The sequence below is a fragment of the Caballeronia sp. LZ019 genome (assembly GCF_031450825.1).
In the GTDB taxonomy this organism is placed as follows: Bacteria; Pseudomonadota; Gammaproteobacteria; order Burkholderiales; family Burkholderiaceae; genus Caballeronia.
The window spans coordinates 230526-288196 of sequence record NZ_JARTVZ010000004.1; the positions used below are offsets into that span (position 1 = coordinate 230526).

46 protein-coding genes and 2 pseudogenes (1 of these 48 only partly in view) are annotated in these 57671 nt (G+C 58.2%); 19 read left to right on the forward strand and 29 right to left on the reverse strand.

What is annotated here, in order from left to right; translation table 11 throughout:
• The first annotated feature begins 306 nt into the window (after positions 1-306).
• Entirely contained in the window at positions 307-2088 is a 1782-nt protein-coding gene (locus P9255_RS12850) for an FAD-dependent oxidoreductase (RefSeq protein ID WP_309789699.1), read from the forward strand.
• 94 nt (positions 2089-2182) lie between these two features.
• On the opposite strand, the gene P9255_RS12855 is transcribed toward P9255_RS12850, so the two are convergent.
• Complete coding sequence (locus tag P9255_RS12855; protein ID WP_309789700.1) at positions 2183-3037, reverse strand: IclR family transcriptional regulator; 855 nt, start codon at positions 3035-3037, stop codon at positions 2183-2185.
• Positions 3038-3274: 237 nt separating this feature from the next.
• Between P9255_RS12855 and P9255_RS12860 the strand changes: the two genes are divergently transcribed.
• The gene (locus tag P9255_RS12860; protein ID WP_309789701.1) at positions 3275-4123 is read left to right on the forward strand and encodes a TIM barrel protein; all 849 of its coding nucleotides are present in this window, start codon (positions 3275-3277) and stop codon (positions 4121-4123) included.
• A gap of 142 nt (positions 4124-4265) precedes the next feature.
• Here P9255_RS12860 and P9255_RS12865 read toward each other — a convergent pair whose 3' ends face one another.
• A complete protein-coding gene (locus tag P9255_RS12865; protein WP_309789702.1) occupies positions 4266-5192 on the reverse strand; it encodes a LysR family transcriptional regulator in 927 nt (308 codons plus the stop codon).
• 143 nt (positions 5193-5335) lie between these two features.
• Here P9255_RS12865 and P9255_RS12870 point away from each other — a divergent pair, with 143 nt between their 5' ends.
• The gene (locus tag P9255_RS12870; RefSeq protein ID WP_309789703.1) at positions 5336-8776 is read left to right on the forward strand and encodes a molybdopterin-dependent oxidoreductase; all 3441 of its coding nucleotides are present in this window, start codon (positions 5336-5338) and stop codon (positions 8774-8776) included.
• A 68-nt stretch (positions 8777-8844) separates the two neighbouring features.
• Entirely contained in the window at positions 8845-10296 is a 1452-nt protein-coding gene (locus P9255_RS12875) for a TIGR00366 family protein (RefSeq protein ID WP_309789704.1), read from the forward strand.
• A gap of 335 nt (positions 10297-10631) precedes the next feature.
• Here P9255_RS12875 and P9255_RS12880 read toward each other — a convergent pair whose 3' ends face one another.
• Positions 10632-11315 (reverse strand): TetR/AcrR family transcriptional regulator, encoded by a 684-nt coding sequence (locus P9255_RS12880; protein WP_309789705.1) that lies wholly within the window; start codon positions 11313-11315, stop codon positions 10632-10634.
• Positions 11316-11548: 233 nt separating this feature from the next.
• On the opposite strand from P9255_RS12880, the gene P9255_RS12885 reads away from it, so the two are divergent.
• From P9255_RS12885 to P9255_RS12905, 5 genes are read left to right on the forward strand one after another with little or no spacing between them, the layout of a single operon-like run.
• Positions 11549-13687, forward strand: coding sequence for a hydantoinase/oxoprolinase family protein (locus tag P9255_RS12885; protein ID WP_309789706.1), 2139 nt, complete (start codon positions 11549-11551; stop codon positions 13685-13687).
• The gene (locus P9255_RS12890) at positions 13684-15417 is read left to right on the forward strand and encodes a hydantoinase B/oxoprolinase family protein (RefSeq protein WP_309789708.1); all 1734 of its coding nucleotides are present in this window, start codon (positions 13684-13686) and stop codon (positions 15415-15417) included. Before P9255_RS12885 ends, P9255_RS12890 begins: the two co-directional genes overlap by 4 nt.
• 57 nt (positions 15418-15474) lie before the next feature.
• Positions 15475-16479 (forward strand): ABC transporter substrate-binding protein, encoded by a 1005-nt coding sequence (locus P9255_RS12895; protein WP_309789709.1) that lies wholly within the window; start codon positions 15475-15477, stop codon positions 16477-16479.
• A gap of 13 nt (positions 16480-16492) precedes the next feature.
• Positions 16493-17266, forward strand: coding sequence for an ABC transporter ATP-binding protein (locus P9255_RS12900; RefSeq protein ID WP_309789710.1), 774 nt, complete (start codon positions 16493-16495; stop codon positions 17264-17266).
• A gap of 4 nt (positions 17267-17270) precedes the next feature.
• Positions 17271-18110, forward strand: a complete 840-nt coding sequence (locus P9255_RS12905; protein WP_309789711.1) for an ABC transporter permease — start codon at positions 17271-17273, stop codon at positions 18108-18110.
• 390 nt (positions 18111-18500) lie between these two features.
• Here the strand turns inward: P9255_RS12905 and P9255_RS12910 are convergent, their stop codons facing one another.
• From P9255_RS12910 to P9255_RS12925, 4 genes are all read right to left on the reverse strand, one after another.
• The gene (locus tag P9255_RS12910; RefSeq protein WP_309789712.1) at positions 18501-19628 is read right to left on the reverse strand and encodes an amidohydrolase family protein; all 1128 of its coding nucleotides are present in this window, start codon (positions 19626-19628) and stop codon (positions 18501-18503) included.
• Positions 19625-20938, reverse strand: coding sequence for an MFS transporter (locus tag P9255_RS12915; RefSeq protein ID WP_309789713.1), 1314 nt, complete (start codon positions 20936-20938; stop codon positions 19625-19627). The genes P9255_RS12910 and P9255_RS12915 overlap by 4 nt, the downstream gene beginning before the upstream one ends.
• Positions 20939-21020: 82 nt before the next feature.
• Positions 21021-22295 (reverse strand): CaiB/BaiF CoA-transferase family protein, encoded by a 1275-nt coding sequence (locus tag P9255_RS12920; protein ID WP_309789714.1) that lies wholly within the window; start codon positions 22293-22295, stop codon positions 21021-21023.
• On the reverse strand, positions 22292-23269 hold the full coding sequence (locus tag P9255_RS12925; RefSeq protein WP_309789716.1) for a hydroxymethylglutaryl-CoA lyase: 978 nt from the start codon (positions 23267-23269) through the stop codon (positions 22292-22294). The genes P9255_RS12920 and P9255_RS12925 overlap by 4 nt, the downstream gene beginning before the upstream one ends.
• A gap of 158 nt (positions 23270-23427) precedes the next feature.
• Here P9255_RS12925 and P9255_RS12930 point away from each other — a divergent pair, with 158 nt between their 5' ends.
• Positions 23428-24240 (forward strand): IclR family transcriptional regulator, encoded by an 813-nt coding sequence (locus P9255_RS12930; protein ID WP_309789717.1) that lies wholly within the window; start codon positions 23428-23430, stop codon positions 24238-24240.
• Between the two features lie 333 nt (positions 24241-24573).
• Here the strand turns inward: P9255_RS12930 and P9255_RS12935 are convergent, their stop codons facing one another.
• Positions 24574-25797 carry an MFS transporter gene (locus P9255_RS12935; RefSeq protein ID WP_309789718.1) on the reverse strand — a complete coding sequence of 408 codons (1224 nt, stop codon included), beginning with the start codon at positions 25795-25797 and terminating at the stop codon, positions 24574-24576.
• Positions 25798-26190: 393 nt separating this feature from the next.
• Here P9255_RS12935 and P9255_RS12940 point away from each other — a divergent pair, with 393 nt between their 5' ends.
• Both P9255_RS12940 and P9255_RS12945 read left to right on the forward strand, forming a co-directional pair.
• Positions 26191-27111 carry a LysR family transcriptional regulator gene (locus tag P9255_RS12940; RefSeq protein ID WP_309789719.1) on the forward strand — a complete coding sequence of 307 codons (921 nt, stop codon included), beginning with the start codon at positions 26191-26193 and terminating at the stop codon, positions 27109-27111.
• A gap of 170 nt (positions 27112-27281) precedes the next feature.
• A complete protein-coding gene (locus P9255_RS12945) occupies positions 27282-27860 on the forward strand; it encodes a cysteine dioxygenase (protein ID WP_309789720.1) in 579 nt (192 codons plus the stop codon).
• Positions 27861-28139: 279 nt separating this feature from the next.
• Here the strand turns inward: P9255_RS12945 and P9255_RS12950 are convergent, their stop codons facing one another.
• The 7 genes from P9255_RS12950 to P9255_RS12980 form a co-directional block, all read right to left on the reverse strand.
• Positions 28140-28844: an SDR family oxidoreductase gene (locus tag P9255_RS12950; RefSeq protein ID WP_309789721.1), complete on the reverse strand. Its 705-nt coding sequence runs from the start codon at positions 28842-28844 to the stop codon at positions 28140-28142.
• Between the two features lie 248 nt (positions 28845-29092).
• Positions 29093-29851, reverse strand: a complete 759-nt coding sequence (locus P9255_RS12955) for an SDR family NAD(P)-dependent oxidoreductase (protein WP_309789722.1) — start codon at positions 29849-29851, stop codon at positions 29093-29095.
• A 98-nt stretch (positions 29852-29949) separates the two neighbouring features.
• Positions 29950-31431, reverse strand: coding sequence for an aldehyde dehydrogenase family protein (locus tag P9255_RS12960; RefSeq protein ID WP_309789723.1), 1482 nt, complete (start codon positions 31429-31431; stop codon positions 29950-29952).
• 29 nt (positions 31432-31460) lie between these two features.
• Positions 31461-32756 (reverse strand): FAD-dependent oxidoreductase, encoded by a 1296-nt coding sequence (locus P9255_RS12965; protein WP_309789724.1) that lies wholly within the window; start codon positions 32754-32756, stop codon positions 31461-31463.
• Positions 32757-32758: 2 nt separating this feature from the next.
• Positions 32759-33637 (reverse strand): 4-hydroxy-tetrahydrodipicolinate synthase, encoded by an 879-nt coding sequence (dapA, locus tag P9255_RS12970; protein WP_309789725.1) that lies wholly within the window; start codon positions 33635-33637, stop codon positions 32759-32761.
• 877 nt (positions 33638-34514) lie between these two features.
• Positions 34515-36038, reverse strand: a complete 1524-nt coding sequence (locus tag P9255_RS12975; RefSeq protein ID WP_309789726.1) for a CoA-acylating methylmalonate-semialdehyde dehydrogenase — start codon at positions 36036-36038, stop codon at positions 34515-34517.
• 49 nt (positions 36039-36087) lie between these two features.
• Positions 36088-37416 carry an aspartate aminotransferase family protein gene (locus P9255_RS12980; protein ID WP_309789727.1) on the reverse strand — a complete coding sequence of 443 codons (1329 nt, stop codon included), beginning with the start codon at positions 37414-37416 and terminating at the stop codon, positions 36088-36090.
• A 113-nt stretch (positions 37417-37529) separates the two neighbouring features.
• On the opposite strand from P9255_RS12980, the gene P9255_RS12985 reads away from it, so the two are divergent.
• Positions 37530-38951 carry a PLP-dependent aminotransferase family protein gene (locus tag P9255_RS12985; protein WP_309789728.1) on the forward strand — a complete coding sequence of 474 codons (1422 nt, stop codon included), beginning with the start codon at positions 37530-37532 and terminating at the stop codon, positions 38949-38951.
• 50 nt (positions 38952-39001) lie between these two features.
• Here the strand turns inward: P9255_RS12985 and P9255_RS12990 are convergent, their stop codons facing one another.
• The 8 genes from P9255_RS12990 to P9255_RS13025 form a co-directional block, all read right to left on the reverse strand.
• Positions 39002-39763: a GntR family transcriptional regulator gene (locus P9255_RS12990; protein WP_309789730.1), complete on the reverse strand. Its 762-nt coding sequence runs from the start codon at positions 39761-39763 to the stop codon at positions 39002-39004.
• Positions 39764-39777: 14 nt separating this feature from the next.
• Complete coding sequence (locus P9255_RS12995) at positions 39778-40809, reverse strand: proline racemase family protein (protein ID WP_309789731.1); 1032 nt, start codon at positions 40807-40809, stop codon at positions 39778-39780.
• 12 nt (positions 40810-40821) lie between these two features.
• The gene (locus P9255_RS13000) at positions 40822-42303 is read right to left on the reverse strand and encodes an aldehyde dehydrogenase family protein (protein WP_309789732.1); all 1482 of its coding nucleotides are present in this window, start codon (positions 42301-42303) and stop codon (positions 40822-40824) included.
• Between the two features lie 119 nt (positions 42304-42422).
• Positions 42423-43466 carry a 4-hydroxyproline epimerase gene (locus P9255_RS13005; RefSeq protein ID WP_309789733.1) on the reverse strand — a complete coding sequence of 348 codons (1044 nt, stop codon included), beginning with the start codon at positions 43464-43466 and terminating at the stop codon, positions 42423-42425.
• Between the two features lie 202 nt (positions 43467-43668).
• On the reverse strand, positions 43669-44334 hold the full coding sequence (locus P9255_RS13010; RefSeq protein WP_309789734.1) for an amino acid ABC transporter permease: 666 nt from the start codon (positions 44332-44334) through the stop codon (positions 43669-43671).
• A 10-nt stretch (positions 44335-44344) separates the two neighbouring features.
• On the reverse strand, positions 44345-45016 hold the full coding sequence (locus P9255_RS13015) for an amino acid ABC transporter permease (RefSeq protein ID WP_309789735.1): 672 nt from the start codon (positions 45014-45016) through the stop codon (positions 44345-44347).
• Positions 45017-45024: 8 nt separating this feature from the next.
• The gene (locus P9255_RS13020; RefSeq protein ID WP_309789736.1) at positions 45025-45858 is read right to left on the reverse strand and encodes an amino acid ABC transporter ATP-binding protein; all 834 of its coding nucleotides are present in this window, start codon (positions 45856-45858) and stop codon (positions 45025-45027) included.
• A 247-nt stretch (positions 45859-46105) separates the two neighbouring features.
• Positions 46106-46936, reverse strand: a complete 831-nt coding sequence (locus tag P9255_RS13025) for a transporter substrate-binding domain-containing protein (protein ID WP_309789737.1) — start codon at positions 46934-46936, stop codon at positions 46106-46108.
• Positions 46937-47286: 350 nt separating this feature from the next.
• On the opposite strand from P9255_RS13025, the gene P9255_RS13030 reads away from it, so the two are divergent.
• Positions 47287-48579 (forward strand): D-amino acid dehydrogenase, encoded by a 1293-nt coding sequence (locus tag P9255_RS13030; RefSeq protein WP_309789793.1) that lies wholly within the window; start codon positions 47287-47289, stop codon positions 48577-48579.
• A 97-nt stretch (positions 48580-48676) separates the two neighbouring features.
• Positions 48677-49747 carry an alanine racemase gene (gene alr, locus P9255_RS13035; protein ID WP_309789738.1) on the forward strand — a complete coding sequence of 357 codons (1071 nt, stop codon included), beginning with the start codon at positions 48677-48679 and terminating at the stop codon, positions 49745-49747.
• Between the two features lie 500 nt (positions 49748-50247).
• Here the strand turns inward: alr and P9255_RS13040 are convergent, their stop codons facing one another.
• Complete coding sequence (locus P9255_RS13040) at positions 50248-50748, reverse strand: Lrp/AsnC family transcriptional regulator (protein ID WP_309789739.1); 501 nt, start codon at positions 50746-50748, stop codon at positions 50248-50250.
• 162 nt (positions 50749-50910) lie between these two features.
• On the opposite strand from P9255_RS13040, the gene P9255_RS13045 reads away from it, so the two are divergent.
• From P9255_RS13045 to P9255_RS13055, 3 genes are all read left to right on the forward strand, one after another.
• Positions 50911-52047 carry a branched-chain amino acid ABC transporter substrate-binding protein gene (locus P9255_RS13045; protein ID WP_309789740.1) on the forward strand — a complete coding sequence of 379 codons (1137 nt, stop codon included), beginning with the start codon at positions 50911-50913 and terminating at the stop codon, positions 52045-52047.
• A 126-nt stretch (positions 52048-52173) separates the two neighbouring features.
• Positions 52174-53403 (forward strand): diaminopropionate ammonia-lyase, encoded by a 1230-nt coding sequence (locus tag P9255_RS13050; protein ID WP_309789741.1) that lies wholly within the window; start codon positions 52174-52176, stop codon positions 53401-53403.
• Between the two features lie 40 nt (positions 53404-53443).
• A complete protein-coding gene (locus P9255_RS13055) occupies positions 53444-54607 on the forward strand; it encodes a M20 aminoacylase family protein (protein ID WP_309789742.1) in 1164 nt (387 codons plus the stop codon).
• On the opposite strand, the pseudogene P9255_RS13060 reads toward P9255_RS13055, so the two are convergent.
• Both P9255_RS13060 and P9255_RS13065 read right to left on the reverse strand, forming a co-directional pair.
• A pseudogene (locus P9255_RS13060) lies at positions 54526-54711 on the reverse strand (hypothetical protein); the annotation flags it as partial. The gene P9255_RS13055 and the pseudogene P9255_RS13060 overlap by 82 nt on opposite strands.
• A 58-nt stretch (positions 54712-54769) precedes the next feature.
• Complete coding sequence (locus tag P9255_RS13065; protein ID WP_309789743.1) at positions 54770-55000, reverse strand: SET domain-containing protein-lysine N-methyltransferase; 231 nt, start codon at positions 54998-55000, stop codon at positions 54770-54772.
• A gap of 201 nt (positions 55001-55201) precedes the next feature.
• Here P9255_RS13065 and P9255_RS13070 point away from each other — a divergent pair, with 201 nt between their 5' ends.
• Positions 55202-55396 (forward strand): hypothetical protein, encoded by a 195-nt coding sequence (locus tag P9255_RS13070; protein WP_309789795.1) that lies wholly within the window; start codon positions 55202-55204, stop codon positions 55394-55396.
• Here P9255_RS13070 and P9255_RS13075 read toward each other — a convergent pair.
• From P9255_RS13075 to tnpB, 3 genes and pseudogenes are all read right to left on the reverse strand, one after another.
• Positions 55322-55599 (reverse strand): annotated as a pseudogene (locus P9255_RS13075) (HU family DNA-binding protein). The gene P9255_RS13070 and the pseudogene P9255_RS13075 sit on opposite strands and share 75 nt — an antisense overlap.
• A 171-nt stretch (positions 55600-55770) precedes the next feature.
• Positions 55771-57345, reverse strand: coding sequence for an IS66 family transposase (gene tnpC, locus P9255_RS13080; RefSeq protein WP_309789744.1), 1575 nt, complete (start codon positions 57343-57345; stop codon positions 55771-55773).
• A 65-nt stretch (positions 57346-57410) separates the two neighbouring features.
• Positions 57411-57671: the 3' portion of an IS66 family insertion sequence element accessory protein TnpB gene (gene tnpB / locus P9255_RS13085; RefSeq protein WP_309789745.1), read on the reverse strand. 63 nt of this gene lie beyond the right edge of the window; 261 of the gene's 324 nt are visible here — the last part of the coding sequence; its start codon lies beyond the right edge, outside the window — the gene reads right to left on this strand; it ends in the stop codon at positions 57411-57413.

Here is a 57671-nt window from a genome sequence, read left to right on the forward strand (position 1 = left end):
CCCTATCTCGCAATAAGCTTCTAAACAAACATTGGCTGCCGCGTCTCTTGTGCTGGCTTGGCCGAGTCGCAATTCCTCGACACGCTTGAGGAGATATTGACACAACTCCACGTTCTATGGAATAGTGTTCCACATAAAATGGAATTGTTTTCCATTCAGTGTTTACCCGCGTGCCGATGCGCATGCGCTCGTTGTGACTGTCGGCGCGTGCCCCTCAACCATGACTTTTTTCTGGACCACATAATGCGTGCGTGCTGTCGGAAAGCGCATTTGCGCCGCACATAAGCGTCCTGAACAGATACAGAAATGAACTCAAGTGAACAGATGGAATGCGACGTTTTGGTCGTCGGTTCCGGCGCGTCGGGACTGTCAGCCGCAGTGACGGCGGCGCATCACGGACTGAAAGTCATCGTTGTCGAGAAAGAGAACGTGTTCGGCGGCGCGACCGCGTGGTCAGGCGGATGGATGTGGGTGCCTGGCAACCCCCTCGCCAGGCGCGCGGGAATCAACGAAGACCCGCAGCAACCTCGCACTTACTTGAAAAATGAACTAGGGCGCAGGTACGAGCCCGAGCGGATCGACGCGTTTCTCGATAACTGCGGCCCGATGGTTACGTTCTTTGAAGAGAACACGTCGCTGCAGTTCGTAGATGGAAATGGTATCCCCGATGTGCACGGGAGCGTTAAAGGCGCCGCAACCGGCGGCCATCAGGTGATTGCAAAGCCATTCGATGCGCGCGAGGTCGGACCGCTACTCAAACGCCTACGCAAGACAATGCGTGAAACGTCATGGATGGGGATGCCTATCATGGCCGGAGCGGACCTGAGCGCGTTTCTAACGCTGACTCGGTCTTTCAAATCGTTCGTGCATGTCACCAAACGAGTGATGCGGCATACGTTCGATATGCTGCGGTACGGTCGAGCCATGCATTTGGTCAATGGGGTGGCGCTGATCGCCCGACTCGCGAAATCAGCACAGGATCTAGGCGTTGTCCTAATGGAGTCGGCACCTGTGACCCGACTCGTGTTCGACGGTGCCGCCGTCCGTGGTGCCGTTATCTCCACCACCCATGGCGAACGCACGATTCGCGCAAGCAGAGGCGTCGTGCTGGCAGCCGGTGGCTACCCGAATGACGTCGATCGACGAAGACTGACTTTCCCGCGGACACCAACGGGCAAAGAGCATCTGGCCTTGCCTCCGACTGGCTGCTCGGGAGACGGCATCCGACTCGGGGAGTCAGCCGGTGGAATGCTGGTCGATGATGTTGCATCACCGGCAGCGTGGGCCCCTGTCTCGAAAGTTGTACATGCCGATGGCACTGTTGGCCACTTCCCGCACATTATCGACCGAGGCAAGCCCGGCATCATCGGCGTGCTTTCGACCGGCAGGAGGTTCGTGAACGAAGCGGACGGCTATTACGATTACACCGCTGCCATGGTCGCATCGGCCCCGGAGGGCGAGGAAGTCGCATCGTGGCTGATATGCGACCACCGCTTCATTCGACGATACGGCCTCGGGTATGCACGGCCCTTTCCGTTGCCTATTGGGGCGCTCATTCGCAACGGCTACTTGAAACGCGGTTCGAGCATCAAGGAGCTGGCCATTCGTTGCGGCATTAATGCCGCCGAACTCGATGCAACCGTCTACCGGTTCAACACACACGCTCGCCGCGGAGATGATCCTGAGTTCTTGCGGGGTTCAACGCCATACAATCGCAAGAATGGTGACCCGTGGCACACCGGTCCCAATCCTTGCGTCGCGCCGATCGAGCAGGGACCTTTCTATGCGGTCAAAGTGCTGCCGGGCAGCTTTGGCACGTTCGCTGGACTCAAGACCAACGGCCACGCGCAGGTTTTGTCTTCCAACAATAGGCCCGTTGAAGGTCTCTATGCGGTAGGTACGGACATGGCGAGCGTGATGGGTGGCTTCTATCCATCGGGCGGCATCAACCTTGGCCCGGCAATGACATTCGGATACGTTGCTGGGCGCCATGCGGCGGGAGCGACGAAAGACGAATCGTATCGAGTAGGTGTCCCCGACGAAGCAATTTCACCCGTAAAGCTCCGGCCTAAGTCGGAAGCTCACTAGAGCCAAAGAGGGTCGTTTGTGTCCAGCTGCAACGGAGCATGGCCTCGCGTGTCCTTGCCGCCGGATCTCGAGTTGGATGTTCAAGGCGAGTGGTCTAGCCCGGCACGCCTTCTCTAACCGCGTCTGCCGCATTAACTGGGTTCGTCAACGCGGGGGAGCCCGGCACAAGTTTTCCGATCTCTTGCGCCGCCTCAAGTACCAACGGAGCAAGCTCGTGAAGGCGCGTCTCCGGCAGTCGAGAGACCGGTCCAGCAACGCTCACTACACCGATCGGTCGCCCAGTGTACGGATTGACGATTGTCGTCGCGATTGCCGACATCCAGTCGGTGAAAGTTTGAACGGCAACTGAATAGCCAAGGGTTCGAGCAGCTCGGACGCGGGAGAGCACATCCTCAACCGTTTGAGGTGCCTGAGGGCCGTAATCTTCTCGACGGCCCACACCCTGAGCCTCGATCACGGCAACTGCTTCCCTGTCCTCCATTTGCGATAACCACGTGTAGCCAGTGGCAGAGCATGAGAGCTGCGCGACCATTCCCATGTCAGGATCGTAGCGAAGTCCAGTGCGGGCACCCTGCGCGCGAGCGACCCAAGTGAGTTGGTTGCCGTCTGCAACAGCCAGTCGAACGAGTTCGCCTGTCTCATTCGCGAGCCGATTCAGCACTTGTTGAGCCGCGTCAACGTAGCCCGTAGACGCGAGATGTCGGAACGCCAGCACCTGAAGCTTAGTGGTCAGCACATAAACGCCACGATCTTGCTCTTGGCGGAGGTAGCCATGCTCGAAGAGCGAAGCGAGCAGCCGATGTGTGGCGCTACGAGGAATTCGCAGCGTGTCCGAAATAGCAGTTAAGGTCATCCCATTTGCGCTTCCCGAAAGGAGCTCCAAGATGGCCAGACCACGGTCAAGCAACCCTGAAAACCCCGGCTCTGGCGCTGTTGCATCGTTTTTCATTCATCCCCTCACGCGAATGGCTATCCGCCCACGAGTGTACCTTCAGCCGCTGTGGAATTTTGTTCCAAAACTCACGGAATTATGTTCCAATTTTGGGGGAAACCGCATTCTGAAGGGCTGCGTGCCCTTTTGAACGAACCTTGTTGTCGATTGCGACTGCTTCGCCGGAGCGGCTCGGTCATGATCTGCGACGCATGCCAAGATTGTTCGATTCGGACCTACTAGAAGGTGAGAGACATGAGACAAGAATTGAAGCAGATATCGCTAGCGAACCTCGCCATCGGACGTGTGCCGCAGGTCGATTTAGTTCGCGCCGCAGCGAATGCAGGGTTCGGTAAGGTCGGACTGCTCTTAATGACGGCGACGGATAAGCCGCTCGAACATGAAGTGTTAGGACGGCCAGAAGTAATCCGAGAAGTCAAGGCAGCGCTTGCTGACACTGGCGTGAAGGTTTTCGACGTAGAGGCGTTCGTACTCTGTCCTGAAACGGACATTGAGCGCTTCAAGCCTGCGCTAGCGTTAGGGGCGGAGTTCGGCGCGACTCACATCTCGACCATCGGCACCGCTGTGAGCGCAACGTCCTTCCTGTCGGACCAGCAGCGGGTCGAATTGTTTGGAAACCTCTGCGACGAAGCCGCGCGACACGGCTTATCAGTCGGGGTCGAGTTCATGCTCTACCGCGACATTCGAACATGGCGAGAGGCACTTGGGCTTGTCGAGGCGGCCGGCCGGTCAAACGCTGGTCTTATCATGGATATCCTGCACTTCTTCCGAGCCGGCAGCCAGCCGGAGGAAATTGGGCAAATCCCCGTCGAGCGACTCGCCTACGCCCAACTGAGCGACTGCGTCGGGGATGCTCCGTCACTGGAAGATCTGCCACAAGAAGCGCGCACGTCGCGATTCCACCTCGGTCATGGCGTTATCCCGATCAACACCATCCTCGATCAGCTTCCGGGCGATATTCAAATCGTTATTGAGACACCGGTGAAAGCAGAAGCTGACCTGTCCACGTTCGACCGTGCGACCTCGGTCGCTCGGCGAACGATTGAATTCTTCTCGTCCCGACAAAAAATTACGAGCCGATAGCCGTCCGATACTCTCGACGCGCGGCCCGAGCGGACACTTCTACTCCGGCATGGTTCAATCTCATGCCCGATACCTACGCAGAGGAGCTCACAGATACACGCGTTCGCCGGCGCGCTGAAGGCTCTTCTTCAAAATGAAGATGTCATCGAGGCAGCATCGCTGGGGCCTCCCTCCGAACGGACTGGAAGAAAGAAAGCACCGCGCGCGCTTGTGACGACGTCTCGCCGTCTAGCCGGCAGACGGTTCCGATATCCATCGACGGAACAAGTGCATCCAGGTTGCGACGACTAATGCGGTTGCCTTCTAGTGACCACTGACGAAAGACAAAGTCAGAAAGAATCGTCACCCCTTGACCTAGCGCTACAAAGCTCCGAATCGCCTCGATCGACTTGGTCTGCAAAATGACCCTCGGGGCAAGGCCGTACTGCCCCCAGTATCGATCGACTGTCTGCAGATGTTCATCCATGTCGAGCAACAGGTAGTCTTCGCGCGCTACATCGTCGAGCGTTACATTGGGCTTGGTTTGGAGGGGATGCTCTGGATGGGTCCATAACCGCCGTGGCGATCGAATGAGCGTTTCGTACTCGAGTGCTTCTAGGCGCGCTGTGTTCGATACCAACAGCAATCCGAAATCGAGCTCTCCGTTTGCGACAAGCCGTTCGATCTCGGCTCGGTCCCTCTCTACGAGGTTGACATTCAACCGCGCGAAGCGCTGACTCAAATTCAGCAGTAGTGGCGGCATCAGATAAGCGGATATTGAATCCGTCACGCCAATTGCCACGGAGCCAGCGAGGTCATTTGGCTCGGCGCGCGCTGCTGTCACTGCGCGGTCTAAAAATTCCACCCCCCCCTTCGCATGTCGCAAGAATCTTTCACCAGCCTCCGTTAGACGCACCCCTTTCGGATGGCGCGCTAACAGATCGACGCCGACAGCATCCTCCAAATTTTTGAGCGCGATCGTCATCGACGACTGTGTAACAGCACAAAGACTCGCAGAACGCGAGATCTGGCCGGTTTCTGCCACCGATAGGAAATACTCGATCTGCCGCAAAGTGAAATGCGTTTTCATTAACCACCGTTAGTTCGTCAGCTTGCTTTCCGGACGGCCCGGCCTCCATTGATTTTTTCAATGTCCCGCCATCCAAAGTATGAACTTGGCGATGCGCATTTGGCTACTTATGTTTCTGTCAACGCGAACCGTGTGGATCAACGATGGAAACCGCTGAAATAAAGGGATTTTGCACGCTGTGTCGTTCCCGGTGCGGCACTATGAACACCGTGTCCGGCAACAGGCTTATCAAGGTACGCGCCGACCGCTCGCATCCAACCGGCGCCGCTATGTGTATGAAGGGAAGAGCGGCACCGGAGCTAGTCGAGCATCCTGACCGAATCGTCTATCCAATGCGGAGGACGGCTCCCAAGGGTGCGGCAGATCCGCAGTGGCGAAGGATTACGTGGGATGAAGCGCTGGCTGAGGTTGCGATGAAGCTCGACGAGATCCGCCGCTCCAGCGGTGCCGAATCTGTCGTGTTCGGCGTTACCACACCAAGCGGAACGGCAATAAGCGACAGCATCGACTGGATCGAACGATTCGTGTGGTCGTTTGGAAGCCCGAACATGTGCCATGCGACCGAAATCTGCAACTGGCACAAAGATGTCGCGCACAAATTTACATTCGGCTGCGCGATGCCGACTGCGGACTACGAGAATGCCGATGTAATCGTGCTATGGGGAACCAATCCAGCAAACACTTGGTTAGCGCAGGCAGACGCGATCGCTAGAGGCCGCCGTCGTGGCGCGAAACTAATTGTCGTGGATCCAAGGCCCACGGAACTCGCACGAACTGCAGATTTGTGGTTACGTGTTAGACCCGGGACCGATGGAGCCCTCGCCTTGGGCATTGTCAATCGCATGCTTGGTTGCGGCGATTATGACCGACGCTTCGTCAGTGAGTGGACGAATGGTCCGTTACTTGTTCGCACAGACAATGGACGGTTTCTTCGCGAGAAGGATCTAGATCGCGCCGCGGTAACAAACCGTTATGCGATCTGGAATTCGACGGCAGGACGCATCGAGTTGATCGAGCCCACTCAACCGGGCCAAAGCCCCGACGCAGCTCTTGACGGTCTTTTTATAGTTGGTTTGGATGACGCCCTAGGACGACGCGAGACCGTCCCCTGCGAGCCCGCTTTCGCATGTTACGCGCGAGCAGCTGCAGGATGGACTGCTGATCGCGTCGAGACCGAGACCGGCGTTCCAGAGAACGATATCTTCCTTGCGGCGCGGCTGCTGAAATCCGGGCAACGCATTGCATACCATGCTTGGTCCGGCGTCGGCCAACACACCAACGCCTCTCAAACCGAACGGTCAATCGCCACGCTCTATGCCCTCACGGGTGCCTTTGATACCGTCGGATCTAACCGCGAGTTGACCACGCTCCCGACAAATCCGCTGTCCGACTTCGCACGTCTCCCCCCTGAGCAGCGGGACAAAGCGCTGGGACTGACGGACCGCCCGCTCGGGCCACCGGCACAGGGGTGGGTTACAGCTCGCGACGTTTATCATGCGATCGTCCACTCGGAGCCATATCGCGTTCGAGCACTGTTCGCCTTTGGTACTAACATGATCTTGACGCAGCCAGATTCAGCGGCTGCTGAAGTAGCTCTGCGCAGTCTTGAATTTCACGTTCACTGCGATTTATTCGAAACCCCTTCGGCGCGATACGCTGATATTTTTCTCCCGGTTAACACTCCGTGGGAACGGGAGGGCTTACGTTGTGGTTTCGAGATAAATGAACGTGCGGTCGAGCTGATCCAGCTCCGCCCACGTATGGTCGAGCCACGTGGTGAATCCCGCGCTGACTACGACATTGTCGTTGATCTGGCAACTCGTCTTGGAATGCGCGACGAGTTCTTTGGGGGAAGTGTCGAGGCGGGCTGGAATCACAAGCTGGCTCCGCTTAACCTAGACGTGCGGACGCTGCGGGAAAAGCCGGGCGGCATCTATCGGCACTTGGATCAGCGCGAGCGAAAGTACAGCGTCGAGTCCGACCAAGGTGCGAGAGGATTTGCAACGGAAACCGCGCGCGTTGAACTCTATTCAGAAAAGCTGTTGCGCTACGGCTATTCGCCGATCCCCTGTTACGTCGGCCCCACAGGAGGCACGGCGCACGCACACAAAGAACTTTATCCGTTCTGGCTAACTTCAATTAAAAGTGGCTACTTCTGTCATAGCCAACACCGTGGCATCGCGTCATTACGCAGGCGCGCGAAGTTTCCGGTGGTTGAACTGAGCGCTGATCTCGCAGCCGAAAAGCAGATCGTCGAGGGCGACTGGCTAGTCATCGCGACGGCCCACGGAACGGCTCGATTCGAAGCTCGCGTGTTGCACTCTCTCGCGCGAGAAGTATTGGTCGCGGAATATGGATGGTGGCAGGCATGTGACGCAGCTGGGCTAAAGGGCTGCCCGACGGATGGTCCGAGCAACAGCAATTTCAACGGCTTAGTTTCGAGTGCCGGCCAAGATCCGATCAGCGGCTCCTCTGCGCTCCGCTCCGTTGCTTGTAATGTGTCGATCGACCCCTGCTTCGACAAAGCGCGGCGCCATTGGAAAGGATGGCGCGATTTCGTTGTTGCCTCCATTACTGACGAGGCCGAGGGGGTTAAATCCTTCACCTTCAGCGCGAAGGATAACGGGCCACTACCGGACTTTTTGCCAGGTCAGCACCTCAGTATCGAGGTGTTGACGCTCGGTTCTAACGACACCACGCGTGCGTATTCGCTCGTGGGGCCATCGACACAGGGAGATCGACGCACGTACACGATTGCGGTTCGTCATCAAAGAGGCGTCACCGAAGAAGGCGTCGGATACGAAGGAACAATGTCATCGTATTTGCATCGGAGCCTCCGCACAGGGCAGACCGTCAGATTGCGCTCGCCGGACGGTAGCTTCGTGCTGCCGGTCATCTCGTCACGACCCGTCGTCATGTTTGCTGGAGGAATCGGCATCACGCCTTTCCTGTCATATCTTGAGTCGGTTGCACAATCCGATGCAGCGTCGCATGAAATGCGCTTGTTCTACGCAAATCGTCACCACCTGTCACATGCTTTCAAAGAGCGCATTGACGAACTCCGGGCAAGGGTCCCCAGCTTGACGGTAGTGAATTGCTACAGCGACCCCTTAGAGCCCAGTCCAAATCCGCAATGGTTGTACGGGCAGCATTTGAAGGCCGACGTTGTAACTCAGGACCTGATAGCGAGGCGGCCGTTATTTTATTTCTGCGGCCCTCCCCAGATGACTAAGACCATCTCGCAAGACTTGATTGCGCGGGGAGTTCCTAGCTTCGACATATTCAGCGAAACGTTTCGTTCTCCCCCAAACCTCAACCTGGATGCTAGTCAGCGATACAACGTCACGTTCCTCCGTTCGCGATCTTCAGCCGTATGGACACCCGAACGCGGCACGCTTCTATCGTTTGGAGAGAGCCTGGGCGTTTCGATGCCAAGTGGGTGTCGGGTTGGACAGTGCGAGAGCTGTTCGGTCGCAATATCGTCAGGCAGTGTATCCCATCTGCACGGTGACGGGCCTGAAGAAGAGAACAGTTGTTTCAGCTGTCAGGCGGTTCCCTCGTCCGACCTGATTCTCGATATTTAAATCGTATTGTGAATCACAACAGCCATATCGGCCTAAATCGTTTTTTTAAGGGGTGAGACGGAGTAGACATGGATAATCTCTCAACAACTTTGGAAGCCAAGTTGAATCCTCAGAATCATGGAGGGAGACTTGAACGATTGGCTGCGAGCGTGACTGGATGGTCGGAACGCTGGTTCCCCGACGCTTATATTTTCGCGGCGCTGGCCGTGATTGCGGTTGCAATAGGAGCGCTTTGTATAGGTGCCCCAATTCAGCGGGTCGGGGTCGCATTCGGGGATGGCTTCTGGACGCTGATTCCATTTACTATGCAAATGGCCATCGTCACTATCTCTGGCTATGTAGTCGCGGTGTCTCCTCCGGCTTCTCGAGCGATACGTCAGCTTGCATGTTTGCCAGGGAACGGGAAAACTGCAGTGGCATTCGTCGCGTTCGTCAGTATGGCCATGTCGTTCTTGAGTGCCTCGCTCAGCCTCGTCTTCAGCGCACTTCTGATACGGGCATTGGCCGCGCGAACAGAGCTGAAGATGGACTATCGGGCAGCGGGGGCAGCGGGTTACCTTGGACTTGGCGCGACCTGGGCGCTCGGCATCAGTTCGTCGGCATCGCAACTTCAAGCGAATCCGGACAGTTTGCCCAAAAATTTGCTGGCGATCACCGGTGTCATACCTTTTTCCGAGACCATCTTTCTGCCGCAATCGATGTTGATCGCAGCGGTGTTATTACTTATTTCGATCCTCATCGCGTATTTTTCAGCGCCGGACGGAAGCCGAGCGAAAACAGCGGCGGATTTCGGCATGAGCGTCAACGATTCTGACTTACAGTTGGGCCGTCCGTCGCGGCCTGGAGATTGGCTTGAGTACAGTCCCCTCGTCACGATCTTCGTCGTCGGGCTCGGCGCCATTTGGATGTGGCACGAATTTTCCGTCAAGAATCCCGTACTTGCTATCTCAAATCTAAACACATACAACCTCCTGTTCTTGCTCCTCGGAATGATCCTCAATTGGCGCCCTCGTCGCTTTCTCAACGCAGTGGTGAAGTCTGTACCGTCGGTTTCGGGGATATTGATTCAATTCCCGTTGTACGGCGGAATCGCCTATATGCTAACGAAGGCAGCCGCACCGGGGGGCTTGCCTTTGGCTGATCACCTTTCGAGTGTTTTTATTTCAGTTTCTTCGCAGAGCAGCTTTCCCGCCGTCGCGGGTGTCTACTCAGCGGTATTGGGCTTCTTTGTACCTTCAGGCGGCGGGAAGTGGATTATCGAGGCGCCATATGTGATGGAGGCAGCGAAGGCTCTACACGTGCACCTCGGCTGGGCGGTGACCTTGTATAACGCTGCTGAAGCGCTTCCCAACCTTATTAATCCGTTCTGGATGCTCCCTCTGCTGGGAGTCCTTGGAATCCGCGCTCGCGACATAGTCGGCTTTACCTTCGTACAGCTTCTCGTGCACGCACCCGTCGTTATCTTTCTGCTGTGGGCCCTCGCCGGCACTCTCACCTATCATCCACCAATAATGCCCTGATTCAACTCTGCTGCTGTGCCCGACCAGCATGAAAAACATTGCGGCAACGTTGATCGGGACCCATGCTTTTTTGGGCTTTGCTGAGCAGGAGGGATCCTGCTCGCCTGCTCGCCCTCCTGCCCCGGCAATTCTCGCGGCGGGTCAAGCTGCAGAACAGTTTCACTGCACCCCTGAAATCTCGAATCGGGAGGCATCCCGGGCATGTTGTCTTCGACTTACTCTGCGCCGCCTGTCGAACCCAGTCACTAGATTCGATCTCGTGCACTATGCGCCCTCAAGCGTTGGGTGCGGTCTATACCGGCGCCAGGACGCGTCTCGGGGTGGATGGTTAATGGTTACGACGGTCCGCTTTGGTATCGGTCCAGATTGCACAGATAGCTGATTATCAGCTCCGGTACATGTTGTAGTCGCGATTCCAAGCGTTCCGCAGATGCTAGGTCAACGCCCAGCACATAACTCAATGTGTAGCGGTTAGAGATGAAGTAAGACCCGAGGCCGGAGATGGAAACGTACAAGTCAACCCAGTCAACATCGGGGCGGAAAAGCCCTTGAGCCTTTCCTCGCTCTAGTATGTCTGCCAAGGCGCTCTTCAGCGGATTGAACATATCGAGAATGACCTTGGACTTGCGGATGTGCCGCGCCTTGTTCAAGTTCTCCGTTGCCAGCAGCAAAACGAAGTTGGGTTCCTCGATGAAGTGCTGGATGGTGTGCGTGACGAGCGCGCGCATATCATCCACTGGATTCTGGCCCTTCAGACCCAGCTCGTTCTGCCGGTCGCGCATCGCCGCATAGGCGCGCTCCATCACTTCGATGAACAAAGCTTCCTTGCTCTCGAAGTAGTGGTAGATAAGGTTCTTGCTGATCTTGCAGCGTTCCACGATTGCATCGACACGCGCACCGTCGAAGCCCTTTGTCGCAAATTCCTTTGTCGCCGTCACCAGAATCTTTTCCCGGGTTGCAGCGGCATCTCGAACTTTCGCTCGCTTCGCTGTTTTGACAGCGGTTTGGGCAGCTTCCATCTGCGGCATTCTCCTTGAAGACGGATGACACATCATATCCGATCTACTAACCAAGGAGTTAGTACCGTAAGACCAAAATCGCCGCCCGTCCTCTACAGGCATAGGGTTTTCCATGGCTGACAAAGATAATCTGCGCACCTATCTTACTGACTAGTTAGTTAGATAGGTGCGTTGACCTCGCCAAATCATCATGAACTGCGGGTCTTCGCGCGAATTTCTTCGGAGGAATGCGCATGGAGCAGGCTAGCAACGGCCTCGGTGTCCGCGTAGGTTGCGACATCGGAGGAACGTTCACCGACATCGTGATGGCGATGCCGGACGGGCGTTTGTTCGTCAACAAGACGTCGACCACACCTCACAACCTAGGCGAAGCCATTACAAGCGGGCTACAGCGTCTGATCGATCAGTCGGGCATTTCACCGGAGGACATCACGGAGATCGTGCATGGCACGACGACGGCATCGAACACTATCTTGCAGAAAGTGGGTGCCCGCGCCGGCCTGCTGACGACCTCAGGATTTCGCGACGTGCTCGAAATTGGTCGAATCCGCACCCCGACCATGTTCGATCTGAGTTGGCAGAAGCCAGAACCGCTGGTCACGCGACGTTATCGCCGTGGCATAGACGAGCGGATCGATGCGCAAGGCAACGTGATCAAAGCGCTGAACATCGACGAAGTTGTCCAAGTGGCAGGTGAGCTCGTCGATGAAGGCGTTGAAGCCATTGCGATCTGCTTCATCAACAGCTATATCAACCCGACGCACGAGCGCATGGCGAAAGAAGCGCTGGAGCAGGCGTTTCCGCATCTGCTGGTCACAATGTCCTGCGACGTTTTACCCGAAATCAAGGAATACGAGCGAACGAGCACCACCGTCGTCAACGCATACATCCTGCCGGCAATGAGAACGTATCTGCGCCGTCTTCGAAGCGATCTCAGCGAAATGGGCGTGCGCGCGTCGTTGCAAGTGATGGCATCGAACGGCGGCATGATGGGCGTCGGCAGCGCGAGCGAAAAGCCGGTCTTTGCTGTCGCGTCGGGTCCGGCTGGCGGCGTTGCCGGGGCCGCACGAATAGGCGCGCAAACTGGCGGCAACGACCTCATCGTATTTGACATGGGTGGCACGACCGCAAAGGCTTCGATCATTACCGGCGGCACGCCTTCGCTCACCAACGAATATGAATTCCGCGATGGCATCAGTGCACCGAGCCGTTTCGTCAAAGGCGGTGGCTACGTGCTGAAGGTTCCGGCAATCGACATCGCCGAAGTTGGCGCCGGCGGCGGCTCGCTCGCGTGGATCGACGCAGGCAATCTGCTTTGCGTCGGACCCGAATCCGCCGGTGCTGACCCCGGCCCGGCGTGTTATGGACGCGGCAACGAGCGTCCGACAGTCACGGACGCGAACATGGTGCTGGGTTACCTCAATCAGCAAGCATTGGCTGGAGGAAGCCTGCTGGTAGACCCGGCGCGTTCCCGGCAGGCGGTGGACGAACACATCGGTGCGCTTCTCGGGCTCGATACAGTCGCCGCTGCACACGGTATCCGGCACGTCGCCAATGTGAGTATGGCCCGCGCGCTACGCGCCGTCACCGTCGAACGTGGGCGCGATCCGCGCGACATGACCATGATTGCGTTTGGTGGCGGCGGTCCGTTGCATGCGGTCGATGTTGCCCGTCTGCTCGGTATCCGCCAGGTGATCGCCCCGGTCATGGCCGGCGTGTTCTGCTCCGCCGGGATGTTGTGTGCGGATGCGGAGCACAACTTCGTGAAGGCTATCCTGCGGCCACTTGCCGACTGCGATTTGCAAGAATTGACAGCGGTCATTGATACCCTGAGGGAACAAGGCCTCCGGATTCTCGCTGAAGAAGGCTATCCGAAAGAGACGGTAGACACGGCGGTCAGTTTCGACCTGCGGTACCTCGGCCAGAGTTCGGAGCTCACGATCCCGGTGGTAGGCGCAGACCACGCGGGCGCTCTCGGCGCGACGCTCGTAGCAAAAGTCGCTAACGACTTCGGCCACGCCTATGAGCAGACCTTCGGATATCGCAACGACGAACCCCTCGAACTGGTGAATGTGCGTCTTTCGGCCTATGGACGTAGCGAGAACCGCATGAACTTCGACGCAATCCGCGTTGACTCAAGCGCACTTCGCGGCGTCACAGGGACCCGCGAGGTCAGTTTTTCCCGTGACGAGCCGCCCATCGAGACTCAACTGGTCGCTCGCGGATCCATCGACGGCCATGTGTTGGATGGCCCGCTCATCATCGAATCGTATGACACCACCATTGTCGTACCGCCTCACACCACCGTACACGCCGACCGCGTCGGCAACATCATCATCGATATTCTCGACTTACCCAAGGAGAGCGCATGAGCACCGACTTCGATCCTGTCACCTTCGCGGTGGTCAAGAATGCAATGGATTCCATCGTGGACGAAGTGGCTTACACGGTGATCCGCACCGCGCGCTCCGAAATCGTGAAAGACGTGATGGACTACTCCGCGGCCATTTGCGACCGTCACGGCCAAATGATTGCGCAGGCGAAGACCATCGCGCTTCATTTGGGCGCAATTCCCGAAGCCATGGCCGCCGTACAGCAACGGTATGGCAGCGACATCAAGCCCGGTGATGCCATTGTCGTGAACGACCCGTATCAGGGGGGCATGCACCTTCCGGACATCTTCATGTTCGTGCCCTTCTTCTACAAGGAGGAACTTGAGGGGTACTGCGTCGTTATCTGTCACCACACGGATGTCGGCGGTCGCGTGCCCGGCTCCAACGCCAGCGACTCGACGGAAATCTATCAGGAAGGCTTGCGTATTCCCGTCCTGAAACTTTACGAAGCGGGCCAGGTGAATGACACACTTTCACGCATCATCGCTCAGAACGTTCGGGTACCCGACCGTGTGCTCGGCGATCTCAAGGCGCAATACGCAGCGAGTCAAGTCGGCGTGCGTGAGCTGACCGCGCTCTTCGAGCGCTACGGACGGCATCCGGCTCGAATGTATCTGGGCGAGCTGCTCGACTATGCGGAGCGCTTGACGCGCGCTGAGATTCGCACGTGGCCAAAGGGCACCTTTTACTTCAAGGACTACATTGACGACGATGGCTTGTCTCCCGACCCGATTCCCATTCAGGTCGCGCTGACGGTACACGACGATCATGTCACGGCCGACTACACGGGCTCGTCGCCGCAAGTTCGCGCCGCGATCAATTCGACACTGTCGTACACCAAGTCTTGCACCTACCTGAGCGTGCGCTGTGCGCTTAAGGGTGACGTGCCGAATAACGCCGGTGTATTCAGGTGTATCGACGTGAAAGTACCGGAAGGGTCGGTGCTCAATCCGCTTTCGCCAGCAGCGGTAGCCGCCCGTGCGCTTACGGGGTATCGGGTATTCGATGCCATGCTCGGTGCGCTCGCACAAGTCGTTTCCGATCGGATCCCCGCCGCCGGCGAGGGCGGAAACACCGTGGTCTGCCTCTCGGGCAAGAGCGACGCTGGCAAGCCCTACATCATCGTCAACATGATCTGTGGCGCGTGGGGCGGCCGTCCGGCGAGCGATGGAATCGAAGCGATTACGAATGCGTCTCAAAACCTTTCTAACACCCCGGTTGAAACGCTCGAGTCACAGCATCCGGTCCGGGTGGAAGCGTATGAGCTAGTTGAGGATTCCTGTGGCGCAGGTGAATATCGCGGCGGCCTGGGCATTCGCAGAAGCTACCGAGTCCTAGCCTCGGATACGCTGCTCCAGTTGCGTGCGGACCGCATGAAGTTTGCGCCTTACGGGCTGGCCGGCGGGAAAGCGGCCCGAACCGCGCAGAACCTGCTTGAACATGAGAACACTTTGACGGAATTGCCGAGCAAGGTGGGCATCACCATCGACCGAAACGATCTGGTGACGCACGTCCAGCCGGGCGGAGGCGGTTTCGGCAACCCGCTTGCCCGCGATCTCGATCGGATTCGCAAAGACGTCTGGGACCACAAGTTGAGCGCGGGCTATGTGCGTGAGCACTATCACGCCGTCGTGGATGCTCGTACCGGGGAGATCGATGTGGGAGCGACCGCCACGTTACGAGAGGGTCGTGTTGCACAGGCGGCCTGAGACGCTTGTAACGGCAGTTCATTAAATACAACTCCCCAAGACAGTGAGGACGTTGGAATGTGTAAATTCGTGTTTGCGCGGATGCGGCGAGCGTTGATAGGCGCACTGGCTGCATCCCTGCTCCTTGGCGGTGAAGCTGCACGCGCAGCCGATCAAAAGCTGATCGTGCGAATGGACTTTTCGGCTTGGGGCATGCATGCCGCCATGCATCTTGCCAAGCAAAAAGGATGGTTCGCGCAAGAGGGGCTCGACGTCGTGATCCAAGACGGCACTGGCACGATCAACACATTGCAACTCCTCGCTGCAGGACAGGTCGATGTGGGACAGGTGCAACTCGGCACGATGGCAGTCGCCAAAGAGCGCGGGCTGAACCTGATCTCGATTGCCGGGTTCGCAAGAAAAGGCGATCTTGCAGTACTTGTCGATGCAAAGCTCCCCTTGAAATCGGCGCGTGAACTCGCAGGCACCAAGCTGGCGTGCTTCACGACAAGTCCTTGGGTACCGTTCATCGATCCTTTCTTCAACGCAAACAAGGTCTCCAAGAGCCAGGCTGACGTGGTCATGGTGTCGCCCTCAGCGATGCTGTCAACCTATGCGTCCGGCAACAGTGATGGCTTCATGGCTCAGGCGCCGTTCGGCGAGCCGATGGTGCAAAAAGTACGTCCAGCCAAGTCCTTCCTGCTGTCCGACAGCGGGTTCGAGTTTCCCAGCTATGGGCTCGTGACCACACCCTCACGGCTGTCTGAGAAGGAAAGCGCAATCAAGAAGCTGGTGCAGATCGAAGTCCGAGCATGGAAGTACATCTACGATGGGCATGAGGCTGAGGCAGTTGCAGCCATTCAAGCGCAGCGCCCGAATGCTCGACTCGACGGAAAAATCCTGACCGATCAGATCAACGCCTACAAACCGTTCTTCGCCAGCCCGACACAACCGGATTTGCCGATCGGCATGCAAGCCGACAGCGACTGGGATGTCGCCATCAAGTCGATGGAAAAGATCGGTGTGATCAAGCCCGGTCACAAGCCGGCCGACTACTACACCAATGCGCTCGTCGCCAACTGAAAACGGAGGGAGCATGTCGGATTTTCTCAGTCTCGGAGAGATCAACAAGGTCTATCGCTCTAAGCGAGACCCCGTATATGCGCTAAAGGACGTCACTCTCGAGATCCCGGAAGGCGAGTTCGTGAGTATTGTTGGACCAAGTGGATGCGGCAAGAGCACATTGCTCAAGTGCGTGGCCGGTCTCGAAACGATCTCCAGCGGCCGCCTCACCTTACAAGGCGATCCGATCGACGGTCCGCCGGCAAATATGGGTATGGTGTTCCAGCGCGACTTGCTGCTCGACTGGCGCACAATTCTGGACAATGTCCTCATTGCCGCGGAGTTTCACGGGCTCGAACGGAAGGCTTTCGAGGAACGAGCCCGGTCGGTCCTGAACTTGTTCGGCCTAAGCGCCTTCGCGAATCGCTTTCCGTGGGAGCTGTCTGGCGGCATGCGTCAGCGAGCGGCAATCTGCCGTGCCCTCCTCGTCGATCCCAAGTTGCTTCTGATGGACGAGCCCTTTGGCGCGCTTGACCCCTTCACGCGCGATGAATTGAACGTAGAACTGCAACGCACGTGGCTCAGCACAGGCAAGACGGTGCTGTTCATCACCCACTCAATCTCCGAAGCCGTCTATCTTGCCGATCGGGTGGTCGTCATGTCGCGCAACCCCGGCGGTGTTGCGGCCGTGATTCCGATTGAACTCGAGCGCCCGCGAGGTCTGGCCATTCGGGAGACTGCAGCGTTCGCCGACTACGTTGCGCAAATCAATCAAATTTTCCGCGATCTCGGCATCTACAAAGGGTGATGCAATGAAACACATTTATAAGCAAGTTGCGCACGGCAAACATGCCTTGATTGCGGCCTTTGTGATCATCGCAGTGTGGGAGATAGCCGTTCGTGCGCTAGGCATCCGCGAGTTCCTCCTGCCCATGCCGAGTCGCATCGTCGAGACGTTCTTGACCCAACCGGCCTACCTTCTTCGCGAGAGTCTCGATACGCTCGTAACCACGCTCGGCGGATTTGCGGCAGCCGTCGTGCTGGGCGTCGCCGCAGCCATCGGCATCGTCTCGTCGAAGCTACTTGAGCGCACACTATATGCGCTTATTGTTGCCCTGAACGCGGTGCCGAAAGTCGCGCTGGCACCGCTGTTCGTAATCTGGATGGGAACAGGGTCTGCTCCGAAAATCACAATCGCGATGCTGATCGCCATCTTCCCGATCCTCATCGATACCGTGCTTGGCCTGAAGTCGATCGACCCCGAAATGCTCAATATGGCGAGAGCAAATCAGGCGCCGCGCAGCCAGGTGCTATGGAAGATCCGCTTCCCGAACGCCTTGCCCAGCATTTTCGCCGGAATGAAGGTGGGCGTCTCATTCGCACTGGTCGGTACAATCGTCGGAGAGTTCGTCGCCGGCGAGGCGGGCCTGGGACACGTGATTCTCGTCGCGCAGGGCAGCTTCGACACTCCGACCGTATTTGTTGCGCTCGTGCTGCTCGGCGTCCTCGGGGTAGTGCTGTTCAAAACGCTCGAGTTCGCGGAAGCGTCCTTGATCCCGTGGCATGCATCGCATCGACACGCGACGTCGGAAAAAAACGCGGCGTCAATGGCCGACCCGCGAACGCTTTCCATCGCGGACGCCAATCAATGAATCAATGAAGTTCTCCTAGAGGTCACGGACGCAACTCGCGCAGAGATTTGCGGCGCGAGCAGGTGGACCACGAAGGTGCGTGCTTCCGAACTGATGAAGCTGCTAGACCCCCTTGTGCCTTAGCGTCGCTTTGCGCCGCTCATCCCTGGAGCTCGTCCCAAGGCGGCAAATCAGGGATTCCCGGTCTAGGAGATGTGCTCACAAGAAGGTGATGTCGTGCGGTGAGCGGAGAACTACAAACACGCCGACTGCGATCGTGCACGCGGATACTTGCCTTGCCCACTGCTGCGGCCACCGACATTTTCCAACGGCTGCTATTTGGCTCGCGCCGTCAGAAGCCACTTCTGACGGCGGGTCACCGAAACGTCGGTTCCGAAAAGATCAGATGCCTTAGGTGAGTCGATATACCTTCTTAGCAGTGCCTTGAAACAACGCTTTTCGCTCCGACGCACTGGCGTGTTCGGTGAGACGCTTGAAGGCGTTCCATCCATTGTTGAATGGATACGATCCATTGTCAACGGGAAAGTTGCTCTCGAACATGCAACGTTCAGCGCCGAACGTTTCGATGCATGTCAGCATCCATGGCTTCCATATCTCTGCCAACTGCACGGAAGACGGAGGACGCTCGCCTTTCTCGAAATTGAAGCCGTTGATGCGCATGCCGAGTCCACCGACTTTCACATAAACATTGGGCAGTTGGGCCAGCTCACGCATCGAGCTCGACCATCTGTCGAACACTTCCTTGCTCTTATCCTCGTAGCTTGCGATGCGTACAATGCCGCCGCAGTGATTGATGATTACCGGAATGTCCGGATTCGACTTGGCCAGATCGAACAGTTCCGGTAACTGCGGGAAGAACAACCACGCGTCGTACGATAGGTGAAGCGGCGCGAGCTGTGCAACGCCCGCGCGGTACTGGGGGTCGAGCAGAAGTCCACGCGGACCGGCGGACAACGGGTTCATTAAGCTCGAGTCAGCATCCCAGGTGACCAGGTGGCGCACACCGCGAAAGCGACCGTCTCCTGCCTCGAGCTCCGCCTCGAACACCTCGCGCACGGCCGCCCCTCGGCGAAGATCCGCATACCCCACCATTGCTTTGGCTACCTGCGGCTTTCCTGCTTGCAACGGCTTGGTCACATTCGCAACGTATTCGACTTCTCCAACCGGATGCAATTCTTCGGGTCCAGTCTTTCGATAGCGCGTCAGTGCCTGCATGTAGACAGACGCCGTTATATTGTGACCTGAGCGCGCGTCTTCGAGATACTCATCAAGCAGATACGTCCAGCCCGGACGCTCGTAGAAGTGATGGTGAGCATCAATGATCGGCAATTCCGGCTCGAGCGCCGCTTCGGTGCCGGACGCAAGCCATTCTGCCCGAACCGGTAGATAGTTGCTGCTTGTGCTCATGGCGTGCTTCTCCTCAGCAAACGCTCGCGTGACACTCAGTGTTGGAACCAGCATCGATGCTGCTGCCGCGCGAAGTAACTGGCGACGCTGTGATGAATGCGCCGTTTTCATGCGTGCTCGCCCTTGTTGAAGGCAAACAGCGAGAGCGTCAGCGCAGTCGTAATCACGAGCACGACCGACAAGCCGAGCAGGCCTGCGGTGAAGGTCCCAAAGCTGTCCTTCAGGTAGCCCACGAGGTACGGGCCGGCGAAGCCGCCAAGTGCGCCAATCGAGTTAATCAGTGCCAGTCCGCCCGCTGCAGCCTGCCCCGAAAGAAATCTTGCAGGCAACGTGTAGAAGATGGTGCGGCCTGCGATGGTGCCGATGAGCGCCAAGGTAATTCCCGTCATCGCAGGAACCAGCTGCTGGAAGTAAGTCGACACGCCAAGCGCGATCGCACCGATGAACAACCCCGCAGCAAGGTTTGCAATGTGCCCGCCTCGGCGGTCCACTCGCTTGGCCCACCACAGAAGGGCGATGGTCGCGAAGAAGTACGGAACCGCCGACACCCAGCCGGTCTGCGTCACGCTCATTCCGTGGGCCTTGAGCATCTGCGGCAGCCAGATACCGATGCCGTAGGAGCCCATCGTGAAGCCGAACGAAATCATCGCGAGGATGTACATGCGAACGTCTTTCAACGCAGCGCCGAAATCCTTCTTCTTTTGACTCGACGAGCCTTCGCGATCGAATGCGGTCTGAAGGGCCTGACGCTCCTCAGGTGAAAGCCACTTGGCGTCCGCCGGCTTGTCGGCGAGCAGCTTCAAGACGAGGAATCCGAGCAAACAGGCGGGCAAGCCCTCGACGATAAACATCCATTTCCATCCCGCCAGGCCGAGTATGCCGTCCATCTTCAGAAGCCACGTGGATAGAGGACCGCCGACAAGCGATGAGAGCGGCGTAGACACAGTGAACCATGCGAGCACCCGGGTGCGGTAGGTGACCGGAAACCAAACTGCCAGAAAGAAAATCACGCCTGGGAAAAAGCCTGCTTCCCCAATCCCGAGCAACAGCCGAATGGCATAGAAGCTGTTCGGCCCTACCGCAAGCGCGGTCGCTGCCGCAAAGAACCCCCAAGTGATCATGATACGAGCGAGCCAGCGTCGTGCGCCGAAGCGGTAAAGAGCGAGATTACTCGGGACTTCGCACAGGCAGTACCCGGCAAACATGATCCCGGCGCCCCACCCGAACTGCGTGGCGCTCAGGCCAAGGTCGCGATTCATGGTCAGCGCCGCGAAGCCAACGCTTGTGCGGTCGAGGTAGTTGAAGAAGTACGCCAGCGCAAGAAGCGGAATAAAGCGCCAGGCCGCCTTCCTCACTGCCTGTTGTTCAAGCGTCGAATCGACGGGGTCTTGCGCCGCCATGTTCGAGGAAATGGATGTCATGTCTTGTCTCCAGGCGAAGCACTAGCCCGCACGCTCCTGTTAGGCTCGTGCCATCGAGTGCTTCTTTGTATGCTTTTGGGCTTCAGGCGCTTGCGAGTTCGTTTGCTGATGGATCAGACGTACCGCCCGGCCGCCCGTCCTGGAACCACACCACCCCCGCATCGAACAGCTGCCTCAGGTCCTCGGATGTGTATCCCAGCTGCTGAAGAAGCGAGCGAGTGTCCTGGCCTAACGAAGGGGGCGCGGCACGCAATGGCGGTCGGTGGCCGTTCAAAGTCAACGGAAGCAATGCCGTCTTGGTCACAACCGGCTGCCCTGCTCCGCTCGCATCCGCCGGCAGCGTGACCTCGGCGAGTCCGCCGGTTGCCAGCAGATGCGGATCGTCGAAAAGCTCCTGGGGCTTTGTAATCGGCGCATACGGCAAACCGCAGCGTTCAAACACCGCGCTGATCTCGGCGGCCGTGAACTGCTCCATGTGTTCGCGCAGCTGAGGCATCAACCAGTCGCGCGCTTGTACGCGCTGGTTGTTCGTGGCGATGCGTTCGTCGGTCTTGAGCGCCTGGAGACCGAACGCATCACAGAACAATGACCACTGCGTGTCTGAGACGACCGCCAGAAAAATCTGCTCGCCGTTCTTGACAGAAAACACGTCATAAACGGCCCACGCGGAGATTCGGCTGGGCATGGGTGCCGCAGCCTTGCCCGTGACAGCAAACTGCATCATGTGCTGCGCGACGAGGAACACGTTGTTCTCGAACAAGGCGCTCTGCACTTCCTGACCGCGGCCGGTGCGCTCCCGTTGTGCGAGCGCCGCCATCGCGCCAATCGCACCGAACATGCCGCCCATGATGTCATTGACGCTCGTTCCGGCGCGCAGGGGCCGCCCTTCAGGCCCGGTCATGTATGCAAGTCCGCCCATCATCTGGACGACCTCGTCGAGCGCAGTCCGATGATCGTAGGGGCCGGGCAGGAAGCCCTTATGGGACACGTAGACTAAGCGCGGGTTGAGCTTAGAGAGCGCGGAATAGCCCAGCCCGAGCTTATCCATCGTGCCGCTCTTGAAGTTTTCGCTAAAGACATCAGCACCGGCAAGCAGTTTGTGCACGATCTCGATACCGCGGGAATCCTTGACATCCACGGCCAAGCTCTTCTTGTTGCGATTGAACGTGCTGAAGAACCCCGCACCTGAGCCGCGAAGGTTTCGTGTGCTATCGCCCGTGATGGGTTCGATCTTGATCACTTCCGCGCCGAGATCGGCCAGGACCATTCCGCATGTCGGCCCCATCACCATGTGCGTCATCTCAATGACCTTCAGGCCGGTGTATGGCAACGATTGATTTGCCTGCACTTCATTCATTGCGCCGCTCCCAATAAACAGCCTTCCGGTTGAGGCGCGCTTGGTGCACGCCCGTCTGCATACGCGAAACCTTTGGGTAACCCTGCGTCCTGCACGTGACCATAAAGTGCCTCGCCTGGCAGAGCCTCAGCGAGAATCGCTCGAGCTGCGATCAGCTTGTCGATGTCAACACCTGTGTCATAGCCCATTGCTTCGAGCAGAAAGGCCAGATCCTCTGTCACGATGTTTCCAGTGGCGCCCGGCGCATAGGGACAGCCGCCCAAGCCGGCCTGGCTGGAATCAATTGTCGTCACCCCGGCGTCGAGCGCGGCGATCACGTTGGCAAGACCTTGACCACGCGTGTTATGAAAGTGCGCCCCGCCGGCCTTCTCTCCGAACTCAGACTTGAGGCGGCGGAACATTCGCCGAACCTGCACCGGGTTCGCGTAGCCGCTGGTGTCAGAGAGGCCGATTTCGTCGACGCCGCTTTCGGCCATCGCCAAGCACATGCTCATGGTTTGGTCGTCGGTGACCGTGCCCGCGATCGTGCAGCCGAACGCGACGGACACACCCGCCTCAATCTGAACATGCGGGAACTGCTCGTTGCGCAAAGCGACGATCTTGCGCACCTCCTCGATCACTTGCTCGGTCGTTTTCCGGATATTGGCCATCGAGTGCTCGTTCGTGACGGAAACGGGCAGCGTCACCTTGTGCACGCCAGCTTCAAACGCGCTCTGTGATCCGCGCAGATTCGGTGCGAGAACGGCGACGTGCAAACCAGGGATTGCCAGCGCGTGTGCCACGACTTCACGAATATCGGCCATCTGCGGCAAGAGCTTGGGTGGAACAAATGACCCGACTTCGATTTCCTTCAATCCGGCTTCTGCAAGCGCGGAAATCCACCGCAACTTGGCCGCCGTCGGCATGACCGTCTTGATGCTCTGCAGGCCATCCCGCGGTCCGACCTCGCTGATTAGCACCGTACTATTCGACATGGATGTGCTCCGTTGTTCTGTCTGACAGACCTTGATTCTGTTGAAGAGAACTATAGATCGATGTCATCGCAACGAAAAGCGGGGTTAACCCCGTTTTTTCAGAACTTGAGTTCTACTGTGTAGAACAGTACGATGGAGGTATTCTAGGGAGAGACGCCATGCCAAAGACAGCCATCACTACCGGGAGCAACGGCCACACGGAAGTTCAAGACTCGAGTGGGGTCGCTGTTCTCGATCGCGCCTTCGCGATACTGGCCGCTTTCGGTCCCAGCGACCACTGCTTGACGCTGACTGAACTGTCACGCCGCACCGATCTGTACAAAAGCACCGTTCTGCGCCTACTGGGAGCGTTGGAACACGGAGGATTCATCCGAAAACTAAACGATGGGCAATATGGAATCGGTCATCAGCCGTTACGTCTTGCGACGCTTTATCAGCGCTCCTTTCAGATAGGCCCAGTCGTCGAGCCGCTGCTCCAGCAGTTGAGCCGAGACATTGGCGAGACCGCATCTTTTTATGTGCGCCAAGGCGATCACCGCCTAGTGCTGTATCGCGTTGAGCCCTCTCGAAGCGTTCGGGTCTCGATTCGTATCGGCGAAGAGTTTGCAATCGATAAAGGCGCTTCCGGCAAAGTACTGCTGGCTTTCACTGAACCGCAGGACCCGCGTTGGGGCGACGTTCGCACGCAACTTTGGGCGGTGTCCCACGGCGAACGCGATCCAGAAACGGCTTCCGCCTCCGTGCCGGTGTTCCACGCAACCGGAGAGCTAGTGGGTGCGCTGACCCTATCGGGACCGAGAGGACGATTTCAGGATGCGCTTACTACCCACGCTGCGGTGGCACTTTTGCTTGAAAGTGCAAAGCGCGCAACAATCGGTCTTGGCGGCAACGGTTCGAGATACGATGCCAGCCTCGCCGCACTGCAGCGCGTCAAGGAAGCGAAGGAAGCGTCAGTTATGCGCACCAAATAATTCTGTTTTGCGACCATCTGATTGGTCCAGTGAGATTGCTGTCGGCCGGTGCAACAAGGCCGCGGAAGTGCTCGCCGCATTGGCGTCGCTCATTGCGCTGAAGTGGTGTCGCGCGAATCGCAGGCCGTGCCTTAACCGGCACGCTCTACTCCGGCGGCCGCCGCCTGTGTCCAGCACCGGGACTGACTGCCGTGCAGCGCAATGCAATGCAATGCAATGCGCGGATTTTACGAATGACAACGCTCACGCAACCTGGGGCGCGAGATCAGGGCCCCCTGCAAGCGGCTCGCACTGACCCCATTTCTTCCGCAGGCTCATGCTGCCGCGCGCCAATTAGCGAGTCTCATAGCGCTGGCGCATCGGCCTGGAACACTGCGCACGTCGACTGATCTTTCGCAAAACGACGGCGGCGAGGTAAGCGGTAAAACCGCCGGCAGCCAGTGACGCATAAGCCCAACTCCAAGCATGCGTCCAATCAAGTGTCGCCCCGAACGCCACTGGCGCGAGCGCTCCCGCGCCGAAGCCAAGAAGCGACCTGATTCCCATGACCCGACCAAGGTACGCCGGCGGCACTTCATCAGTCATGGCCGCAGACAACACGCCCGAATCCGCAAGGATGAAGAAGCTACCAATGGCCACGAACACGATCACCCAGCCGGTTCCCCACTGCGCCGACCAACCGATCAGCATGGAGCAGGTAGCACCGATGGCACCGACATACATCAGCACGCGTGACCGGCCCCATCGGTCTGACAAGGCGCCAACGACACTGGTGGCGATCATGCCCGACAGGTGCACCGCGCCACCCACAATCAAGCTGCTGCTCATTGCGCTAAGGCTCAATGGTGTAAGCACGGTCGCTAATAACGTTGGGGTCCATGCCCAGTTCCCGAGCAGCTCCCAACAATGGGCAATGTAACCAGCCAGAAGACAAAGCGACGTCGGACCAAAAACGCTGCGCCATCGCATTGGCTCGTCAGACACCGCCGCCTCGCGCTTATGTCGTCGGTTTTCCACGCCTTGAAGACTAAATTGGCCGACCATCGTCCCAGTCAGAGCGCCCATGGCGCAAACCGTAAAGGCTGCGGTCGGGCCCCAGGAGCTGGCGACCCACATCGAGAACGTGACTGAAAGCAGATAGCCAAGGGAGCCGGCCGCCAGCATCTGCCCCATCGCACGTCCCCTTTGCGCCGGTAAACTCAACTCTGCGACGAGCAGCAGCGCCGGCGTATAAGCGCCGCCCTGGGTGAGTCCCACGAAGACAATTAGCACCGCGGCGCTAGTCGGGGAGCGCGCGAAAAGCGCAAGGGCAATCAGGGCTACAGCCCCTGCCCACGAACAGACGAGATACATGCGCTTGGCGCCAAGGCTATCGGAAAGCCAGGCCGCCACCAACAGTGCGATTGCGTTGGACAGGTTAAAAGCGGTTTGGATCGCTCCGGCGGTCGTCGCGTCCATATGCCAGTCAGCGCGCAGGACGGGTAACGCGCCGGCAAATGCCATCGTGCCCATGCAGGTACCGGCGCGGCCGACGCATAAGAGCAATTGGCGATTCATATTTGCCTCAGGGGTCGCGCCTCCCGGTCCTGAAAGCGCACGATGCGGAAAAATCAAGTGAGAATGGGCAACGAGGCAGCAGCCATATGTGCCTACAGGCTGGCATCACTTGCATGTTTGATCAGCGTCGGTCTTGAACATGCGATCGCGGATGTGCAGCAGAAAGAATTAACGAAGGCTGACCGCAGTGCCCTGGCGCGGATCGCGTGCCGCATCAACTTCCATCATGAACCTGCCGCGTCCGCTACGCTTCGCATACACGATCAGGTTTATCGTACTTCTGCAGCGTATTCATAAACAATTGAATTTTTTTTCAATACGACGGGACGCGCCAACGACTTTGATTGCCGCGCTCATTGTCATTGATCCGAACCGGCAGCGAGGAGATATTTGATGGGGCATCGACCTGACACCACGACACCTACACTTCGACAGCTTCAGCTTTTGTTAGCGCTCACGTCCTCGGACGGCATTGCGAGTGCGGGCGCCCAGCTTGGCATGTCACCGTCGGCGACGAGTCACGCACTGCGCGCGCTGGAAAACGCTCTGGGAACCGAGTTGATTGATCGCAACGCATCGCAGATCTCCCTTACCTATACCGCCGAGCAGGTGCTTCCTCATGTCCGCGACGTCTTCGCTTCGCTCCAACTCGTCCAGGCCACTGCCCTGGCTGGTGCAGAACTGAAGTCAGGTCTCCTACGACTGGGATCGTTCGGCGCCAGTGCGACGATCCGGGTTCTGCCTCCGCTGATCGAGCGATTCAAGGCCCGTTACCCGGGCGTTGACATCGTGGTCACGGAAAAGCCGGACGAGCTGACGTCGCGGGACCTAACGGAGCGTCGTCTTGAACTTGCGGCGGTCACCCTGCCTAAGACGGATTTTGACGCGCAGAAGCTCGCCGTCGACGAACTCGTCGCGGTGCTGCCTTCCGGACATCCACTTGCGGCATTTGAAACCGTTCCTCTTAAGGAGATGACGACCGACCCATTTATCCTCACGCGAGCCGGCTCACAGGCTCTTGTCGAAAAGCTTTTCTCAAGACACGGACTGCGTCCAAAGGTGATGTACGAGCTTGTGCAACTGATGTCCATTCTGGAGCTCGTCGCATGCGGAAAAGGGATCTCAGTTCTTGCCAAGCTTGCGCTGCCAGAGCGCTATCCAGGTACGGTCTTTCGCCCGCTGAGCCCAAGCACGTCTCGACGCATAGGATTGGTGTGCCTCAACCAGACCCGCCTCTCGCCGGCGGCTCAAGCATTTTGGCGGGAGGCGCGCCGCTATAACAGTGAATCTGAGGGACCGTTGATATCAACTTGATCACACTCACCCGTTGTCGCCGGCGTGTAGCGACTGCAGACGACTTGAAGCAAAATTCAATTGTTCATGAACCGGGTTCCATCGAAAATCAATACGGAGTTAAGGTTCGCCAGGGAGCTTGGCCAAGAGTGCGGACCGGCAACAACCGACAATCCTTCAGGAGACAAGTAATGCGCATTCCGGCTCAACGCTTTGCACATTTCGTACGGGACTTTACGCAACTCGTTGACTGCTGTGAGGATGACGAAGCGCAACTGCTAGCGAGAGGGCGCGATCTGCTTGCCGAGATTGTATGTCGCGATGACTGGCTTCCCGAAGCCTACGCCCAGCCGAATCCGCAACACTACCAACAATACCTGCTACATGCCGACCCGGCCGACCGCTTTTCGGTCGTCAGCTTCGTTTGGGGACCCGGCCAAAAGACACCCATTCATAATCACACGGTATGGGCGCTCATCGGAATGCTCAGCGGTGGCGAGCGTGCGGAATGCTTTGGAGTTGGCGACCCGGGGCAGCCTATGCGCTCACTTGGCGTTGATCACCTGACACCCGGTACAGTTGAAACTATTTCGCCCCGCACGGGCGACGTTCACAGGGTCTCTAATGCCTATGATGATCGCGTTTCCATCAGTATTCACGTCTACGGCGGCAACATTGGACGGATTGCGCGGCACGTGTTTGACGAAGAGACGAGCATGCGCAAGCGCTTTATTTCTGGATACTCCAACGAGGCCGAGATTGCCGCGTAGGTGGGCACAACGCGGCGTTATATTCTTGGCCTGCCGATGTACGGAATAGAATCCTGATGTTCGCATCACGAATCCGTGAATGTAATACTTTCGACGCAAGTGCTAAAGAAGTAAGGACCGCAGATCATGGCCATCGCAGCAATGCTGCTTCGTTCGCCTTGCCGCGAACGTAGAAGCGATGCCGCTAGGCTATCGGCTCGACCCCTCTGACGAAACAGTTTCCGAGCGCGTTGATCAACACCGTCATCAACTGGTCAATCGTCTACCCCGGGCTTCGAGCTAGATTGACCTGGTAAGCCCGCCATCGACTCGGATGTTCTGCCCGGTGATGTACGCGGCGCCGTCTGAGGCGAGAAACGCGACGGTAGCAGCGATCTCTTCGCTGGTGCCATACCGCTGAAGAGGCACACTCTGACGACGTTCTTCCGTGGCGGCAAGACTGTCAATCCATCCGGGGAGCACATTGTTCATCCGGATATTTTGGGCCGCGTGACTATCGGCAAACAGTTTTGTGAACGCAGCGAGACCAGCTCGGGCAACCGCCGATGTCGGGAACATGGCTGCTGGTTCGAACGCCCACGCAGTCGAGATGTTGATGATTGCGCCGGCCCGCTGCTTCTGCATGTGCGGTACGACCAGGCGCGTCGGGCGCACGACATTAAGAAAGTACGTATCAATGCCCTGATGCCATTGTTCGTCGGTCAGCTCAAGCAAAGGGGCACGGGGGCCGTGCCCAGCGCTGTTCACGAGAACGTCGATTCGGCCCCATCGGTCGATGGCGAGGTCGACAAGTTTGCCGATATCGTCGTTCGACTGGTTCGAACCCGTCACGCCGATACCGCCAAGCTCACCGGCCAATGCTTCCCCTTTACCCGAGGACGACAGCACACCGACCCTATACCCATCGGCGCTCAAACGTCGCGCGACCGCAGCGCCCATGCCCGAGCCGCCCGCCGTTACCAATGCAACTTTTCCGTCTGCCATCTCAATTCCTCAATTTCCGGGTCAAAGACCGCCGAGTTGCTGTATCAGGCCGGTAGGAATTCAGAACGAGTTCGCGCCTGCGAACGACACTCGTCTCTCTCACCTACGTCATACGCCAATTCGCGATATGTCGAGACTCGGTCGACTTTGCTGATTCCGACGCAAGGAAGCTCGCAGCAAGACGTTACCGGGGCCGGATGGCATGAAACGTCCGCTCAGCGAAGCTGTCAAATCTCCAGCGAGGGCGCCTACCGAATATAGCTCCCGCCGTTCACGTCGAGCGTGGCACCATTAAGCGACTTCTGCGACGGTCGAAGGACGAAAGAAACCAGCTCAGCCACCTCCGACGGGGCTGCCATTTTCCCAATCGGGATATCCGCAACCGCAGCAGATATGCCGTGGGTGGCCACGTAGTCCTCGGCCATATCAGTGAGCACCCAGCCGGGCGCTATATTCACCGCAGTCACGCCCTCTGCGCCGTATGAACGAGCGATCGACTTGGTCAGGTTCGCAAGCGCTGCCTTGGACGCTCCGTAAGGCATAGCATTCGCAGCGTAGCCGCGCTGGGCCGCACGACTCGCCATATTGACGATGCGACCGCCGCCGTTTTCCTTGAAATGCTTGATCGCTTCCCGACACAGGTCCGCCGCCGCGAACAGATTTACCTGAAATTCTTTCAGCCACGCCAAGCGCCACTCTTCCGGGCTCGCGTCGATGGTGATTTCTGTGCGAATACCTGCATTGTTGACGAGGCCGTGGATGCGCCCCTCTGCCTGAATTGCCCTGCTCCACAGCTCCAATGCGCTGCCTGGAGAGGACAACTCGCACCGGAGAACCGAGCCTCTACCGTCGATCCGCTTGAGCAGCGCTTCGGCTTTGGCTATGTCTCGATTGTAATGAATGATAGGCCGGGCGCCGTCGGCCGCAAGCTGCGTGACAATCGAAGCGCCGAGGCCTCCTGTTGCACCGGTGACGAGGACGGTCTGACCGTCAAGCGGCTTTTCCAAGCTAATCTCCTAATTGACTCAGGGCAACGCAGCCGGACATTGAACGACCCTAGGGCGCTCTAGGGCCACCATTGACGATCGGAAAACGCTTCTCGTGGTCAATCGTTCCTGATGTACCAACCCCAAGGCTCGTCGCTGACAAACTTGGTCACCTGCTTGGTCTCGAGATAGTTGTCGAGCCCCCAGCGACCGAGCTCACGGCCGATGCCGGATTGCTTATAGCCGCCCCATGGCGCTTCAGTGAAAGTCGGTTGCGAACAGTTGATCCAGACGATGCCTGCTCGGAAGGCGGCGGCAACGCGTTCTGCACGCGCATCGTTTTTCGACATCACCGCCGCGGCGAGGCCAAAGCGCGAATCATTGGCGAGTTCTACGGCCTCCTGTTCAGTCTCGAAAGGACGCACGCAGACAACGGGCCCAAAAATCTCCTCGACCCACGCATCGCTGTGAAGCGGTACATCGGTCAGGATGGTCGGACGCAGGTAATAGCCCTTGTCAAAGCCTTCCGGGCGGGTGCCGCCGGCCGCGATCGTCGCACCTGCCGCCTTCGCGGCTTCGATGGCCGCCACAACTTGCTCATGTTGCCTTTTTGATACGAGCGGCCCCAGAAGAACCCCGTCGTCGAGACCATTGCCAACCTTGATACGGTTGGTTTCTTCAATCAATCGTGCAAGCAGCGCGTCGTAAATACGCTTCTGTACCAAAACGCGTGAGGTGGCCGAACATACCTGTCCTTGGTTCCAGAAAATGCCAAACATAATCCATTCGACAGCCTGTTCGATATCCGCGTCGTCGAAAACAACGAACGGCGACTTGCCGCCGAGCTCCAGGCTTACCCTTTTGATGTCTCGTGCTGCGGCCGCCATGATCTGTGAACCAATCGGACCCGAGCCGGTGAAGGCCAGTTTGTCCACGCCCTTGTGGTCGATGATGGCCTGACCGGCAACGGAGCCCGAGCCCGTGAGCACATTGAGCACGCCAGCAGGAAGCTCGGCTTCATGGGCGATTGCGGCCAATTCCAACGCCGTGAGCGACGTGACTTCCGCTGGCTTCAGAACGACGGTGCAGCCTGCTGCGAGTGCAGGTGCGACCTTCCATGCCGCCATCAGCAAAGGGTAATTCCATGGAATGATCGCGCCCGCGACGCCGATGGGTTCCTTCACTGCCTTCGAAGTGAATCGCCCGTCGGACAGCTGAATCTTTTCTTCCGGGTTGTTGTCCAGCTCTTCCGCGAGACCCGCGTAGTACTCAAAGCACCCGGCAGCATCACCTACATCCCACATTGCTTCGGGGAACGGCTTCCCATTGTCAATGGTTTCCAGGCGCGAAATCGCTTCCTGGCGGTTGCGAATACCTTTCGCGATCGCGCGAAGGTACTTGGCGCGCTGCGCGCCACTGAGCTTGGGCCAGCCATCCTGATCGAACGCTCGACGTGCCGCCTTGACCGCGATGTCTACGTCTTCGGCGGACGCTGCGCTAATGGTCTGAATGACTTCTTCCGTGGCCGGATTGATTACGTTGCGCGTCTCGCCGCTAATGGGCTTTGACCACTTACCATCGATGTAGAGTTCGTTTCGCATGCTGTCTGCTTCCCAAGTGTTTGAATCAGTTAGAACCGGTCAACCCGATAGGGACTCATATCGACGGGGGGCTTCACGCCAGTAATCAGATCGGCCATCAATCGTCCTGTGGTCGCGCCATACGTGAGTCCGAGGTGGCCGTGCCCAGTAGCGTAGAAGACGTTGCGTCGTTTAGCCGACCGGCCCATCACCGGGACCGTATCCGGAAGTGCGGGTCGATGACCCATCCACTCAGTTGTTTGTTCGGCCCTGAGCTCAGGGATTGCCTCCTTGGCACGCTTCACCAGAACCTTGGCACGCCGGTAGTCCGGAGGCGCATCAAGCCCTGCCATCTCCACCGTGCCGCCAACGCGGATGCCGCCCCCGGTGGGCGTGACCATGAACGCCTTGGCCGGCCAGATGATTGAGTGCTTCATCGAGATGCCCGGCGCCATGATTTGGGTGTGATAGCCTCGCTCAGTTTCCAGCGGAATATGCTCATCGAGGAGTGCGGAGAGGCGCGCGGTGAAAGCGCCTGCAGCAACCACGACCTGACTCGCCTCAAGTCGACGACCGTCTTTGAGTCTCACCGCAGAGATTGCGTCTTCGGCGTGCTCAAAGCCACCTACCTCGCCTTGTTCGATTCGCCCCCCAAGCGCACGGAATCGCTCCGAAAGCGCTACGACAAGCCTGTACGGATCCGCAATAGACCGGTTATCGGGAAAGAGTACGGCCTTGCCAATCTTGTGCGTGAGCGCGGGCTCTAGCTCCCGAAGGACACTTCCATCCAATACCTGATGTCGGAAGCCAAAGCGCTCAAGGATTTCGATATGTTCGCGGTCCGCGCGGAACTCAGCCTCGTCGGTATACAGACTGAGGCAGCCTTCTTTGCTCAGCATGTGCTCGAGGCTGGTCTCCTTGAGTAGAGCGTTCAGATCTTCGTAGACGCGTTCGCGAAGAACTGCGCCAGCGGATTCCAGCTCGCGCAGCTTTGAAGGGCGGCTGGCAGATAGGAAGCGCAAGAACCAGGGCGTGAGCTTCGGCATGTAGCCGGGTCGAATCCGTACGGGACCTTCCGGGTCCAGCATCCATTTAGGCATTTGCGCCCAAACCCCCGGACGCGACGCCGGCATGAATTCTGTCACTGCGATACTGGCCATGTTGCCGAACGACGCCCCTGTCCCTGGAGTGTCCCTGTCGACAAGAAGGACCGTTTGGCCGCGCAGCTGCAGGTCGTACGCGATGGTCGTGCCAATGATTCCAGCGCCGATGACAACGATAGGTGCCACAAATGCTCCCGCGAACGCATCGAAATGGCTGGAGCCGGTGCTCCAGCCGCCCGTCACCCTTACCAGTTCAGGATGGGTTCCATCGCTGCTCGGAAGGCCTTCTTTTCTTCGTCCGTCAGTTCGCCAAGCGGTGCACGGGCTTTGCCAACGGGTGTGCCTTGCAGTTCGCAGCCGTATTTGATTTTCTGAACAAACTTGCCGCTTTCAAGAATGTTCATCGCGCGGTAGAGCGTTGCCATCATCTCGCGCGCTTTCTCCAACTCACCGGAGCGGAAAGTACGGTCAAGATCGCAGCACGCCTTTGCCATGCAGTTGGCCGGACCGCAAATCCACGTGTCAGCGCCCCAGAACATGAAGTCAAGCGCGACGTCATCCGAACCCGAGACGAGCGCGATGCGGCCTTTGTAGCGGGAGTAGATATCGATGGCGCGCTGAAGTACGCCGGAACTTTCCTTGATGCCAACGACGCGCGGATCGTCAGCGAGCGCATCCATCAACTCGAACGAAATTTCGATGCCATCCTTGGGCGGATAGTTATACAGGATAAGGTTGACGCCGGTTTGGTCGAGCACCGCACGGTAATGCGCGAGGAGTTCGTCCTGCGTCGGACGCGTGTAAAACGGGGTTGCTAGCAAGACCGTGTCGTAGCCGATTTCCTTGGCTTTGGCAGTGTTCTCGATAACTTCACGGGTCGCCGGCGCGTTGGTGCCGGCAATCAGGACCTCATTATCGTTGGCGAAGTCTTTCACGAATCGGAGCACATCTTCGCGCTCTTCGTTCGACATAGAAAAGTATTCGCCTGTAGAGCCCAACGGTACCCAACCCGTCACTCCCGCAGCACGGAGGTTGAGCATGTGCTTCTCAAGCGCTTTGAAATCGACCTTGTTGTTCGCGTCAAACGGCGTTACCAATGCGGGCATCACACCAGACAATTTCATTCCATTCTCCATCAAGAGTAGTCAGCATTTCCGACGTTCAATACATCTCCAACGCTCGTCCAGTTAGTAGGCCTATATAACAGAGACGGGCGACTCGCCTTCTTCGCGTTGAGCCTACTTGTTGACCTGCCGTAGCCTGCCGCTTTCCACGATTGCCAACGCGGCCGACGACTGTAGTGCTGCGCCGAGGCCAGATATTCAATTGCCGGTCAATCTCACAACCGCGCCGCGTGCAGCATCGGGGGACTCGTAGCATTATACTGCCCGGCATGTATCAATGTGTGCAGCGATGTATGCAGTCTAGAAAAGGCGCGCTTCCCTGTCAACTTGGCGATTGCCCTAACCCTAGAAGTTTTGGCTAGCTTGGTGGTGACCGTGTCTCTAGTCGGCGACAGACACTGTGACGATGCAGGCGCTTGGAGGCATGGTGCCGGGGCCCGTTACGCTCGCCACAGTGCCGTCTGCATTGTTTCAACGGTACAAAGGGGATCAAAGGATGGGCGCACACGGCCGCACCGGCTCTGGCATACCAGCAAGCTCAGCGCGGCAATAGGAAACGGGGAGACCAGCAAGTGACAGCACTGTTGCTCAATGCGACCTGCAGAATCGCTCGACCGTGCGAGGGGCACCTCCGGCCTAGACGACGAGTTCGCTGCAGCAGCGCCGGCGACGACTCTTTGCGATATCGGCGGATCGCGTCGAGGAAGCAGCCTACTCATCCGATGCGTAGCCCGTCTCTCCCGGGGATGAAGTCGAGAGTCAACCGCATAAAATGATGGCCGGTACCCGACTAGAGCACCGGCCGCAAGTACTCGGCCTCTCCCCCTAGTGCAGTAAATCCACCGTCAGGAGAGTCGGCACAGGCGAATCACGAAGTTCACTTCGCGACTGGCATCGTGAATTCAGCGCCTTTACTAATACTGTCGGGCCAGCGTTGCATCACGCTCTTGTAGCGCGTATAGAAGCGGATGCCTTCTTCACCGTACGCGTGGTGGTCGCCGAAGAGCGACTTTTTCCAGCCACCGAACGAGTGCCACGCCATCGGAACCGGGATCGGTACGTTGACGCCGACCATACCCACCTTGATTTGTCGCGTGAAAGCGCGAGCGACACCACCATCCGCGGTGTACAGCGCAACGCCGTTGCCGAACTCGTGCGAGTTGATGAGATTGACGGCGCTTGCGAAGTCCGGTACTCGGACGACGGCCAGAACAGGCCCGAAAATCTCTTCCTTGTAAATCTTCATGTCTACGCTAACATCGTCGAACAGCGTGCCGCCGATGAAGAACCCTTCCTGTGCCGTAACAGGATGGGCACGACCGTCGACGATGAGTTTCGCGCCCTCCGCTTGACCGGACTCGATGTAGCCCGAGACCTTCGCCTTGTGCTCCGCCGTTACAAGCGGGCCCATCTCAGCGTCAAGGTTTTCGCCGTTCTTGATGACCAGCGACTTCACCCGAGGAATCAGTTTTTCGATGAGCTGGTCACCGGTATTACCCACCGCGACCGCCACCGAGATTGCCATGCAACGCTCGCCCGCCGAGCCGTACGCCGCACCGATGAGCGCATCAACCGCGTGATCCAGGTCGGCGTCAGGCATGACCACGAGGTGATTCTTGGCGCCGCCGAGAGCCTGTACACGCTTGCCACGCTTCGAGGCTTCAGTATGGATGTACTCAGCGATCGGCGTGGAACCGACAAACGAGATTGCAGAGACTTCCGGATGTTCGATAAGTGCGTCCACTGCGACCTTGTCCCCGTTCACCACGTTGAAGACGCCGTCCGGCAAGCCTGCCTCTTTCAGCAGTTCTGCCAGGCGCAGTGACGCCGAAGGGTCACGCTCCGACGGCTTCAGAATGAATGTATTGCCGCAGGCAAGCGCCACGGGGAACATCCACATCGGAACCATGACCGGGAAATTGAACGGCGTGATGCCAGCAACGACCCCCAGCGGCTGACGCAGGTTCCAGTTATCGATGCCGCCACCAATTTGGTCAGTGAAGTCGGTCTTGAGCAGGTTTGGGATACCGCAAGCGAATTCCACGATCTCAATGCCGCGAACCACTTCGCCCTGTGCATCGGTGAACACCTTGCCGTGCTCGCGGGTGATAAGCATGGCGAGTTCGTCATGATGCTGATTCATCAGTTCTTTAAACTTGAACAGAATCCGAGCGCGTTTGAGCGGCGCCATTTCGCTCCAGCTCGGGAACGCTGCAGCGGCTGCCTGCACCGCGCGGTCAACTTCTTCGACCGAGGCCATGGCCACCGCACCGATGACTTCGCCCGTGGCCGGATTGAACACGTCCTTAAATTGGTCGTTAGACGGGGCGACGATTCGCCCATTGATGAAGTGGCTGACCTGCTTGACAGCAAGGTTACCCTTTTCGCTTGCAACGTTCATTTGTAACTCCAATATATATGCCCGGCCAAAACCGGCGGGTGATTTCAGCTCAGGCTACGTCACGCAGAGCGTTGCGTACGGTCGAAAAAACCTGGTCGATCTGCTTCTCATCGATGATCAGCGGCGGCGAAAATGCCAAGATGTCGCCCGTGTAACGCACCAGCACCCCCGCGTCGAAGCATTTGAGGAAGACCTCATAGGCCCGCGCTCCCGGTGCACCCGGGCGCGACTCCAGTTCAATCCCCGCAACGAGGCCGAGGTTGCGAATGTCCTTGACGTGCGGCGCGCCCTTGACTTCGTGCGCCGCATCTTCAAACACGCCGGAGAGTTCCTTGGCTCGCTCAAAGAGGCGATCGCGCTTGTAGATGTCCAGCGTCGCAACCGCCGCAGCGGCCGCTGCCGGGTGCGCGGTGTACGTGTAGCCGTGAAAGAACTCGATCGCGTTCTCGGCGCCCGCGTTCACGACCGTGTCGTGCACAACGCGGCTTGCCGCCACTGCGCCCATCGGGATCGCCGCATTGTTGATGGCCTTGGCCATCGTGATGATGTCCGGCTTGACGTTGAAGTATTCGCTCGCCGTGGGAGCACCGAGGCGGCCGAATGCGGTAATCACTTCGTCGAAGATCAGCAGAATGCCGTGTTTGGTGCAGATTTCGCGGAGCCGGTCGAGATAGCCCTTCGGCGGGACCAGTACGCCGGTGGAACCAGCGAGCGGCTCGACGATAACTGCGGCAATCGTCGAGGCGTCATGCAACGCAATGATGCGCTCGAGGTCGTCAGCGAGGTGCGCGCCCCAAGTCGGTTGGCCTCGTGTAAAAGCCGCCTCAGCGATATTCAGCGTATGCGGGAGATGATCCACGTGCGGCATCAGGTTGCCGGAGAAGGTCTTACGATTGGCCAATATGCCACCGACCGAAATGCCGCCAAAGCCAACGCCATGGTAGCCCCGCTCCCGCCCGATAAAACGTGTGCGTTGCCCTTCGCCCCGAGCGCGATGATAGGCCAGTGCCATCTTCAGTGCCGTGTCGACCGATTCCGAGCCCGAGTTGGTGAAGAAGATTCGGTCGAGACCCGCCGGCATGAAGTCGGCGACTTTAGCCGCCGCTTCGAATGCTAGTGGGTGTCCCATCTGGAACGTCGGGGCGTAGTCCATCGTGTCGAGCTGTTCGCTAACGGCCTGTGTAATCTCCGTGCGTCCGTGACCAGCATTCACGCACCAAAGTCCCGCCGTTGCATCCAACACCTGACGGCCGTCCACCGTCGTGTAGTGCATGCCTTTCGCCGCCTTGAAAAGTCGCGGAGCAGCCTTGAATTGGCGGTTCGCGGTGAAGGGCATCCAGAACTTCGTCAGGTCGAGATTCGGTTGGTTTGTGGTCATTGCGGCGCTCCGTGAATGTGCGTCAACTCTATCGAGTTGGCGCGATACAATCACTGGACAGCGGCAAACGAGCAGTCAGACCGTATTGATTTTCTCCCTCGAACTGTATTGAAATGTTCTCGTTGAAGCTGTCGCGTTCTCGCAAAAACGAAGGCACGCTTGTCGACCAAATCGTGGCTTCCATTGAGCAGGAGTTGCGGCACGGGACTTTTCCGGCCGGCACGGCACTGCCGTCGGTCCGCGCCTTGGCCAAGAGCCACAACCTGAGCACCTACACCGTCTCAGAGGCCTATCAGAGGCTCGTCTCACTCGGCTTGCTTAGCGCTCGCGCGGGCGCTGGGTATCGCGTTGCAACGCCTGCCGCAAAGGCCCCCGAACCGTCTGCATGGAGCACTCCGAGTCTTAACAAGGCCTGGTTGCTATCGGACGTTTTTGCAGTCAAGACGGTACCCATCAAGGCAGGTTGCGGATGGATACCCAACGACTGGATCAATGAAACCGGCGTGCAACACGCCTTACGTGTGGTGAGCCGCGTGCCTGCCTCGCGCATCGGCGGATATGGCCACCCATACGGACTGTCAACCCTGCGTGAGTACATCGCGAATTCGCTGAGAAGGTACTCGATGTCGGTTGGTAGCGACGATGTCCTGCTGACCCAGGGCGTCACACAAGCGCTGGACCTCATCGTTCGTACGCTGCTTAAGCCCGGGGACACCGTCCTCGTTGAAGACCCGTGTTACTGCAATCTGCTTGAGATTCTGAAAGTCGCCTTTGTCAACGTCGTCAGTGTCCCTCGGACGCCGGACGGCATCGACAGCGCGCAGCTTGAAGAAATTGTGAAAAATCACAAGCCCAAGGCGATGTTCATCAACACGGTGCTGCAGAACCCGTCTGGCACTTCGTTGAGTGCTTCATCGGCTTTTCGTCTGTTGCAGATTGCCGACCGCGAGGGTATCTGGGTGGTGGAGGACGACATTTCACGCGAACTCGCGCCCGTCGGTGCCCCATGCCTTGCCGCGATGGAGGGCTTGCAGCGCGTCGTCTACGTGTCTGGCTTCTCGAAAACCATCACGCCGGCGATGCGCGTCGGCTATATCGCAGCAGGCCGCGAGTTACTTTCTCGACTAGCGTTGACGAAGATGGCCGTCGGGCTCACGTCGTCGGAGGTCACCGAGCGTGCAGTGGCGAATGTCCTCATTGAAGGACACTACGATCGACACACCGCTCATATACGGGAGCGGCTCTTCAATGCCCATGGGCGAGTCACGCAATCGATGCGCGATGCAGGGGTGGAGGTGTTCCATACCCCGAATGCAGGTCTATTTCTGTGGGCTAAATTGCCGATTGCCCCTGAAGACAGTATCTCGGTGGCAAACGAAGCCCTTCGCAGAGGAATCTGGTTGGCTCCCGGATCATACTTTCGCCCCGGCGAGCACACATCCGAGTGGTTCCGCTTCAACGCAGCCACTTCTGACGCACCGGAGCTCTGGGCATTCTTAAGGAGCCTACAAGAAGGTGCTTATCGTCGGCTCTAGAGCATGAAATGCTGCTCGAGGTGAAGCGCTTGTTGGCTTGCTTCGGGGCATCAAAGTATGGCCATCGATTCCGTCGAGTTTTGACGCATGTAATCGAGAAAACGCTTCTGGAACAGCATCGTGTGTTCGTGAGCCAGCTTTTCGGCGAGGTCAGCGTCCATCCGCTCGATAACCTCGATAAGCTCAGCATGGTCTCGACCAAGCTTCGTTGCCTTGGGCGACGTGACCGTATAGTCGAAGTGCAGGTGCAGAAGTCGCTGCCCCTCGCCCAGCAGACGTTCGTAGTAGCCGACGAAGTACGGGTTGTTCGCGGCGCGAGCGATGGCCATATGGAAGGCCTTGTTGGTTTCAGACATCGCCTGGAAGTCGCCACTCTCGACCGCTTGCATATACTCCTCATCTGCCTCACGGATGCGTTTGAGGTCCGCTGCAGTCCTGTTTTGCGCTGCCAAGCGCGTGACCGCCCGCTGTATCAGGTCTAGCGCCGAGATGTATTTAGGAAATTCTTCAATTTCAAACGGCGTGACGAGGGTGGTACGGTTTGGCAGGATCGTCACGAGCCCTTCGCTGATAAGCCGAGCGAGCGCATCCCGTACCGGCGACCGAGATAGTCCAAATTGCGCCGCCAGAGAGACCTCGTCAAGCGGTGCTCCAGGCTTCAGTTGCAACGTTAGAATTTGCTTACGCAGTTCTTCGTAGATGTATCGTCCGCCGTGTCGACGAACGGTCGCTTCCGTCTCTGTTCCCTTGCTCATTGCTGAACCGCCGTAGTCGTTCGCCCGGAACGACGGGCGCGCATTCAAGTTTATCATTGCGCGGTGTCCGCCTAGGCCGTTGGGAAACCCGATCCCCATGTGTCGCTCAGCATGAATCCAGCGGCTAGAGGATCGTCTGGGTCGACGCCGAGCTGCTGGATGCCGTAGATCCACGCCCGGCCTCGAACGCGAGGCAGGACGGCCGGCTTGCCCCCAACCTCGGTCGTTCCTCGCATCTCCACAATAAACTCACCACCGATGGTCGAGCGAGACGTCAAGCGGCTGCCTACGTCGACCAGTCCACGAGCGGACAGCGTGGCCAGGTTCGCAGAACTGCCGGTGCCGCACGGTGACCTATCGACCCGCCCGGGGGGCAACGTCGTGCACGTCTGGTAAAGCGCTTCGCTTACCCGGTTGCGGAACATGACATAGGCGACTTCGTTGATCTCCGGGAAAAGCGGATGCTCGATCCCAATTTGGTTGTTGATGACGTTCTTGAATGCAACCCCAAGCTCGGCGAGCTGTCGTGCGTTCTCCGGCGCAATGCGCAACCCAATCTGGTCAACGTCAATCAGCGCGTAGTACACGCCGCCGAATGCAATGTCGGCCCTGATTTTGCCGAACTGGCTGGTCTCGAAGACAAAGTCCAGTTGCTCGACGAACGACGGCACCATGTCAAGCGATACGCCCGTGCAGCGACCGCCGCTACAGGCTGCGTGAGCTCGCACCAATCCGGCAGGGGTATCCAAAAGGACCGTTGTTTCTGGCTCTTGCATCTCCACCATGCCAAGCTCAAGCAGCGCCGTCACAACGCAGATGGCGTTGCTTCCAGACATTGGATGTGCTTTATCTGCCTGGAGCACGATGAAGCCCGCATGAGCCTCCGGGAGCGTCGGCGGCAACAACAGATTCACGGACATCTGAAGCGAGCCCCTTGGCTCAAGAACGACGAGCTTGCGCAAGCTGTCGTTGACTTCATTGATGTAGTTCATCTTTTCGAGCATCGTGGCACCGGGGATCCCGATGACTCCGCCAGTAATGACCTTACCCACTTCACCTTCGCAATGAACGTCGACGATTTGCAGTGTCTTCTTCCAGCGCATGATTGACAGACCTTATTTGATGTACCAGCCCCACGGCTTATCACTGTCGTATCGCGTGATTTGCTTGGTCTCCAAGTAATTGTTCAAGCCCCACTCGCCAAGCTCGCGGCCGATTCCGCTCTGTTTGTAACCGCCCCACGGAGCCTCCGTGAAGGTCGGCTGGCTGCAATTGACCCATACAATACCTGCGCGCAGTGCACGTGCCACGCGATCGCACCGCGCGTTGTCGCGCGACATCACTGCCGCGCCGAGACCAAACCGGGTGTCATTCGCCTCACGTACGGCTTCCGCTTCATCATCAAACGGACGAATGCAGACAACCGGCCCAAATATTTCTTCGTTCCAGATCCAGCTGTCCAGTGGCACATCCGCAAATACAACCGGCTCCATGAAATAACCTTTGTCGAGATGCGCAGGTCTGCTGCCGCCGACGAGCAGTCGTGCGCCCTCCGTGGCGCCTCGCTTGACCGCCTCATGGACTTTCTGAAAGTGGCCCTTGCTAATAAGGGGCCCAAGAAGAACGCCTTCTTGCAAGCCGTTGCCGATGGTGAGTTTCTGGGTTTGCTCTTTCAAACGCTCAAGCACCTGCTCATAAATCTTGCGCTGCACGAGCACCCGCGAAGTCGCAGAGCAAACCTCGCCTTGGTTCCAAAAGATACCGAACATGATCCATTCAACGGCGGCGTCAACGTCGCTGTCGTCGAAGACGATAAACGGAGATTTGCCACCCAGCTCGAGGCTAACATTCTTGATATCGCGAGCGGCGGCTTGCATGATGCGACTGCCCGTCGGTACGCTGCCAGTAAAGGCAAGCTTGTCCACCAACGGATGCTCGGCGAGCGGAGCGCCGGCGTCTTTACCCAAGCCTGTCAGCACATTCAATGCGCCAGCGGGCAGCTCGGCTGCCGCCGCGATGTCAGCTAGCTCCAGCGCGCTCAGCGGTGTAAGCTCTGACGGTTTGAGGACCATCGTGCAGCCGGCTGCCAGTGCGGGCGCGACTTTCCATGCTGCCATGAGCAGAGGGAAGTTCCACGGGATAATGGCGCCCGCAACGCCGACAGGTTCTTTACGCGCGATCGAGCTGAAGCGGTCATCTGGCAGGTTGACCGGCGCCTCAGCGCTTTCGTCGAGCTGTTCTGCGAGGCTTGCGTAGAACTCGAAACAGCCCGCGGCATCGCCCACATCCCAGAGCGCCTCGGGAAGCGGTTTGCCGTTGTCCCGCACCTCGATTTCCGCGAGTTCTTGCAGGCGCTCGCGTATGCCCTTGCCAATCCGACGGAGGACCGCGGCGCGCTCGGCCCCACTCATTCGCGGCCAAGGGCCTTCATCGAACGCCTTGCGCGCGGCTTTCACGGCGAGATCAACATCCTCAGCGGTCGCGGCCGCGACATCGGCGATGACTTGCTCGCTGCTTGGATCAATAGTCTCGAACGTGCCACTCTTAGCCGGGACTACCCAACGGCCATCGATGAAAAGTCGCGCGTAGGTTTTCATAGTTCAACCTGCAGTGTCGGTTTAGGTGTTAAACAAATTGCACTGACGCCAGACGGTAACTTCTGTGAACGGGTGCCCTTCGTAGCTATCAGCCTGTTCAGGAAAAGTAAGGCGTGCCTTCATCCGAACGACCTTGGCGACTCCACTGAGCCCGTGTGCTCCTGCAAGCTGAAGCCGTAGGCGTATGGCTGCGAGTCGTCAACGTAATGGTCAGCTCGCCCGGTGATCCAGGCGCGTCCCTCAACGCTCGGAAGGACCGCATCTAAACCGCTTTCAAGTGTCGTGACCGCTTCAACCCGACCGATGAAACAGCTTCCAATCAAACTTTGATGCCGAAATGGTTGCGCGATGCCAAGCAGGCCGCGTGCGTACCGTTGCGCAACGCGGGCGGAGGTGCCGGTTCCGCAGGGCGACCGGTCGATGAGGCTGTCGCCGGCGATGACCACCGCCCGTGCGTCGGCATCTTCCGAGATCGGAGCGCCTGTCCACATTGTGTGCTTGACGCCGCGAACACTTGGATGGTCCGGATGAACCACGTTGACGGTACCGTTCACGGCCGCTTGCATCTGTCGTCCCCAGTCGAGTAATTGCTCAGGGGAGAAGTGGTGGCAGCCGGGGAAGTTTTCCTGCATCTCGACAATCGGATAGAAGTTCCCGCCGTAGGCGATATCCACGGCCAACTTACCGAAGTATGGATGCTGGACCTCCAGATCGCGATGAAGGAGAAAGCTCGGTACATTCGTGAAACGCACAGAACTCACGCGGCCGCCATCCATCTTATATGTCGATGTTAGTGTGCCCGCGGGAACGTCCACAACCACAGTGCCAGGCGACTTCGGACGGATCAGTCCTGCTTCAAGCGCAAACGAGATGGACCCGATGGACGCATGTCCGCACATTGGCAAGCAACCCGATGTCTCGATGAAGATGAGCGCCATATCGGCTTCTTCAGATAGCGGCGGATACAGGATTGTCCCGGACATGTGAGCGTGCCCGCGGGGCTCAAGCATCAACGCACGACGCATCCAATCGTGAGACTCGATGAAAGATAGGCGGCGCTGCTCCATCGTGGCGCCTGAAAGCTCAGGTGCACCGTCAAGCACCATGCGCACGGGCATGCCTTCCGTATGACCCTCGATGCTTTTGAACCTATGGACGGCCATCAAAGAATCCTCAACATGAGCCGGTCAGATGCGTCCACCGGCGTCGTTGTTACGGTCAGTGGCTTCCTAGACTGCCTGGAGTCAGCCTCGCCCTTTTCCGTGAAAGCTGCGGTGTGGGAGCCCGCCAGTTCGCAGCCGTAGTCAACGCCCCCAGAACGCACGTCCCCCTGGGGTCGTGGCCATCAGGCATGCCAGTCCGGTGTTAGTAAGCAAAGCGCCTGAGGAATCGCGATTCGACCACCCCTACGAGCCGAGTGAGCGGGAAAGCGACGACAAAGTAGATAATCGCAACCGTTGTCAGAAACTCGACTGGCTTGGCCGTACTGTTCGATATGTTCTGCCCCACAAACATGAGGTCAGCGACGCCGACCGAAGAGATGAGCGCGCTTTCCTTAAACAGGCTGACGACGTTCGAAAGCAGTGGCGGTATCGCGCGCAGTAGCGCCTGGGGGAAGATCACATGGAGAATCTTCGCCTGCGGCGTAAGGCTCAGCGCGATGCAGGCGTCATGCTGCTCGCTGGAGATCGAATTCAATGCGCCGCGAAACGTCTCGCTGGTGATGGCAGTCATATACAGCGTCAGCGAAATTAACACCGACACATAGGGCGGGATGTTGATCCGGAATATAACCGGGAAGCAAAAGAAAACCCAGAACAACTGGATGAGCAGCGGCGTACCTCGGAAGAACTCTACGTACAGCGTTGTTGCGGCCTTCATCAGTCGATTGGGCGACATGCGAAGCAGGCTCAATACAAAACCGGCAAGGCTCCCGATGACCGCACAGCTACTTGTGAACGCAAGCGTGAGCGCCAGTCCCTTGAGAAGCACGAACCAGTACGGCAGAACAGCTGAAAAGTCGAGATTCATGGCATTCTCCTCAACGCTTGACAGCAAGGTCCTGACGCCGCTCGATCACATGAACAAGCTTCGCAATCGGCAAAGACAATGCAAAGTAGATGAGCGCGACAACAGTGTAGGTTTCGAGTGGCCGATAGGCTTGGGTCGCCAGACTTTTGCCGACATACATCAGGTCAGCAACGGCGACGATGGCAACTAGCGCACTCTGCTGCAGGCTTCCAATGCCGTTGGTCATGAGCACCGGCATTGCACTGCGCAAAGCCTGGGGTAACACGACATAGATGGTGCGTTGCCACGGCTTCAGGCCCAATGCGACGGATGCGTCGAGGTGCTCCTTGGGGACCGCCTGGACACCTGCTCGGTAGGCTTCAGCGTTGAAAGCGGTCAGGTTAAGACCCAGTGCAAGCACACCCATCAGGATGGGATCGATAAAGACATCGACCATCATCGGAATGCAGTAGAAGAACCATACGATTTGCAAGAGCGCAGGCGTGCAGCGGAAGAACTCAATGAAGAGCTGTGCCGGCCAACGTACGACGCCCCATCGGCTCATCGCCATCAAGCAGAGTACAAAGCCGAGCACGAGACCCATAATGTTCGAGGCGAGCGCAAGCTCGATGGTGACCCTCAAACCATCCAGCAGCGCGCCAAAGCTGCCTTCGAGAAAACCGAAGTCGAAGTGGTAGTTCATAACTCCCCTCAGTCAAGATGCAACACTTTCTCAAGGAATTCGCGAGTGCGAGCCTCCTTGGGACACTTGAACATTTCGGCTGGAGCGCCCTGCTCGACGATTTTTCCGCTTGCGCAAAAGACCACGCGCGTTGCAATGTCTCGCGCAAAGTGCATATCGTGCGTCACGATGATCATAGCCATCTTTTGCTCGGCTAATTGAAGCATCACGTTTTGCACCTCGATGACCATCTCAGGATCGAGGGCTGACGTAACCTCGTCGAACAACATCAGTTTCGGCTCCAGCATGAGGGCGCGCGCAATGGCAACGCGCTGCTTCTGCCCACCGGAGAGTTGACTCGGGTACGCGTGAAGTTTGCTTTCGAGGCCAAGCCGTGCCAGATACTTGCGCGCGCGCTCGGTTGCCTCTGCTTTCGACAAGCCGCTGACCTTCGTTGGGGCGAGGATAAGGTTGCCCAAGACGGACAGGTGCGGAAACAGCGTGTAATGTTGAAACACCATGCCGACTTGCTTCTGCAGCTGCGTGTCGATGCGCTTTGACTTACCCGCGTCCGCGCCGTATATGTAGGGCTTGCCTTGAAAACCGATCTGACCGCTCTGTACGCCTTCTAGCCCCATCATTACTCGAAGCAGCGAGCTCTTACCGCTACCGCTTGGTCCGATGATGACCAGCCGGTCGTCGGCGCGCATATCGAGGTTCATTCGGTCCATGACAACGAGATTCGGTCCATAGCTCTTGTAGACGTCCCGAAACTGCACAAAATCGCCGAATGTTGTCTCGGCGGACCGGAGCGTGGCGGGAGGGGCGTCATGTTGACCAATGAAGGGTTGAGAAGAAAGCATGGACTGTCTCCAGCTATCGCGCTCGCAAGAGCGTGGTGTGGGATTCGAAGAACTGCGGCTGTCGATGTTGACCAGCCGCGGTATCTTTTCGTACTTGGCTTAACAAGTCGTAGATGGCCTACGCACGGCCGGCATTGCGCGCATCAAGTGCGCTGCGCTGTCTGTCAAGAGCGATCACATTGGCCATAGGCGCGGATGCAGTCTGGACGCAGAACCGACACTTCGCATCACTTTTGCGTGGTCGGCATCACTTGTTTGTTGCAAGCATTGCTTGAACGGACGTCTTGATCAGGCGTGTCACGGAGCCCGACTTGACTTGTTCGTCCACGTATTTGTTCAGGAGAGCGATGTCTGCAGGCGGTGTGTCCTTCCTGAGACCGAAAGCAACCTCCTGCTGAGCCAGCGGCGGCGTCGGCTGAATGGTCGCGGCCCATTCCGGGTGCGCCTCGGTTAGAAGCATGTTCGTGATATTAGCGTCCGCGAGCAGATCTGCGCGCTTGGACATGAGCGACAAGCGCGTCTCATCGTTGCCAGGCAAACGCATGATAGTCGCCTGTTTGAAAGCCGCAGAGATTGCCTTGTCCTGAGCGGTCCCTGACATGACTGCGACCGTCACGCCAGGCTTGTCGATGTCAGCAATCGATTTGGCGCCCTTCGGAACCTTCGGATTGTTTTTGTTGTAGACGAAGGAAACGTTGTAATCGGTAGCCGGCGCCGAGAAAGCAACGGCTTTCTCACGTTCCGGTGTCTGATTCAACGCCATCGACAAGTCCCACTTGTCGGACTGCAATCCGGCCACGATGTTGTCCCACGTGGTATCCACGAACTCGACTTTCACCTTGAGCACGTTTTGGCCGAAGGTGCGGCAGAGCTCCGAAAAGAACCCACTATAGTCGCCGGTCTTGGGATCACGCATGACGTAAGGGGGCGCCACTGCCGCGCCGCAACGCAAGACACCCGCCTTCTTCACGCTTTGCCACGCGCTTGCATCATCGGCACGAGCCGGGGCGCTGACTGCAACGAGACTAGTTACCGCCAAGCACGTCAGAGCGCGCCGAGTAATGCCCATGAAAGCCATGATCCCTCCGGGAGTATTGATAAGTCAGTCAACTCAACGTTCTTCGCACATCGCTGCGTATCTGTTTGTGTGCATCCTTGTACACAGTCTAAGGATCCAGAATTTATGCTGTCAACTAAGCAATTGTCCCTACCCGCGAATGCAGTGGCCGCTTCAATTCACTCTTCTATAAGCGTGGCGAGGTCTGCGCCGTTCTTGTCACGCAGCGCTCCTGAGAAAACAGTGTTTTCGACTGCGGAAGCGCATTCGAATAGTTTTTTAACCTAGCAAAGAGACCGTAACATGCGCACGGATACTGCATGCATACATGTGTGCAAATCATTCCGGTGTGCGATTTTGGAGCGGATGCCATGCGTGTCGTTGTGTTGGGCAGTGGAGTTGTCGGGGTGACCAGCGCCTTCTTCCTTGCGAAGGCCGGACATGAAGTTACGGTAATTGACCGGGAACAAGGGCCTGCCTTGGAGACGAGTTTCGCGAATGCGGGGCAAATCTCGCCGGGCTACGCCGCTCCGTGGGCAGCTCCGGGGGTGCCGCTGAAGGCAGTGAAGTGGATGTTTCAGAAGCACGCGCCCCTTGCCATTCGTCCAGACGACGCTGACAAGCAGTTTCAGTTGCAGTGGATGTGGCAGATGCTGCAGAACTGCACTGCCGAGCGTTACGCCATTAACAAAGCCCGGATGGTGCGCCTTGCTGAGTACAGTCGCGACTGCCTGCAAGCGTTGAGGGCGCAGACCGGCATTCGGTACGAGGGGCGCACCGGCGGCACGCTCCAGGTATTCCGCACGCAACGGCAGTTCGATGGCGCGGCAAAGGACATCGCCGTGCTCGAAGACGCGAATGTCGCGTATGAGTTGTTGAGTGCCGCTGAGCTGGCGCATGCCGAGCCGGCACTGGCTGCCTCGTCGCATAAGCTGACAGGCGGTCTGCGATTGCCCGGTGACGAGACCGGTGACTGCCAGTTGTTCACCACCCGCCTAGCTGCGCTCGCTGAGCAGGCAGGCGTGAAGTTTCGCTACAACACGCAGGCCGACGGCCTTGTAGCGGAGGGCGGCAAGGTCGTCGGCGTCAGGCATGGGGCGAAACTGATCCATGCAGACGTGTTCGTTGTCGCCTTTGGCTCATATTCGAGAAACTTCCTGTCAGGCCTCGTCAAGATCCCGGTATATCCCCTAAAAGGTTATTCAATCACCGCGCCTATCGTAGACGAGGCGCGTGCGCCGGTGTCAACTGTACTGGACGAAACGTACAAGATCGCTATCACCCGCTTTGACAAACGTATCCGCGTAGGGGGCATGGCCGAGATCGTTGGCTTCGACAAGCAGCTTCGTGAGGCCCGTCGGGAGACGCTAGAAATGTGCGTGAATGACCTGTTTCCGGGCGGCGGAGACATCTCGAGCGCAACCTTCTGGACCGGCTTGCGTCCGATGACACCCGATGGAACGCCGATCGTCGGTCACACTGCGGTGCCCAACCTTTATCTTAATACGGGCCATGGCACCCTGGGCTGGACCATGTCTTGCGGCTCGGCGCAGCTCCTTGCAGACCTCATCTCCGGGCGCAAGCCTGCTATTGAGCACAATGACCTTAACGTATTTCGGTATGCGAAGGAAACGGAGATTCCGGAGGCCTTCGCGCTCAGCTAATGGTTGACCCTCATGCCGGATACCCGGCGAGACTGACGTTAAAACCATACGCGACGCCACGGTCCGTCGTTGCAATTTTCTTTTCGAAATCGAATCCATGCCGCGTCCCATCAAAGCGTACATCCATCCCGACGCTGTAAGACATAACCTGCAGGTAGCACGGGAAAAGGCTTCTCAATCTCGCGTCTGGGCTGTCGTGAAGGCAAACGCTTATGGGCACGGAATCGAGCGTATCTATCCCGCGCTCGAAGCTGCCGACGGCATCGCCCTACTCGACTTGGACGAAGCGGTCCGTGTTCGAGAATTGGGTTGGAAAAAGCCTGTGCTGCTCCTTGAAGGCATCTTCACGGAGGGTGACGTCAAACTGGCCGACCAATATGGCCTGACGGTCGCGGTACATTGTGACGAGCAGCTCCATCAAATCACCGCCGCCCGCCCCAAGCAACCAATTGACATCTACCTCAAGATGAACTCGGGGATGAACCGCCTTGGGTTCGCGCCTGAGAACTACCGGGCGAGTTGGGAGCGTGCAGCCGCCTCGTCCGGTATCGGCGGAATTGCGCTAATGAGCCATTTCGCCAGCGCTGACGAGGGCAGCGTTGACTGGCAGCTTGAACGATTCGACGAGGCAACCTGCGGTATTCCAGGTGACCGTAGTCTCTCAAACTCGGCAGCTACATTGTGGCATCCGCGAGCACATCGCAATTGGGTCCGCCCCGGAATCTTACTCTACGGCGGCTCTCCTTCTGGACGAGCCAGCGACATTGCTGACGTTCCGCTGCGGGCGTCAATGACACTTTGCAGCGAAATTATCGGCATTCAAAACGTCCGCGCGGGCGAGACGGTTGGGTATGCTCGCAGTTATCGGGCCAATGCCGACATGCGCATCGGCGTTGTTGCGTGTGGCTATGCTGACGGATATCCGCGTCATGCGTTCACCGGAACACCGGTCTGTGTAGACGGTGTCATCACGCGCACGGTCGGCCGTGTTTCGATGGATATGCTCACCGTGGACCTCGCACCATGCCCCAGTGCAGGCATTGGCTCAGAAGTTGAGCTGTGGGGTGAGCAGATTAAAATCGACGACGTGGCCTCCTCGTCCGGCACGATCGGTTACGAGTTGATGTGCGCGTTAGCGCGCCGAGTCCCTGTAACAGTGAGCCAGTGAACTATCTGCCGACAGTCGCAGATAGCAGCAGCTTGCAAACCGGATACTCACTTCTTGAGAGTGAAGCTCACGCGAGCAGCGCGCCGCACGAGCCGTCCTGCTACGCGAGATCGATGTCGTACGCAGTCCCGAGCCTTTCATGCTGGCTTCGTCGCGACAGGTTGGTGTTTGCATGCCTGCCCGTATCAATCGATTAGGATCGAGCGCCGGAATGTAGGCGCAGCCGCCAAAAGTCGGTGTTCATGGGGCGACGCCGAGGCAGGCCTGGCGAACGGAGCGAAGCCTTCGCAGCGACGTGTTAGAGACTGCAAAAGCCCGGCGCGGCAAGGGCAGGACTCGCACCTCAGATAATCGCGAATTATCGCCGTTTCGCCATTGCTGCCGCGCGCTATCGGCTAGCGAGTAATTGCCCTCGCAGGTGGGCAAGCTCTCGCAATCCCTGCCATGGGCGTTCGCCTCCTCAAAGATGCGCCTGACCTTTTCAATCCATCTTTGGCCCGTCAAGCGACCGGGACATGAAGCGTTGTTTTTACCCGCTCCATCGCGACAAACGTTCGAAAGCTTCGGACGTTACCTTCGGCAAAGAACAGCGATCTCGTCAGGGCCGTGTATTCGGCCATGTCCCGAGTGCAAAAGATCAGGATGAAATCAACGTCGCCGGTTACGTAGTAACACTGCTGGACTTGCTCACAGGCGTCGAACCGGGCCTTCATTGCGTCGAGCAGTTCTATCGCCTCACTTTCCGCCGAAACATGGGTGATTATCGTTACTCGGGAGCCGAGCGCGTCCGGGTTCAGTACGCTGCGGTCCGCAGCGATCACGCCGACACTTCGGAGCTTCTGCAGCCTCCGCGCCACGGAAGGCACCGACAGGTTGACCGCCAGCCCGATCTCGCGATGAGGCGTCTGATTGTTCCGCTGCACGATTGCCAGGATCTGGAGATCGAAAGCGTCCAATTCGACATTCTGAAGCGTTCTCGATGGGCGGAATTTTGTCGCCATGAAAAATTTTATCGGATAAGAGCTGGAAAAGAATAAATATTAAACCACGTCTCGCAATAAAATTTCCACATTAAGCGCTACAACGCCACCGGCGCCGGACGACGACCAGGCGACGAATTTTCGGCGACCCCACCTGACCGCTTCGCATCCCTACGGAAAATCATGTACACCAAACATCTTTCGCACTCGCTGATGGCGATCGCAATTGGCGCATTCGCCTCGGCAGCGTTGGCCGATGTCACGGTCAAGATCGGCCAGGTTTCGCCTCTAACTGGCGAACTCGCGCACATCGGAAAGGACGACGAGAATGGGGTGCGGCTCGCCATCGAGGATTTGAATAGCAAGAAGATGAGTATTGGCGGCCAGCTCGTGACCTTCGAGCTGGACTCTCAAGATGATGCCGCCGACCCGAAGACCGCAGTGACGGTCGCCCAAAAGCTCATCGACGATCATGTCTCTGGCGTCGTAGGGCACGCCAACTCGGGCACGTCGATTCCCGCTTCCAGAATCTATGCAGGCGCCGGCATTCCAATGATTACCGAATCTGCCACGAATCCTTTACTGACCCAGCAAGGGCTGAAATCGGTTTTCCGGATGGTTGCGAACGACGTTCGTCAGGGGTCGGTCATCGGGACCTACCTCGTTCGAGACCTCAAAGCGCCTAAAGTTGCGATCGTCGATGACCGTACGGCGTATGGGCAAGGTTTGGCCGACGAGATCGAAAAGGCAGTGAAGTCCGCGAACGGTACCGTAGTCGCCCGAGAGTTCGGCACCGATAAGACAACCAACTGGATGGCCGTTCTCACGACCATCAAGAATCATAGACCTGATGCCATCGCTTTCACAGGGGGCGATACGCAAGCCGCTGCCTTCGTTCAACAGATGCACCGCCTCGGGATGAAGGTCAGATTCATCGCTGGGGACGAAGCCTGCACACCGCAGTTCATTACACTCGGCGGCGCCTCGATGAACGGCGACATGTACTGCACCCTGGCAGGTGTGCCGCCTTCACAAATGCCGCAAGGCCCGGCGTTCTTCAAGCGGTTTGAACAGAGGTTCAAATCACCGGTGCAACTTTACGCACCCTACGCCTACGACGCGGTGATGACCATGGTCGCAGCCATGCAAGCCGCCAACTCTACAGACCCGAAGATCTACCTATCGAAATTGCAATCCGTTAAGGTCGACGGTGTTACCGGCCCCATCGAGTTCGACAAAGCCGGCGACATTCGCAATGGCGCAATTACCGTTCGGCAGTTTGGCAACAATGTCTGGAACGACAAGTCGGTAGTCCGTTGAAGGTAGGTACGCCGCGAAAGATGGCGTGCGCGCCAAAGGGCTAGAGGCGAGAAATTTTCTCGTCTCGGCTGTTTCGGCCACCCTATGAAACGAGGCACTTCGAGCGCCTACAGGAGATTTTCCACAATGCTGACTGCAAACTCTCGCACTACCCACTCGCCCTACCCCAACGAACTTCGGAGCGTCTTGAACATTCGATCGGCAGACGAAAGCGGCGCCTGGCTATCGAACTGGAATCAAATCTCTTCCTCAGCGACGCCCTTGTGGGACCTACCGGACGCAGCGCTAGCGCTGGGCCTCGCGCGTGTAAGCCTCAAGGATGAAGGATTTCGCTCACCGCTAGGCAGCTTCAAAGCGTTGGGCGCGCCCATCGCCCTCGTGCGGCTGATTCTCCGGCATTGGCACACGCACGACCTGAATCCGGCCGGCGTGCTGCGGGGGCAATATGCCGAAATGCTCGCGAACCTGACGGTGATTAGCGCCACTGACGGTAATCACGGAAAAGCATTGGCGGCTGCCGCGCGAGACATCGGTTGTCAGTGTGTCATCGTCCTTCATGCCAACGTCAGCGTCGAGCGTGAAGAGGCCATCGCGTTCTACGGTGCGAGAATCATTCGCATCGCCGGAAGCTATGACGAGTCCGTGGAATATGCGGCTAACCTGGCAGCGGAGAATGGCTGGCATGTCGTCTCGGACACATCGTACGAAGGCTACGAAGCGATTCCTCGCGACGTCATGCAAGGATATGGCGTGATCGCCGCTGAAGCAATAACTCAGCTCAACAGTCTCGCCCCCTCGCAACCCGTCACGCACGTGTTTCTACAAGGGGGCGTCGGCGGTCTCGCGGCAGGCGTCGCAAGTTATCTTTGGGAACATGCAGGCGCGCAGCGGCCGCGGTTCATTGTCGTTGAACCTCAGCAGGCGGACTGCCTCTACCAGAGCGCGATCGTCGGCCACGCAACTAGAGCGACCGGTTCCGTCGATTCCGTCATGGCCGGCCTCGCGTGTGGCGAGACATCTCCGCTCGCCTGGAAAATTCTCGAACGGTGTGTGGACCATTTCATGACCATTACCGACGATGACGCCATCTCAGCAATGCGTTCGCTCGCAAAAGGCACGGATCGTGACGCACCTCTTGTTGTGGGTGAGTCAGGAGCTGCTGGCTTTGCGGGTCTTAGCGTGCTGATGCAGAACCCGGTTCTCGCCCGGCAAGTTGGGCTTGGTCCTGAGTCGCATGTATTGGTCATCAACACTGAAGGTGCAACCGCGCCGGGCGTGTATAAAGAGCTCGTCGGGGAATCGGCGGAGGCTGTACTCGTGCGTCAGAGCGAGTGGCAAAAGTCGCTTGAGCACTGATCTAACTGTGAACCGCCGACTCGACGTCAAGGATCTAACCATGGAAATGTCGCTGCAGGAAAGCCTCAAGGACTGGCGCCACCAACTCCACAAATATCCCGAAACCGGCTTCGAAGAGGCTCGGACATCGGACTACGTGGCGAACATTCTGAAGACCCTTGGCCTCGAGGTCCATCGCAACATAGGCGGAACCGGCATGGTTGCCAACCTGAAGGTCGGCAGTGGGACGCGCGCAATCGGTCTACGCGCCGAAATGGATGCGCTGAACATCACGGAACATGCGCCCGGCCGACCTCACGCATCGTGCATTCCGGGAAAGATGCACGCATGCGGTCACGACGGCCATATGGCAATGATTCTAGGTGCTGCTCGACTTCTCGCCGAGCGAAGGGACTTCGATGGTACGGTCCGCTTTATATTCCAGCCGGCAGAAGAACACGGACGCGGGGCGAAAGCAATGATGCTGGACGGCTTGTTCGAGCGATTTCCCGTTGACGCGATCTTTGGGGCACACAACATGCCGGGCATGCCGGCAGGCAGCTTCGCAACGCGCCCAGATGGCATCATGGCCAGCGAAGACAATTTTCTCATTCACATTAAGGCAAAAGGGACGCACGCGGCACGCCCTCATATGGGCGTCGATCCTATCGTAATCGCCTCGCAGATCGTGCTCGCCTTGCAAACCATCATCTCGCGTAATCTGGACCCAAGCCTTTCCGCTGTCATCTCATGTACCGAGATACTCACGGACGGGCTTCGGAATGTCATTCCGTCGAACGTCATCATCAAGGGCGACACCCGCAGTTACGCGCCGGAAGTGCAGAAGCTATTGAACACGCGGATGAGAGAAGTCAGCGAGGGCATCTGCCGCACGCATGGAGTCGAATGCGACTTCGAGTACACGCATGAGTTCGTCCCGACAGTCAACACGCCAGAGTTCGTTCATATCGCGGTGACGGCGGCATCGAATGTCGCGGGCGCGGAGAACGTGGATGCCAACGTTCAGCCGATGATGATATCGGAGGATTTCGGCGCATTTCTGCAGGCCGTTCCGGGCAATTTCATTTTCGTAGGCAACGGAACCGACGAAGCCGAAGGGGGAATTCCGCTACATAACGCAAGCTACGACTTCAACGACGAGATTTTGTCGGTCGGCTCGCGATATTTCGCCGAAATCGCCCGACTGCTACTTCCCGTCCAATGACCCATGGCAGCTGACACGAAGCCCTTCCCGCGCGCCCGATATGCTTCTTTTCGATAGTCCATGAACAGCTCTTCGCCTGGTTCGATGTCACGCAGTGCGTGTAAATAGACGCGACTGCCCCGCTGCTCCGTCTCGCAGTTCGGCGCGCAGACTGTGGTTCACCTAGCGCGCTGGGTTTCCGCCTTGCCCGCCGTCGATCACGCGTCCATCGTCTAGATCGAAGAAGAAGGTGTGGCCTGCCTCAGCGGCCGAGCGCTCGTACTGACGCTGCGCTTCCGTCCAGCTCAGGACCTTGCCTTTGTACTCGAATAGCACGTCACCGGCGTTGATGCGCGTGAGCGCGAACACGCCCCGGCCGTGAATCGGCGATAAACGGACAGCGGTGCGGCGCATGGGCATTGAGTGTGTAGAAGCGATAAAATTGATTCGCGGTCAGGCCCGCGGCGTTGGACAATCGCTCAACGCTGTACTGCGAGACGCCTATGCTCCGATCGGCTGCCAGCCCTATCAAGCGCAAACCGCCTCGCGGGGCCGCTGGCCCGCTACCGGGACAGGATCGTCGAGGTGCTGGGCGAAGCTCGCGGGCAGCGTGTCATGATCCGCACCGTCCATACGGACGGTGCCGAGCGGCGCACGGCCGTGAAGCTCATCAATTCACTGCCGCTGGACAACAAGCTTTTCTTACGGGCGCAGGCGTCGCTCGCCGAGCTTGCGTCACGCACCGTTGACCGCGTCCTTGAATGCTTTACCGGCCGTGAATTTCACGGTTTTCGCGGCGGCGATATGTAAGTCTCGCCGGTTTTGGGATTGCGTCCGGTACGCGCGGCGCGCTCGCCGGTGGTGAAACTGCCGAATCCGATCAATTGCACAGAGTTTCCCTGAGCCACCTCGCGGGCGACGGCGTTGAGCACGGCGTTGATCATCTCTTCGGCGGCACTCTTGCTGGTGCCTGCCTCGGAGGCGACCGCGTCAATCAGTTCCTGCTTGTTCATTCGTCTGTCCTTTATCGAATGAACGCCATCTTACCGAACGCCAAAGCAAGCGACATCTCCCCCTTAACCGACGTCAGACGCAAAACAGCAACGAAGGGTGCTTTGTTATGGTCAAACGCCGGAACCCGGGTAAGGTAAGCGGCCAGGGAACCCGTCTTGACGAACGATGGATTACTCGACAGGCGCGAGAGGCTGCCAGTTATGCGGCAGCAATGTTGCGATGTCGCTTGCTTTGTGGGCCGGCAGGCGGGTCAGGATGTGCTTGAGATATGCATGGGGTTCGTGCCCGTTGAGTTGCGCCGATCGGATGAGGCTCATGATCGCAGCGGCGCGTTGGCCAGCGCGCAGCGACCCTGCGAACAACCAGTTGGACCTGCCGATGGCCCATGGACGTATCTGATTTTCGACCCAATTGTTGTCGATTGGTACATGCCCGTCTTCGAGATAACGCGTCAGCGCTTGCCAGCGCTTCAGGCTGTAATCCAAAGCCTTAGCAATGGCGGAGCCGTCGGAAACGAGTTTGCGCTGCTTAACCAACCACTCGTAAAGCGCGTCGCTTACTGGCTTGGCCCGGCTCTGTCGAAGCCGGTGGCGGGCATCGGCATCGAGATTCGCGGCATCCCGCTCGATGGCATAAAGCTCAGTGAAGAATGGTAGCGCTTGCCCAGCGAGCTGGCTGCTGTGATTGGCGTGCAGCTCGAAGAATTTGCGCCTCGCGTGAGCTGCGCAGCCAATCTCGGTGACGCCCTGAAGGAAGGAGGCCTTGTAACCGCCGTAGTCGTCACATACCAGCTTGCCGTGCCAGCCGGTCAAGAAGGTGCGGGCATGCTCGCCGGCTCGGCTGCCGGCGAAGTCGTACACCACCGCGCGAAGGTTGCTGAACTGCGTAGGCGTATACGCCCACAGATAAGCCCGATGCGTCTTCCCCTTACCGGGGCTGAGCATTTGCACCGGGGTCTCGTCCGCGTGCAACACGCCTTCCTTCAAGATCTCTCGATGGAGGGCATCGACCAATGGCTGCAACTGCGCGCCGCAGGTGCCCACCCACGCGCCTAGCGTAGATCTCGGTATCGCCAGGCCCGCACGCGCAAAGATCTGCGCCTGGCGATATAGGGGCAGGTGATCTGCGAATTTGTTGACGAGGACCGATGCCAGAAGTCCGGTGGTTGGGATGCCCTTATCGATGACGTGCGAGGGTACGGGTGCCTGGATGAGCGTCTCACAGTTACGACATACCCACTTACCGCGAACGTGCCGCTCCATCGTAAACACGCCCGGTGCGTAATCCAACTTCTCGCTAATGTCTTCGCCGATACGAACACGTTCGCATCCGCACTGGCACACCGTGTTGTCCGGTTCATGACGGACGTTGACACGCGGCAACTGCGGCGGCAAGGGTGCGCGTTTTGGCTGCTCGTGTCGGCGCTTGCGTGCAGGCTCGAGCTCTTCGAGCTCTATCTCGATGGCGGCCAAGTCGCCATCAATCGCCTCGTCAAGCAGGCTCATTTGCTCGTTGTTGAACTGCTCGCTGCGACGGCCAAACTGCTGGCGCCTGAGCACGGAGATCTCGTGAGTCAGTTTGTCGATGCAGGTTTGCCGGTAATGCAGCTCCCGTTCCAACGCATCGACTTCTCTGCGTTTCTCCGTCACCTCTTGGTCCTTCGCGCGGACCTCAGCGAGCAGTTGCGTTGCAAGGGCACGCAACTGCTCTGGACTGAGGTCGTCGAGATCGGCCGGCGGGTTCATGCAGACCAGTCTGCCAGAACCCCGCACGCGCGAGAAGGAGAACTGTATACGTCACCGCCGACGCGTCAGATGATGCGGATCACGCCATCCTGGCCGATGCGTTGCCACGGCAGCCCCAGCACCAAGCCCGCCAATTGTTCGTGCGTGAGCACCTGCTGCTTGGGTTCGCTGCTAGCGTGGGGCCAGACGAACTGCCCCTGATTCAGCCGCCGCGCTGCCAACCAGATGCCGATTCCGTCGTGGACCAGGACCTTGAGTCGGTTGGCGCGGCGGTTGGTGAACAGATAAGCGTGGTGCGGATGCGCGGTATGCGTCTCACGTCGGCC

What these genes read in the sequence shown, in the direction of transcription:
- P9255_RS12850 (WP_309789699.1), top strand. Translation starts at nt 307, where the DNA reads ATGAACTCAAGTGAACAGATGGAATGCGACGTTTTGGTCGTCGGTTCC.
- P9255_RS12855 (WP_309789700.1), bottom strand. Translation starts at nt 3,037, where the DNA reads ATGAAAAACGATGCAACAGCGCCAGAGCCGGGGTTTTCAGGGTTGCTT.
- P9255_RS12860 (WP_309789701.1), top strand. Translation starts at nt 3,275, where the DNA reads ATGAGACAAGAATTGAAGCAGATATCGCTAGCGAACCTCGCCATCGGA.
- P9255_RS12865 (WP_309789702.1), bottom strand. Translation starts at nt 5,192, where the DNA reads ATGAAAACGCATTTCACTTTGCGGCAGATCGAGTATTTCCTATCGGTG.
- P9255_RS12870 (WP_309789703.1), top strand. Translation starts at nt 5,336, where the DNA reads ATGGAAACCGCTGAAATAAAGGGATTTTGCACGCTGTGTCGTTCCCGG.
- P9255_RS12875 (WP_309789704.1), top strand. Translation starts at nt 8,845, where the DNA reads ATGGATAATCTCTCAACAACTTTGGAAGCCAAGTTGAATCCTCAGAAT.
- P9255_RS12880 (WP_309789705.1), bottom strand. Translation starts at nt 11,315, where the DNA reads ATGGAAGCTGCCCAAACCGCTGTCAAAACAGCGAAGCGAGCGAAAGTT.
- P9255_RS12885 (WP_309789706.1), top strand. Translation starts at nt 11,549, where the DNA reads ATGGAGCAGGCTAGCAACGGCCTCGGTGTCCGCGTAGGTTGCGACATC.
- P9255_RS12890 (WP_309789708.1), top strand. Translation starts at nt 13,684, where the DNA reads ATGAGCACCGACTTCGATCCTGTCACCTTCGCGGTGGTCAAGAATGCA.
- P9255_RS12895 (WP_309789709.1), top strand. Translation starts at nt 15,475, where the DNA reads ATGTGTAAATTCGTGTTTGCGCGGATGCGGCGAGCGTTGATAGGCGCA.
- P9255_RS12900 (WP_309789710.1), top strand. Translation starts at nt 16,493, where the DNA reads ATGTCGGATTTTCTCAGTCTCGGAGAGATCAACAAGGTCTATCGCTCT.
- P9255_RS12905 (WP_309789711.1), top strand. Translation starts at nt 17,271, where the DNA reads ATGAAACACATTTATAAGCAAGTTGCGCACGGCAAACATGCCTTGATT.
- P9255_RS12910 (WP_309789712.1), bottom strand. Translation starts at nt 19,628, where the DNA reads ATGAAAACGGCGCATTCATCACAGCGTCGCCAGTTACTTCGCGCGGCA.
- P9255_RS12915 (WP_309789713.1), bottom strand. Translation starts at nt 20,938, where the DNA reads ATGACATCCATTTCCTCGAACATGGCGGCGCAAGACCCCGTCGATTCG.
- P9255_RS12920 (WP_309789714.1), bottom strand. Translation starts at nt 22,295, where the DNA reads ATGAATGAAGTGCAGGCAAATCAATCGTTGCCATACACCGGCCTGAAG.
- P9255_RS12925 (WP_309789716.1), bottom strand. Translation starts at nt 23,269, where the DNA reads ATGTCGAATAGTACGGTGCTAATCAGCGAGGTCGGACCGCGGGATGGC.
- P9255_RS12930 (WP_309789717.1), top strand. Translation starts at nt 23,428, where the DNA reads ATGCCAAAGACAGCCATCACTACCGGGAGCAACGGCCACACGGAAGTT.
- P9255_RS12935 (WP_309789718.1), bottom strand. Translation starts at nt 25,797, where the DNA reads ATGAATCGCCAATTGCTCTTATGCGTCGGCCGCGCCGGTACCTGCATG.
- P9255_RS12940 (WP_309789719.1), top strand. Translation starts at nt 26,191, where the DNA reads ATGGGGCATCGACCTGACACCACGACACCTACACTTCGACAGCTTCAG.
- P9255_RS12945 (WP_309789720.1), top strand. Translation starts at nt 27,282, where the DNA reads ATGCGCATTCCGGCTCAACGCTTTGCACATTTCGTACGGGACTTTACG.
- P9255_RS12950 (WP_309789721.1), bottom strand. Translation starts at nt 28,844, where the DNA reads ATGGCAGACGGAAAAGTTGCATTGGTAACGGCGGGCGGCTCGGGCATG.
- P9255_RS12960 (WP_309789723.1), bottom strand. Translation starts at nt 31,431, where the DNA reads ATGCGAAACGAACTCTACATCGATGGTAAGTGGTCAAAGCCCATTAGC.
- dapA (WP_309789725.1), bottom strand. Translation starts at nt 33,637, where the DNA reads ATGAAATTGTCTGGTGTGATGCCCGCATTGGTAACGCCGTTTGACGCG.
- P9255_RS12975 (WP_309789726.1), bottom strand. Translation starts at nt 36,038, where the DNA reads ATGAACGTTGCAAGCGAAAAGGGTAACCTTGCTGTCAAGCAGGTCAGC.
- P9255_RS12980 (WP_309789727.1), bottom strand. Translation starts at nt 37,416, where the DNA reads ATGACCACAAACCAACCGAATCTCGACCTGACGAAGTTCTGGATGCCC.
- P9255_RS12985 (WP_309789728.1), top strand. Translation starts at nt 37,530, where the DNA reads ATGTTCTCGTTGAAGCTGTCGCGTTCTCGCAAAAACGAAGGCACGCTT.
- P9255_RS12990 (WP_309789730.1), bottom strand. Translation starts at nt 39,763, where the DNA reads ATGATAAACTTGAATGCGCGCCCGTCGTTCCGGGCGAACGACTACGGC.
- P9255_RS12995 (WP_309789731.1), bottom strand. Translation starts at nt 40,809, where the DNA reads ATGCGCTGGAAGAAGACACTGCAAATCGTCGACGTTCATTGCGAAGGT.
- P9255_RS13000 (WP_309789732.1), bottom strand. Translation starts at nt 42,303, where the DNA reads ATGAAAACCTACGCGCGACTTTTCATCGATGGCCGTTGGGTAGTCCCG.
- P9255_RS13005 (WP_309789733.1), bottom strand. Translation starts at nt 43,466, where the DNA reads ATGGCCGTCCATAGGTTCAAAAGCATCGAGGGTCATACGGAAGGCATG.
- P9255_RS13010 (WP_309789734.1), bottom strand. Translation starts at nt 44,334, where the DNA reads ATGAATCTCGACTTTTCAGCTGTTCTGCCGTACTGGTTCGTGCTTCTC.
- P9255_RS13015 (WP_309789735.1), bottom strand. Translation starts at nt 45,016, where the DNA reads ATGAACTACCACTTCGACTTCGGTTTTCTCGAAGGCAGCTTTGGCGCG.
- P9255_RS13020 (WP_309789736.1), bottom strand. Translation starts at nt 45,858, where the DNA reads ATGCTTTCTTCTCAACCCTTCATTGGTCAACATGACGCCCCTCCCGCC.
- P9255_RS13025 (WP_309789737.1), bottom strand. Translation starts at nt 46,936, where the DNA reads ATGGCTTTCATGGGCATTACTCGGCGCGCTCTGACGTGCTTGGCGGTA.
- P9255_RS13030 (WP_309789793.1), top strand. Translation starts at nt 47,287, where the DNA reads ATGCGTGTCGTTGTGTTGGGCAGTGGAGTTGTCGGGGTGACCAGCGCC.
- alr (WP_309789738.1), top strand. Translation starts at nt 48,677, where the DNA reads ATGCCGCGTCCCATCAAAGCGTACATCCATCCCGACGCTGTAAGACAT.
- P9255_RS13040 (WP_309789739.1), bottom strand. Translation starts at nt 50,748, where the DNA reads ATGGCGACAAAATTCCGCCCATCGAGAACGCTTCAGAATGTCGAATTG.
- P9255_RS13045 (WP_309789740.1), top strand. Translation starts at nt 50,911, where the DNA reads ATGTACACCAAACATCTTTCGCACTCGCTGATGGCGATCGCAATTGGC.
- P9255_RS13050 (WP_309789741.1), top strand. Translation starts at nt 52,174, where the DNA reads ATGCTGACTGCAAACTCTCGCACTACCCACTCGCCCTACCCCAACGAA.
- P9255_RS13055 (WP_309789742.1), top strand. Translation starts at nt 53,444, where the DNA reads ATGGAAATGTCGCTGCAGGAAAGCCTCAAGGACTGGCGCCACCAACTC.
- P9255_RS13065 (WP_309789743.1), bottom strand. Translation starts at nt 55,000, where the DNA reads ATGCGCCGCACCGCTGTCCGTTTATCGCCGATTCACGGCCGGGGCGTG.
- P9255_RS13070 (WP_309789795.1), top strand. Translation starts at nt 55,202, where the DNA reads ATGATCCGCACCGTCCATACGGACGGTGCCGAGCGGCGCACGGCCGTG.
- tnpC (WP_309789744.1), bottom strand. Translation starts at nt 57,345, where the DNA reads ATGAACCCGCCGGCCGATCTCGACGACCTCAGTCCAGAGCAGTTGCGT.